Source organism: Priestia sp. VA7, assembly GCF_055710015.1.
Map to the genome: position 1 here is coordinate 790933 of NZ_JBVQPN010000003.1, position 57671 is coordinate 848603.

Here is a 57671-nt window from a genome sequence, read left to right on the forward strand (position 1 = left end):
AGCAGCCATTGTATTTTCAGGTGCGTAAGCAGAGGCTCCTCGGTGGGCAATATTCGTAAGTTTTTCTTCCGTGCGTGCAAAAGCAGAAGAGGCAATCGAACAGCATAACAAGGCTACTGCGCTTAGACCAGCTAAATATTTTTTCATCACGTTTCTCTCCTATGCGTTGGTATAGAAATAGCGTAACGAAAAAATGTGATGCTGATATAGAGAAAGTGTGTAGAAAGCGTTGACATTTCGTAAAGAAAAATAGGGATTTTTTCATGGTGATGTTTACAAAAAATGCGTAAATGAATAGAGATTTTAATCAAACGTTAAGGAAACAGCGCTATAATAAAAGGTGTGAAAAAAAGAATAGGAATTTCTTAGAAAATAGTTGTATAATAGGTGAGTCAGTCAATGAAAGGAATGGAACATGGATATTCAGTACATACATACGTTTACGATGCAAACGAAAGAGGAGTGCCGGACGCTTCAGCAAAAGCTAAAAGCACAAATTGATTTAACATCACGGGTCAAAATGACGCATATACATAACTGTGCTGGTGTTGATGTTGCATATTGGGAAGAAAACGGCATATCTTACGGAGCTTGCAGCATTGTAGTGGTTGATTATCAGACGAAAAACGTTGTAGAAAAAGTGCACAGTGTAGGAGAAGTAACCGTTCCTTATCTTCCTGGATTCCTAGCTTTTCGAGAGCTTCCTTTAATTCTTGAAGCAGCTAAAAAACTTCAAATAGAGCCCGACGTGTTTTTATTTGATGGCAATGGATATTTGCACTGCGAGCACATGGGAGTAGCCACACATGCTTCGTTTTTTCTCAATAAACCTACCGTTGGAATTGGGAAAAGCTATTTGAAAATCAAGGGACATGATTACGTTATGCCTGAAGATACAGAGGGCGCTTATGAAGATATTGTGATTGATGGCGAAGTTTATGGTAGAGTAGTAAGGACAGCCAAAGGGGTAAAGCCTATTTTTCTGTCGTGCGGAAACTATATTGATTTGGACATGTCATATCAGCTTATGATGCATTTTATTTCAAAAGAAAGTAAGCTTCCAATTCCAGTCCGCCTAGCGGATCTGCATACGCATGAGCTGCGGAAAAGGTACCGGCAGTCAACAGGGAAGTAAGCTGTTCATAGTGAGTTCATAGTTTTCTTTTATACTGATGGTTGGAATATAGTAGTAGTGTAAAATTATTAAAGAATGAGTAAGGTGATTAAAGGTGAGTTCATTTGTTGCGAGTATTTTGGATTTTTTAACGAGCCTTGGCTATTTAGGTATTGCGCTCGGCTTAATGATTGAAATCATTCCAAGTGAAATTGTACTAGCTTACGGAGGGTATATGATTTCTCAAGGCATGATTAGTTTTCCTGGAGCAGTCATTGCCGGAATTATTGGCGGAACGATTGCACAGTGGTTTTTATATTGGATTGGAGCCTACGGAGGACGTCCGTTTCTTCAAAAATACGGCAAGTACTTATTCATTCATGATAAGCATATTGATCTTGCGGAAAACTGGTTTAATAAATACGGCGCGGGTGTTGTTTTCTCCGCTCGTTTTGTCCCGGTTGTTCGACATGCAATTTCGATTCCTGCAGGTATTGCTAAAATGCCGTTTTGGAAGTTTACGTCTTTAACCGTGTTAGCGATGATTCCTTGGTCGATTTTATTTATTTACTTAGGCGGAAAGCTAGGCGAGAACTGGGCGAACATTGAAGACGTAGCAAGCAAATATACGCTTCCGTTTGTGGTTGCGGCATTTGTTATTATTGTTCTTTATTTCGTATTCAAACGCACGCGTACAAAACGCGTATAAGATTGTTTTTGAACTAAAAGCATGGCAAAAAGCCATGCTTTTTTTTGCATGAGCAAAAAGAAGCTCTTTTATTTGCTCATGACTTCTTCAAGTGCTATTATTTTTCATACGCACTAAAAAAGGAGACGATTTAACGTGGTACAAGAAATTGTATTAAATGATACGCCTATTCAAATTTACAGCTATGAACAAGAAATTGTAAAAGGCAAAATAAAAGTTTCAGTTGATTTTAAAGTAACAAGTGAGGAATATCATGATATTACTACACTTTTATATAAAGGTACTTTTCATGTAAATGTCCCGGAAGAAGATCTCGATTTTCAAGGAACGATTCATCAATACTCTACGTCTTTTACAAATTTATATGAAAAAGGCCAGGTAGGGGATTTTTCATTAAGTTTAATTGAAGTGAACGAATAAGGAGCAGATGCGTGATGAAAGTAAGTATACTCGACCAATCGCCCGTTTCATCCCATCAGACCCCGGCGGAAGCGTTAAAAGCATCGATGCAGCTGGCCAAAGCGGGTGACAAGCTTGGCTATGAGCGCTACTGGATTGCAGAGCATCATGATTTGTCTGGACTTGCCTGCTCGGCTCCTGAAGTGATGCTTGGCTATATAGGCGCACAGACTAATAGAATTCGAATTGGATCGGGAGCGGTGCTGCTGCCTCACTACAAGCCGTATAAAGTAGCTGAAACGTATAACATGCTCGCAACGCTGTTTCCAGGGCGTGTTGATTTAGGGATTGGGCGCGCGCCGGGTGGATCGGCTGAAGCAACAAATGCGCTGTCGGATAATTTTTTACAGCAAGTATTTAAAATGCCTGAACTTGTTAAAGAGCTTCTTCAGTTTTTAGACGATAAATTTCCGGCTGAACATGAATACGCAAAGCTTTCAGCTTCGCCGCTGCCGCCTGTCTCTCCGGAACCTTGGCTGCTTGGCACAAGTAAAAAAAGTGCCGAGCTCGCCGCTAGAAACGGAATAGCCTATACGTTTGGACAGTTTATGAGTGAACAAGACGGTTCAGCTATTATTGATCAGTACAAACAGGCATTTCAGCCAAGACGGACTGGTGATCAGCCCTATGCGATTGTCACTGTATCGGTCATTTGCGCTGAAACAACGGAGCAAGCCCATCGCATCGCAACGAGCTCACTCGTATGGAAAATTCAGCAGGATAAAATGGAAGCAAAAGGTGTGCCTTCTATTGAAGAAGCTGCCAGCTATCCGCTGACAGAAGAAGAAGAGAAAAAAATGAAGAAGATGAAAGAAGCCATGATTATCGGAAACCCGGAAGAAGTACACGTCCGTCTTCAAGAAGTTCAAGCACGCTACGGAGCGGATGAACTCATGCTTGTGACCATTACGAACGATCCGGCTGACCGATTAAAATCATATGAGCTTGTCGCAGAGAAATGCAAAAAATAAGAGCCGAATGTCGGCTCTTATTTTTTATGCCCGTAATAGTACTCAAATAAGTGCTGAAATGCTTCTATGGCACGTAAAAAAGAAGCGGCGTCTTGGCGGTCCTCTATTAGCCAGCACGTGGCTAGTACAGAATGAGCGTATCCCCACAGTAAAATGCGTTTTTTACTTACGTTCAGTTCTTTTACAAATATATTGATTGGATGGTCAATTGTCTCTGCCACGTTTATCTTAGGCAGATGATTTAAAAGAAAAGGGACGATTTCGTACTCTTTTTCTCCAATTAACCCTTTTGGATCAATTATTTTCCACGCTTCACCAGACTGTAAGATGTTATCATGATGCAAGTCGCCGTGAAGCAGAAAAAGCTGCTGAGAAGTGCGGTTTAATTCAGAGAAAACGGCTAGTGCGTGTTGAAGTGTTTCTGCAGAAAGAAGACCAATACCGTTGGGATATGTTTTTACACACGTTCGAAGCTGTTTCTCTCTTTTAACCGCTGTTTCGATAGTGGAGTCCGAGTGAGGCACGCGCCATAGAGATTTCATAAGCCTAGCAGCGGTTAACGCAGCTTCGTCTTTAGTTGATAAAGAGGAAAGCGGGCATCCGGGAGATAGCTTTTCAAGCAGTAAAATGCCTTTTTCAGCATCGCTGTCCACGACCTTTACCGTGTTCTCACCGGCTAGTGCTGTCAGTACTTCTTGCTCATGAAGCAGCTCTGAAGGCTCTACAAAGAGTTTGACAACTAGTTCGCTTCCATCTGCTTTGCACGCAGGAGCAACAAAGTGGTAAGAAAGAGGAAAGTGACTGTGAATGTTGATACGCCAGCGCTCTTCACAGTAGCGAATCAGCTGAGGAAAGTCAGTTAGCCACTTTTGGCCTTTATGAGAGTGAAGGTGAGTAATCGTATCACAAAACGTTTGAGGCAGCGTATACATGCGTTTGTCTCCTTTGTCGTTTCCAATTTTTTCTGATAAACTCATCATATACAGTCTACATAGAATCTGTAAAGAAGGAGGAGATCCTACATATGAAGAAAAAGAAGGTGAAATCCCCTTGGGCTCTCGCGGGGTTTCCGGTTTATATCATTGGGTTTTCACTTTTACTTGCTGGAAGCGCACCGGAGTGGCTAGAAACAGTGAGTAAAATCATGATTGTTCTTGGAGTCATTTTGCTTATCATTGCAGGAATTGATCTTAAAAAACGAAAAAAATCAGTACAAGCCTAAAAAACTGCCGTTTGGCAGTTTTTTTATTTGGAGAAAGGGTAACAAGATAACTAGATAAAAATGTTGAATTATTATTCTGTTTGATGTATAAATATAATATAGAAAGCAACGGTATTGAGAGGAGAATGAACGTGTCTTATGTAATAAAAAAAGAGGTTCCGCCATTTGAGCAGTTTGCAGCTCTGCATGAAGCGAGCGGATTACATAAAAGTAAAAAAGGAAATTATACAAAAGAACAGCTGTTTGAAGCTGCAGCCAACAGCTGGTTTAGAGTCGGTATTTACGACAATGAACAATTAATTGCATTCGGCCGTATGATTTCAGACGGAATTTACCAAGCGCTTATTTGCGATGTGATGGTAGATCCCACATACCAAAACAAAGGGCTTGGAAAGCAAATTATTCAAGAGCTGTTGACGAAATGCCAAGAAAGCGGAATTGAATCGATTCAGCTGTTTGCAGCAAAAGGAAAGCATCATTTTTATAAAAAATTAGGGTTTCAAGAAAGAGAAGAAGACGCGCCAGGCATGTCGCTTGTTATGTAAAAAGCTCAGTGATCAATTATACTCACTGAGCTTTTTGTATTATGCAGTTTTTAAAACCGTACTTTTTTGGACTAAATTCCAAGCAACTTTTACTAAATAAACAACAAGCAAAACGTTTAGCATAGACGTAGCAAACATAGAAAACGGGTATGACGTGCTGTTTTGCATATTACTGTCGCCGTATAAAACAAAAAAAGTGTTCATAAAAATACTGATGCTAAATCCAAGGGATAAGTAAAGCAAGTTTTTGTCTTTCAAATAAATATAAGCGAGCAAAGCAAGCGCTGCTGCTGGAAATAAGTAGCGTTCATGCATGCTTGAAGAAAACGTAAATACCCCTGAAATTTGAATAAGCGCTGCAAGAGCGGCGTATTTAAAGCTCCGTCCTTTTATATAAATAAGCCAAGAAAAAACAGTTGTCGCGACGATAAAAATAAGTCCCCACGTATGATAGCTGAAAAACAGCAGCGTTGCAGAGCTGTCTTTATAGTTTGCGCCTATTAAACTATAAAAGTTGTAGGCGTTAACAGAAGCATACGGGTACTCTCCAATGGTGGATGAAAATAAATCAATAATCCACGTAGGACTTTTTCCTGCTGAAAAAGGCAATAAAATCACAGCAGCAGTGAAAGCCGCTGTTAAAGCAATGCCGAAGAAATGCTTCAGTTGCTTCAGGCGAATGAGCTCGAAAAATAAAATAGGCAGGATAATAATCGCCTGCGGCTTCATTAAGACCGCTGCTGTAAAAATAACGGCCGAGGCGTAAATTCTTTTTTCCGTAATCATTACAATGGCTAGGACAATAAGCAAAGTGAAAAATGAATCGACTTGCCCCCAAAACGTTGAATTAACTAAAATGGCCGGATTAAATAAATACCCAATTGCTAACAGATATGCAAAAGAAGGTGCCAAGTATTTACGAGCTAAACGATAGAGTAAATAAGATGTGACGACATCTGCTAAAATAGGCGGGATTTTAATCAACAGCGAAAAATACTGCTGAAAATCCGGTAAACTGCCAACTTTCCCAACGATAAACAAGATATAAATATAAAACGGCGGATAATCGCTTCCGCTTTTAGCATAGAAATTTGAAAAATGATTAGCCGCAACCGATGCCCAGTTTTTGAAAAGAGATGCATCCATATGAGAGCCTACCCACGGAATCAGCGCAATCCGGATAAATAGTCCAGTGCCAAGTAATGACCATAAAATAACGCGAGAATGACCTATCGAATGATGCCGTTTCTTTTTCTTTAATAATCCGTAAACGAAAGCTGCTGCTATAAAAAAGCCCACCGTATAAAGAGCGAGCGGCGTTTCATAGTCTTTATTAGCTCCTTGGCTTCCGGCACCGTTATCCATAGATAGATTATGAAAAGGCGTTACGTGTTCTCCGGAATTGCTGGGTGAAGTAGGACCGTTTCCTGAAGGAAGACGATGATCCCTCGAATGATTATCAGGAGCAGATATACCACTAGTAATCTTTTTTAACTGATGACTTTCTTGAATCGAAAATAAATGTTCTTCTCCTTTATAGTGTGATAGTGAAACAATACTGAAAACAAATGCTAAAAGAAAAGCAGCCATTACGATAAAAGCCGTTCTTTTTTGTAGTATGTTCATATAAAATCCTCCGATGACAATGTATCGAATAAGTAGTAGTGTGTCTCCATACTATAAGGGGAGTTGGTGAAAATAAAGTGAAACTTCTTTAATAAAGAGAGGAGGAGAGAGCATAAAAAAACAAGGCCTTAGAAGACCTTGTTTTTTATATTGCTTATAGTACAGCATCAAACTTATTTACTTTCCACTGTGAACCAGATTTATAAAATGTAACGGTGCGTTTTACACTTCCTCCGTCAACTGTTGGAACCGTAAATTGATAAGAGCGAACATCGGCACGTTGATAAGTTAGTTTTGCTTTTGCTTTGTTCCACTCTAGCATGCTGAATCCGTCACCGACAGGACGAGCAAGCTTTCCGTTATATGTGATGTAGCGATAATTTGTTAATCCTTTTTGAATAGCACTGTTTGTAAAAGTTTCAGATAAGTAGCTTACTAGTTTGCTTTTTGTATTAAAATCTTGACAAAGATATGAGTACTGAGTGCCTTTATAATTAAATGTTTTTTGAGTACATAAATTACCTTTAGATCCATGAAGTGCATTCCAGAAATGGTTGCTTGCGTTTGCTGCAATTTTTACCGCATTAGTCGTTGATAGATTTTGTGATGCTGCTTGAGCTGTAACTCCTGTGCTTAGTGAAAAGAAAAGAGCAAGTGATGCTAAGATTATTCCAAATTTTTTCATTTCCATTTCCCTCCTACTCATTCATTGAAATATATGTAACATTCATGCTGTTAATATTACAATTGTTACATTTATATTACAATACTTCTTTAAAGAAATAAAGAGTATTTCTTATATATGTTTGAATTATTCCCGTATTTTCTTAAATAAAACGTAGAATTAAAAGAAAACATATAAACAGTATGTCAATTATGTGTCACATATTTCGTCGCTTTACAAGTTCGTATATAATAGGAATAAACCGACCAGTATGCTGATGTAGGTAAATAGGTCAGGCACAAAAGGAGAACGTAGACTAATGGGTGTTTCAGAAGTAACATCAGGAATTATTATTACCACCGCTGTAATTGCTATTGTGATTATTACAGTTGGTGTTTTGGCTACAATGATTGCGATTGCGAAGAAAGCAAATAAAAAGTAAGTATGTAGAGGAGAGTTAGTATAATAACTAATTCTCTTTTTTTTGAAAAAAACCTATCGCTATTTTTATAATAAAAATGCATAAATAACGCGTGCATTATTCATAGAAAAAAGCAGGAAATTTACGTTTTGAAGCTAATAGATACATAAGGCAAGCTGCGCACTTTCATTATAAAAATAATGGAAGGGGTTCTAACAGCCTTCAAGTGATATCGCCTATTTTATGTCATAATGAATGATATTCATTAACACAGCATCTTAGACGCACTTTATAACCAAATAATGAGGAGAGTGGTTGAGTTGCAACGACAAAAAGTAGCAGTGAATGGAGAAAGGTTAAAAAATACGCTTGAACGATTTGCCGATTATGGACGAACACCTAATAACGGTGTAACCCGCCTAGCGCTGTCAGAAGAAGATCGCCTAGCACGAGATTATTTTTGCTCATGCTGCCGGGATCTTGGAATGGATATTAAAATCGATGACCTTGGATGTATTTACGCCACGCTTGAAGGACTAGAAGACAAGCCGCCTGTTGTGATTGGCTCACACATGGACAGTGTAAAAAAAGGCGGAAGGTTTGATGGAATCCTCGGTGTAGTTGCAGGGTTAGAATTAGTAAGAACGCTGGTGGAACATAATATTAAGCCGAAGGTACCGATTACGATTGTTAACTTCACCAATGAAGAAGGAGCACGTTTTGAGCCTTCTATGATGGCTTCAGGTATTCTATCGGGGAAATTTCAAAAAGACGTTATGATGAAGAAGACGGATGTTGACGGCGTGACGTTTGAGCAAGCGCTCCAAGCATGCGGATATGAAGGTGATACGAGGAACCGTCTGACGGACGCTTCTGCATTTGTGGAATTACATATTGAGCAAGGGCCTATTTTAGAACGAGAAGCCAAATCAATCGGTGTAGTCGAGTGCGTGCTTGGAATGGTATGCTATGAAATTGAAGTTACCGGTGAGTCAGATCATGCCGGCACGACGCCGATGGATATGCGGAAAGACGCGCTTTTTGCAACCAATAATTTAATTGCCGAAGCTCGTCACGAGCTCGGCAGATTAGATTCAAATTTAGTCTACACAATGGGGCGTATGAACGTACTGCCTAATATTCATACCGTTATTCCAAATAAAGTTATTTTTTCACTTGAAGCGAGACATACGGATGAAGACGTCATTGCATCCGTGGAAAAGATCATTCAGTCACTGCCTGATCAAGCGGAGCTACTAGAAGGCTGCGAAGTGCGGGTGACCAAGCTTTGGGGGCGCGATACCGTTTGGTTCGATAAAACGGTTTGCGATGAAGTGGAAGAATCCGTTCGTTCACTTGGGTATTCCTACAAGCGAATGGTCAGCGGAGCTGGACATGATGCCCAGTTTTTAGCTAGCTATATTCCGACGGCTATGATTTTTATTCCGAGCGTAAACGGAAAAAGTCATTGTGAAGAAGAGTTCACTCCTTGGGAAGAATGTGAAAAAGGTGTAAATGTACTTTTAGAAACAGTGATCAAGTTAGCTCAGAAGTAATGGAATAAAAGAGTAAGCCTGTGGAGGTTTGCTCTTTTTTAGTGCTTAGAAAAGGCTATGAACTATCGCATTGAACTTTTGGTTTATTATGGCTACAATAAATGAGAAGCATGCGGATGGATGTTAAAGAAGGATGTGAAAAAAGGTGAGGTATTCTCACTTACAGAAATGAAAATTACTATTATTATTGCAGATGATAATTCGTTTATTCGAGAAGGAATGAAAATCATATTAAATACATACGAAGAATTCGACGTCGTGGCTACTTTAAAAGATGGTCAGGAAGCCGTTCAATATTGCAAAAATCATTCTGTTCATATTGCCTTGTTAGATGTAAGAATGCCCGTTATGGACGGTGTGGAAGCTACAAAGCTTATTTCGGAGTCAACCAAAGCAAAGCCGCTTATTTTAACGACGTTTGATGACGATGAGTATATTATTGATGCTGTAAAAAACGGGGCTAAAGGCTACTTGTTGAAAAATACGGAACCAGAGCGCATTCGAGACGCAATCAAAAGTGTGTTCAACGGACATACGGTTCTTCAAGATGTTGTGCTTGATAAAATCAAATCAAGTTTAAATGCTGCAACTGAGCGCGAGTCAAAAGCGGATATGACACAGTTTACAGAGCGTGAAACGAGCATTATGACGCTGATTGCCAAGGGGCTTTCAAATAAAGAAATCTCTAAAACCCTTTTTATTTCAGAAGGTACTGTAGCAAACTATATTAGTTCGATTTTAAGTAAAACGGGACTCGAGCATCGCACTCAAATTGCTATTTACTATTTAACCGGTAAAGGGAAGTAGGGCTATGGAAGTCGGATTAATGATGACTAAGCTTATCCTCATACTGTTTTTGGCTATTACGTATATTCAGTTTAATTATGTACACTCGATTTCAGCTATTGTGTTAGCACTGCTTCTTTACAGCTGTGTTAATATTGCAGCGTCCATTGTGAAAAAGAGCGCGTTCAAGCGTATGTTTATTGTTAGTTCAATTGTCCTTATTCTATATTGTGCGTATAAACTTCATCCTTTGTTTTTTCTTCTTTTGCCGCTAAACCTTTGTGAGCTTATTGGAGAATCAGTCGTGAAAAAATGGATGGTGCTGCTGATTGTTTTGCTTCCAATGCTGCTTGTTCCCTCTGACATTAGCGCGCTGTATGTGTTAGTCGCTGCGTTTACTTTCTTTATTTATACAGGAGCAGCTCTCTATCAAAAGCGGACAATCAATTATGAACAAAAGCTCGATGAAATGAGAGTAAGTATGCAAAAGCTGCAAAAGCACGTGAAGGAAAATAAAGAATATGTGAGACAGTCTCAATATGCTTCAAAATTAGAAGAGCGAAATCGATTATCGCAGGAAATTCATGATAAGATTGGTCATTCAATGACAGGAGCGCTTATTCAAATGGAGGCAGCAAAGCATGTAATGAAGCAAGATGAAGAAAAAGCGCTGTCTCTTCTTCAAAATGCAATTACAATTTCGAAAGAAGGCATTGAAGAAATCAGGTTAACGTTAAAAAGTATAAAGCCTCCCGCTGAGCAAATAGGAATCAGCAGGCTTAAATTATTTATTGGTGAATTTGAGGCTAAACATAGTATTGCAATGCCTCTTGTATACAAAGGGAATTTGGATCTTATCACCCCTCTTCAGTGGAAAATTATCCATGAAAATATAACCGAAGCTATTACGAATGCATTAAAATATGCAGAAGCAACGATGATTGCCATTGAGCTTCATGTACTAAATAAAATGGTTAAAGTAGAAGTCAAAGACAATGGAAAAGGGGCTCACTTGTTTCAAAAAGGCCTTGGCATAGCAGGAATGGAAGAGCGAGCTGCTTCCATTAACGGAACGGTGATCGTTGACGGGGCAAACGGGTTTTCTGTTACCACACTGCTGCCGATAGGTGAGAAACTTCATACATAAATAATGAGATTTCTCATGGAGAAAAGGTGAACTTATGCACTGACGTAAGTTTGCCTTTTTTTCATAAAATAAGGATATACCAACACACTAGAGGTGAAATGATGAACGTATTATCAATTCAAAAGTTAACAAAGAAATTTGGAGATTTTATTGCGGTAGATAATTTGTCTTTACAAGTAGAAGAAGGAGATATATTCGGCTTTTTAGGAACAAACGGAGCAGGAAAAAGCACAACGATTCATATGGTAGCTAGTCTGCTTCAAAGCAACGGCGGCGATATTGAAGTACTTGGGAAAAATATAAAGAAACACCGAAATTTCGCAAAGATGAACATTGGAATTGTTCCGCAGGACTTAGCGATTTATGAAGATTTGACAGCCTATGAAAATGTGAAGTTTTTTGCAGGTCTCTACGGATTAAGAGGGTCACTTCTTAACGAACGAGTCGAAGAAGCTTTAGCGTTTGTAGGGCTTTTAGATAAACAAAAGGCGTATCCGAAAAGCTTTTCAGGAGGAATGAAAAGAAGGTTAAATATCGCATGTGCAATTGCTCATCGCCCCAAGCTTATCATTATGGATGAACCGACGGTTGGCATTGATCCTCAGTCACGAAATTATATTTTAACATCTGTAAAAAAGCTAAATGAAATGGGAAGCACAATCATTTATACGAGTCACTATATGGAAGAAGTAGAAGAGGTATGTACAAAGATTGCGATTATTGATCACGGCAAAATTATTGCTGAAGGAACAAAAGAGCAGCTGAAAGCGATTATCACTGATACAAAAGATATTTGGATTGAAGTAAAAGAAGCGGACGATATAGATTGCAGCGGTCTAAAAGAAATTCCAGGCGTAACAGCTGTTACGTATGAAGATGGAATCATTAAAATTAATTCAAGCGCTGAAGTGAATAACTTGAACAAAGTCATTCATTATTTAATGACGCATCATATCGAAATTAAAGCAGTTAAAGAACAAGCCCCTAATTTAGAGACGGTCTTTCTCACGCTGACAGGGCGCAGTTTAAGAGATATATAAAAGAAAGGAGGAATAACGAATGAATATTATTGCAATTGCTTTGAAAGAAATGAAAAGTGATCTGCGAGATAAGCGTGCATTTATCTTTATGATTCTCTTTCCGCTGGCTCTCGTCCTTATTTTAGGAACAGCTTTGTCTCAAGCCTTTAATAACGATATGAAGATAGACGACAGTTATGTTCTCTATAAAATCGACACAAGTAATGAAGAATCTGCTGCTTTTAAGCAGTTTGCTGCCCATGCAGAAAAATCGGGCATTCACTTTAAAGCGCTGAAAAAAAATCAGGATGGAAAAAAAGAAGTAAAAGAACAGCGCTATACAGCTTATGTAGAAGTGAAAGACGGAGACATTCATCTCTACGGAAATGAAGAAAACAGCATTGAATTCAACATGGTCCAAGGTATGTTAAGCACTTTTGTGGATAAGTACAATGTGGCTATGGAAGTGGCCAAAGTAAACCCTCAGCAAGTGGATAATCTGCTCCGTGCGTCTAAGCATGACTATATTCAAGAAACATCTCTTCATTCTCAAAAACAGCCAAATTCAATAGACTACTACGCCATTTCAATGACAACTATGATTGTTTTGTACGGATCTATCTCAGCGAGTTATTTAATTAGAGGAGAGCGTATGCGAAATACAGCTAGTCGATTAGTAGCCGCGCCGGTTAAAACCGCTGAAATTTTTGTCGGAAAAATTTCAGGCACTGTTTTGGTTCACGCCATTTGTGTGTTAGTCGTCATTATGTCGACTAAATATTTTTTTGATGCCAACTGGGGAGATCATTTACTCTTAGTACTCGTAATGTTAGTATCTCAGATTCTTTTTGCCATTAGCTTTGGATTAGGAGTTAGCTACCTTACGAAGACGGAAGCGGCGTCAAGAGCAATTATTATGGTTGTTATTCAAGTGTCGTGTATTGTGGGAGGAACCTATTTTCAAAATGGATCTGGAGAGGGATTCGTCAATGTATCACCTTTAACCTGGATGAATAATGGACTTATTAAATTGATTTATACAAATGATATGGGCGCTTCTCTTTCAGTTATCGGGTTGAACGTAGGCTTCTCTATTTTATTCCTGGGCATAGCAATTGTGCTTTTGAGAAAAAGAGAGGGGTTATAACATGAAAAATATCATGTGGCTTGTCACAAATATGCTAAGAAATATGCTGCTTAGAAACAAAAGGACGCTTGTGCTTGTTATTGGTTTGCCTATTGCAGGGGTTTTAATGTCCGTTCTTATTTATGGAAATGCAGGAGGGACTTCGGTGAATATCGGAGTTGTCAATCACGACTCAACGGATATTACAAAAGATACCGTTCAGTTTTTAAAAGGACTGCATAAAACAAATGTTAAAATGCTCACTGACAAAGAAGTGGATCATGAGATTACGTCAAAGAAAGTTGATGCGGTTATTACCTTTGAAAAAGGGTTTTCTGACAGCGTCAAAGCGAACAAACCAGATCATATTACAATCACTTCAATAAAAGGAGCAGAAGTAACGAGCTTTATTAAGTCTTATTTGTATCAATATATTGACAATATTTCTTCGCTGAATCAAGCTGCTGAAGGCGACGATGCGGCTTTTAAACAAATGTATGAGAATTATCAAAAAGCGCCATTCCACGTCTCAACGCATGCCCTTGAAGACAAAGGAACCGATCAAAACATTGTCAAGCAGACAATTGGATATTTAATCATGTTTATGCTTTTTTCTGCGGTGAATTTATCGGCTCTTATCACAAAAGAAAAAGAGCAGCGAACGTATTTTAGACTGTTAGCTTCGCCAGTTAGCGCAAGGCAATACGTGATATCCAATGTTATTACAAATATGATTTTATTAACTCTGCAAGTAATGATTACACTTGTTTGTATTACGACTCTTTTTCACGTAGATATGAACATTCCCGTATGGCAGCTGTTTTTCATTTTAGTTTTGTTTGGTCTAGTAGCCATCGGCTTGTCTCTTGTAATTATCGCTTTTACAGAAAGTTCAAAAGCAGCGAATGGTCTTCAGACGCTTATCATCACGCCAACTTGTTTACTGTCCGGCTGCTTTTTCCCGCCTGAATTTATGCCGGATGTGATGCAGAAAATAGCCGACTTTCTTCCTCAAACGTGGGTATTAAGTACGTTAAAAAGTGTTCAACAAGGAGCTGATTTAAGCAGCCTATGGTTAAATATCAGCATTTTACTAGCTTTTGCACTTGTTTTTTTCCTGCTGTCTATTTATAAATTAAATCGAAATAATACTGTTCAAAAGTTTATTTAAATGGTAAAGTCAGAGAATACCTCTGGCTTTTTTTGTAATTTTTAAAAAGTTACAAAAAAAGATTGAAAAATATAAGATGAAATTTTAGAATGAAAGAGGAAAGGGGTATACAAAAAGAGAATAAATAGGGGAGAAAAACGAAGTTCATGTTGGTTTTTTGCGCAAACAAATGAAATCGCTTACATAAGTCAGCATGAAAATACGGAAGGAGAGATTGTCAGCGAGATAACAAAGGGGGAAAAACAGTGGGAATTTATGAACTACTTGTACCACGCACGGTTTTATATGGAGAAGGATCATTTTCTAAAATTGGAGAACAGGCTGCACTGCTTGGGACAAAGGCATTGCTTATAAGTGATGACGTTATGGTGAAAGCAGGCAATGTAGAAACTTGCCGTCGTTACTTAGCAGAGACTGGCATGGACTGTGCTGTGTATACAGGCGTAAATTCAGAGCCGACAGATATTCATCTAGATGAAGCGCTTGTTATATGTAAAACGGAGCAGTGCGATGTGGTTATTGCCTTAGGGGGAGGCAGCTGTATCGATACTGGAAAAGCGGTTGCCATTATGATGACAAATGAAGGGCATCTACGAACGTATTTTCAAAATCAACAAGATTTTCAAGATAGTCCGCTTCCTTTGGTTGCCGTGCCTACAACTGCTGGAACAGGCTCAGAAGTGACGAAAGCGACGGTTATTACAGACACGGCGTACGATGTAAAAATGATGCTCGCAAGACCTCAATTATTGCCTGATACAGCCATTGTTGATCCGTTATTAACTCTATCATGTCCGAAACATGTAACGGCAGCTACAGGAATTGATGCACTGAGTCATGCAGTGGAAGCGTATTTGTCTAAAAAAGCACATCCTTTTACAGATTCACTTGCGCTTCAAGCAATTGAGTTAATCATGAAAAATATCCGTCTTGTGTATAGAAATGGAGAAAATGTTCAAGCAAGAAACGAAATGGCCTATGCATCTATGCTGGCAGGAATGGCGTTTTCAAATTCATCTGTTGCGCTAGTGCACGGTATGTCAAGACCTATTGGCGCGTTATTCCATGTGCCGCACGGTATTTCTAATGCGATGCTCCTGCCTGCGGTTTTGGACTATACAAAAGAGGCTTCAATCGATCGTTTAGGTGAAATAGGACAAGCTCTTTTTCCGAACGTATCATATACAAAAAAAGAGGGAGCAGATGTGTTAATTGAAGCCATCAAGCAGCTTTGTATCGACTTAGAGATTCCTAATCTTCAATCGTGGGGCATTGATCGCCAGCTGTTTTACGCGGCGGTTGAGAAAATGGCAGCGGATGCGATTCAAAGCGGAAGTCCTGCTAACCATCCTGTTGTACCGACGGCAGAAGAAATTATCCAGCTGTATTACACGTGCTATGAATATGAGTTTAAGTCTGCACTTTATAAAAAATAAGATAAATTCAAAACAAATTGAATGAGGGATGAAAGGGGAAACGTTATGGATTTGCTGATTATTTTGCTATCTCTGGGGCTTTTAATGCTGGTTGCTTACCGCGGATTTTCAGTTATTTTGTTTGCTCCACTTTGTGCGCTGCTAGCCGTTATTTTAACGGAACCAAGCTATGCACTCCCGTTTTTCTCAAACGTTTTTATGGAGAAAATGGTTGGGTTTATTAAAAACTACTTCCCTGTCTTTCTATTAGGAGCAGTCTTCGGGAAGATGGTAGAAATGTCTGGAGTCGCTGAATCGATTGCGAAAACAATTGTTAAAGTAGTAGGAGCTAAACGCGCCATCTTGGCTATTGTTTTAATGGGAGCAATCTTAACCTACAGCGGCGTAAGTTTATTCGTTGTTGCGTTTGCAGTTTATCCGTTTGCGGCTAACTTATTCCGCGAAGCGAATATTCCAAAACGATTAGTACCGGGAACGATTGCATTAGGAGCTATTTCGTTTACCATGGATGCACTTCCGGGTACACCGCAAATTCAAAACGTTATCCCAACGACTTTTTTTAAAACAGACATCTATGCTGCTCCGACACTGGGGATTATCGGATCGGTTATTGTCTTTAGCTTAGGTCTTTGGTATTTAGAAAGCCGAAGCAAAAAAGCAAGAAAAGCTGGAGAAGGCTACTACGGGTTTAATAATGAACTAGCGGCTGCTGCAGAGCTAGAAAAAGAGTCTGTACCTTCTACAGAACCTAAATATGAACCTAGCGTAGCAAGACAGATTCTTGCATTTGTTCCGCTTGTGCTTGTAGGGGTGGCAAACAAATTTTTTACTGTTTCTATTCCAAAATGGTACCCAGACGGTTTTGATTTTGCCAAAATTGGCCTTGAAGCGTTCGGGAAAGTAGATTTAACCGCAGTTGTTGGTATTTGGTCAGTGGAGTTGGCACTTGTTATTGGAATTATCACAACGATTGCGTATGACTGGAAGAGAGTGACCACCGGTTTCCAAGCTGGTCTTAACGCAAGTATTGGCGGAGCGCTTCTCGCTGCGATGAACACGGGAGCTGAGTATGGCTTTGGAGGCGTCATTTCATCTCTTCCTGGCTTTGCAGCCGTTCGTGATGGTATTTCACATACCTTTACAAATCCGCTTGTCAATGGAGCCGTTACGACAAACATTTTAGCCGGTATTACAGGCTCTGCTTCTGGAGGTATGGGAATTGCGCTTAGTGCGATGGGAGATAAGTATGTAGAAGCTATTAATCAGTACAACATCCCTCCTGAAGTTATGCACAGAGTTGTAGCGATGGCATCAGGCGGTATGGATACGCTTCCTCATAACGGAGCTGTTATTACTCTGCTTGCTATTACCGGGTTAACCCACAAGCAGTCTTACCGAGATATTTTTGCCATCACTGTTATAAAAACGCTTGCATGTTTCTTAATCATTGGAATCTACAGCTTAACTGGACTCGTATAACAAATAAAGAGGCTGAATTTAATTGAAGAAAAATCCGAACGATGAATCGTTCGGATTTTTTTATGGTTGTGGTGAACATAGATTTCATGTATATAGGTGTATTAGCGGTTGATTGGAGCGGAGCCTTGCACGGAAATCAGCAGCGGTTTCACAAGGAATCTTTATCTCCTTTGTTCGTCTATAGGTTGCAGTGATTTAGCTGTATATCAAGCTTTTTGCTTTAAAACAGATTCTTTGACTTTCTAAACTGTAAGTATTATGATTACACTACTTTCTGCAGTTACATTAATTCTTAGCATGTTTATGAAGAAAGGAGAATGACTGTGAAGCTATTTGAAGGAAATTTAAAAGTAGGCGACTGGGTCAAAGGAAAGTCTCGCAACGGTGAACTTATATACGGATATATTAAAATGATTGATCCATCTAAAAAAGCAGCACTAATCAACGTTGTAAAAAGTGATGATGAAAAAATGGTCGGCACAACCATTGGCATGATGGATGAAAAAATAGAGAAGCTGCCCCTTCAAAAAACGGCGCACGAAGAGCAGATTCTTTCATTGATTGATCTTGCGCTGTTAACGAAAGACAAGGCTTGGTTTAGTGAATTAACAGCTGAATTAAAAAAATTACAAGATAAAAAGCAAGGCTGACATTCCCGATAAGGAATGAAGGCCCTGCTTTTTTTATTATTCATAGGGGAAAAGCAGGAATGGAAAGCAGCTTGCGAGAAGAAGTAAGTGATGACATTAAGAAAGAAAAGGTGATAAAAGATGAGTAAACGTGTCTTAATTTTAACAGGAGATGCCGTGGAAGCTTTAGAAGTTTTTTATCCGTATTATCGCTGTTTAGAAGAAGGTATTCAGTGTACCATTGCTTCTCCCGTGAAAAAGAAGCTTCAAACGGTTGTTCATGATTTCCTTCCAGAGATGGAAACATTCACAGAGAAAATGGGATATAAAATTGATTCTCACGCTTCTGTCGATGAAGTGGATCCCGCCGATTATGATGGACTTATTATTCCTGGAGGACGGGCGCCTGAATACATTCGAATGAACACAAAAGTTCAGGAAATTGCTGCGCATTTTTTAAAAGAAAATAAACCTTTAGGCGTTATTTGTCATGGTCAGCTCGTGTTAACGACGGTTAGAGAGTATCTGCAGGACAGAGAAGTGACAGCGTATCCTGCTTGCCGACCGGAAGTAGAAGCGGCGGGTGCTGTATTTGTAGAACAGACGCTTCATGTAGACAGAAACCTAGTAACCGGGCAAGCTTGGCCGGATTTACCTAAATTTATGAAAGAGTTTTTTAACGTGCTAAAAAAAGCTGAAAAAGTGAACGCATAATAAAAAAAGAGGGCTGAGAGAAAACCATTCTTTCAGCTCTTTTAATTGATGATAGGTGAGGTGTAAACAACGTGCAGCTAGTGTCTGAACTGTCGAAGAAAATTATAAAAGAAGTACAGCTTGTGATGAAAGAGCATGTAATTGTAACGGATATACGCGGAATTATTATTGCGTCTACAGAAGAAAAGCGGGTTGGTTTTTTTCATGAAGGCGCGTGGAACGCGATGCAAAAAAAGGAAAAACTATATATCTCCAAAAAAGAAGCAGCAGATTTAAAAGGAGTTAAGCCAGGAATTAATTTGCCTATCAGTTATCAAGGAGACATTATTGGCGTTATTGGTATTACAGGTATGCCAGAAGCTGTTGAGCCTTTTGCAGACATTATTCGAAGATTAACAGAGCTAATTATTCGCGAGGCATATTACATAGAAACAAAGGAATGGGAAAATAAAGGAGTAGAAGCTTTTTTTCGTGAATGGATTTATAGCCAGCAAGTAGATGCAGAATTTATTGAACGAGGCCATATTTTAGGAGTACAAGTAGACAGCTCTTATTGCTGCACGCTGTTTCAAATTGATTCATCTCTTTCGAAAAAGAAGCAGCAGCACGTACAAGAAATGATTCGCTACTGGTTTGAAAGTCATAAAGCTGAAGGAGATTATATTGCAAATTGGGGATACGATCGCTTGCTTTTACTTAAAGAGGCTGTAGGTGAAAAGGCAAGGCGAGGATTTAAAGAAGAATTAATAAAATATCAGCAGTATATTCAAGCAAACAACCAAGTTATGATCACTATTGGTGTAGGAAAGCCAGCGGAGCAATTTAATTTGCATGCTTCATATGAAGAAGCGAAAAAAGCGCTTAAAGTGGCTTCAAAACGTCAAACCGTTGTTTTTTATGAGGAGCTGCTGATGGACATGATTTTAGAAGACGTTTCTGAACCTGTAAAAAAGGAATTCTTGAGTCGAGTGCTTTCTTCCATTCAAAAAGAAAAAGAGCTTCTCGAAACGCTGAAATGCTATTTAGCCAACGATCAATCGTTGAAAAAAACGGCGTTTGATTTACATATTCATATTAATACGCTTCATTACCGCTTGAAGCAAATGAAAGAACTAACAGACATTGATCCAAAAAGCGTAAAGGGTATCACGCTTTTTTACCTTGCGCTGTCTCTATTAGAGTAAGTGCGCCCTTCGTTAGATAAACATACAAAAAATGAGTTTTTAAAGCGCTTTTTTTTAGTTTTTTATCCATAGTCCCTCGTGGCTTCTGCAACTATAATAAGATTAAGAGATATATAAGGAGGAACGCTATGCTTAATGAACGAACAAAAGCAAAGCTCATTGAAGTTGTAGGATCAGCCAACTTTCAAGATAGCAGTGAAGCAAGACTCGTGTACTCTTATGACGCAACACCTAACTTTCAGTCGCTTCCTGATGCGGTTATTATGCCTGAAAACAAAGATCAAGTGAAAAGAATTTTAACGATATGCAACGAAGATCATGTTCCTATTGTGCCAAGAGGTTCAGGTACAAATTTAAGCGCAGGAACGTGTCCAACGCAAGGCGGAATTGTTCTTACATTTAACCGAATGAATAAAATTTTGGAAATTGATGAAGAAAATTTAACCGCTACCGTGCAGCCAGGTGTTATCACGTTAGACTTAATTAACGCCGTAGAAGCAAAAGGTTTATTTTACCCTCCTGATCCAAGCTCTATGAAAATATCAACCATCGGAGGGAACATCAATGAATGTTCAGGAGGGTTACGAGGCTTAAAATACGGCGTAACAAAAGATTACGTTCTTGGTCTTGAAGTAGTTCTCGCAAACGGTGACTGTATTAAGACGGGAGGCAAGCTGGCTAAAGATGTAGCTGGCTACGATTTAACGAACTTGTTTGTTGGGTCTGAGGGAACGCTTGGCGTCGTGACAGAAGCGATTTTAAAGCTCATTCCAATACCTGAAACAAAACAAACTCTGCTCGCGCTGTTTGAAGACATGGACGCAGCCGCTAAGACGGTTTCAGCTATTATCGCCAATAAGATTATTCCAGCTACGCTTGAATTTTTGGATCAGCCGACGTGTGAAGTAGTAGAAGATTTTGCGCAAGTTGGGCTACCAACAGATGTAAACGCTGTCTTATTGATTGAACAAGACGGTCCGCCGGAAGTAGTGACTCGCGATATTGAAATGATTTCCCGCATCTGCAGCGAAGGAAATGCTGTATCTGTAAAAGTAGCAGCTTCACAAGCAGAAGCAGAAGCGTTAAGTACAGCAAGAAGATCAGCTCTTTCTGCTTTAGCGCGAATGAAGCCAACGACCATTTTAGAAGACGCAACCGTCCCGCGGTCTAAAATTAGTGAAATGGTCAAAGCGATTAATGAAATTGCTGTAAAATATAACGTTAAGATCTGTACGTTTGGTCATGCGGGAGACGGAAATCTGCATCCGACTTGTTTAACAGATGCGCGTGACGAAGAAGAGCTTCACCGCGTCGAACAAGCTTTTGAAGCGATTTTTCATAAAGCCATTGAGCTTGGAGGAACGATTACAGGTGAACATGGAGTTGGAGAAATGAAAGCACCGTATTTAGCGCTGAAGATGGGAGGAGAAGGAGTAGCTGCGATGAAAGCAATTAAGTATGCTTTGGACCCGCAAGGAATTATGAATCCAGGGAAAATTTTTGCTAAAGACACGAGAAAAAGAGTGGTGGTTCGTTCATGACGGCAACAAAAGACATTCAGCAAGCGTTCAAAGAACGGTTAGATTATGACGAGTTAATGAATTGTATGAGATGCGGTTTTTGTTTGCCAAGCTGTCCTACGTATGGACAAACGAATCAATATGAAGCAGCGTCACCGCGCGGAAGAATTGCTTTGATGAAAGGAGTTGTAGACGGACTTATTGAACCTGATGAATCTGTTGAAAAGCAATTGAATCTTTGTCTTGGCTGCCGAGCGTGTGAGCCTGTTTGTCCTTCGGGTGTGAAGTACGGACACTTATTAGAAGAAGCGCGTGATATTATTCAGCAGAAAAAAAGGCATAAATGGCCAGTAAAAGCGCTCAGGCATATGGTGTTTGAACAGCTTTTCCCGCATAAAGAACGATTAAAAAATGTACATTCTCTGCTTGCTTTCTACCAAAGAAGCGGCTTGCAAAAAGCTGTTCAAAAAACAAATATACTAAATGTCCTGCCCGGTAATTTAGCACAAATGGAAAAAACGCTTCCGCCTGTGCTAACAAAAAAAGAAATGAAGAAACGTCCTTTTTTATTTGAAGCAGAAGGAACAAGAGAGCGTACGGTTGCTTTTTTTACAGGGTGTTTAATGGATACGATGTTTATGGAAACAAACAACGCGACGATTACACTTTTACAAAAAGCGGGGTGTAAGGTCGTTATACCAGAAGTGCAGACGTGCTGTGGCGCACTGCATGCGCATGGAGGAGAAAAAGATCAGGCAAAGAAGTTAGCGAAGCAAAATATTATGGCGTTTGAATCCATTCAAGCGGATGATATTGTTCTTAATGCAGGAGGCTGCGGTGCGCTGTTGGTAGAATACGATCATTTATTAAAAGAGGAACCCGAATGGAAAGAAAGAGCAGCTGCTTTTTCTGCCAAAGTCAAAGATTTTTCAGAGATTTTATTGCAGCAGCAGTTTGTGGAAAAACAAAAGTTATCGCTTCCAAGTCAAATTATTACGTATCAAGACTCGTGTCATTTAAGAAACGTGATGAAAACGTCCAGCGCACCGAGAAAACTGATCCAAGCGATTAACGGAACGGTGTTTAATGAAATGGAAAATGCGGATCATTGCTGTGGCTCAGCTGGTATTTATAACTTAACGGAACAAGAGATGTCTATGCAAATTTTAGATTATAAAATGGAAAAAGTGAAAGAAGCCCATGCACATACGATTGTAACAGCAAACCCGGGCTGTCTCATTCAAATGAAGCTAGGGGTAGTTAGAGAAGGAGTAGAAGAAAGTGTAAGGGCCGTTCATCTTGCAGATTTACTTCTTGAAGCAGTAGAAAGCAAATAAAAAGGCCGGACGTGTCCGGCCTTTTTATTATTTGAACAGCTGAGAAACAATTTCGTACGAACGAAGGCGAGCTTTGTGATCGTAAATTTGAGCGTTGATCATCAGTTCATCTGCTTCTGTTTCTTCAATAAACTGTTCAAGCTTGACTTTAATCGTCTCAGGACTTCCGACAATAGAAGAGCCCAGCTGCTGTTGGAGAGAAGCTTTTTCAAAGTCAGTCCATAGTTCATCCATATTATCCACAGGAGCTTTTAGTTTACCCGGTGTGTTTCGAATTAAATTTAGAAACTGCTGCTGCATAGAAGTAGCCAAACGTTCAGCTTCTCTATCTGTATCAGCAGCGATTACGTTTACACCTAACATTGCATATGGTTTGTCTAACACGTCGGACGGCTTAAAATAACGGCGATACATGTTCAGAGCTGTCATTGTATTATTAGGTGAAAAGTGACTTGCAAATGAAAATGGCAAACCTAGCTGTGCAGAAAGCTGTGCGCTAAAACCGCTTGAGCCAAGCAGCCAAATCGGAATATTTAAACCTTGACCGGGAACAGCTTTAACGCGCATCTGACTTTCTGAAGCCGGTTTAAAGTATTCTTGCAGTTCAGTTAGCTGTTCTGGGAAGTCACTGCCGTCGCTTCTGCGGTCGCGTCGCAGCGCCTGTGCTGTCAGCTGATCCGTCCCTGGCGCTCTTCCTAAGCCTAAATCAATACGTCCTGGAAATAGTGATTCAAGCGTGCCAAAATGCTCAGCAATAACAAGCGGAGAATGGTTAGGAAGCATAATACCTCCAGAGCCTACGCGAATGCGTGACGTGCCTGCAGCTACATGACCAATTACAACAGATGTAGCGGAGCTTGCGATACCTGTCATATTATGATGTTCAGCTAGCCAGTAGCGGTTATACCCCCATTTTTCAGCGTGCTGAGCTAAATCTAATGTATTTCTAAGTGAGTCAGATACAGTTCCTCCTTCAACTACAGGAGAAAGATCCAGTACGGAAATCGGAATATCTTTTAATGCTTTACTCATCAATTTCATCTTCTTTCTTTAAAGACTTCATAGGCCTTGTTATTTCAATGGAATACAAGTATTTTAACAATAATCTTTCGAGTTCCAAAATATTTTGCTTCGATTATTTTCCTTTATGTTATTGTTCTTTATTTACACAAGCTTTTGAGAAACAAAAAGCTTGTACGGTATAAGGCAGAAGCCGCCTCTTTCTATAAAAAGCTGTCATATTTTATAGTAGAAGGGAGGATGAATATGGTTACTTTAAATGAACTAAAAAGCAAGCAGTACGATATGATATACAGTTTAGGCTATAACTGTTTTCCAGGGATATACATGAAAAAATATGCTTTGCGAAAACAAGCCGGCGTGATTGATTGGTGTATTAGCATTTCTCTTTCTCATGTCAATCAGCTGTTGAAAAACCGCTGTAAAGACTTATTTTTATATGAACATTTAACCTATGTCAGTTCTTTCGGAGACGGTTCCACCCTTAGACTGCGTGATAAGGTGTATCAAATTGATTCTGCTCATGATTTTCCGTCGTCTATCAATACAGAAGATAACTGGCTTTCGTACAGTGAAGTCAAAGAAAAGTATGAGCGGAGAACGGAGCGGTTTTTAACGTCGATGGAGACCAGTTCTTGTATATTGTTTATTCGTATGGGTGGAACGTATGAAGAAGCGAAAGAATTAGAGCATATTTTAAAGCGAATGGTCAAAAACGATTTCTATATACTGCTGCTGACAAACAGTGAAAAAGAACTTTTGTCCGAAGCTAACTGGGACTTGCCTTACACGTGTGTCTTATATGCACCTATTTTTTCAATGCACGTGCTGCGCGATGATAAAGTATGGGAAGAGCTCTTCAGCGGGCTTGTTATAAAATAAAAGAAACTCTTTTTGTTTAATACGGGAATGAGAAAGCTTGTTTTTTTCATAGACTTTGTTATATCTGTGTATCAAAGGAGATGAAAAGATGGAGTCCAATGTGCGGAAGGCGATAAAGGAAATTGTATGGCTGCTGCTAGAACAAGACCAGCGCTGGAACGAGTATTTAGAACAGCTGGATGATTTGAAAATACAAGTGGATTTGAATAGTTCCGCATATCAAGTTCTCAGAAAGATGACGGGTAATTACGAAGTGCTGCTTGAACATATGGATCTCATTCAGCAGTTTGAAAATCATTCTAAAAGTGAAACAGCGCTGAATGACTTAGTTACCATCGTCATGAAGCACTATTCGTTAAAAAATTCATAAACCTGCTTTGTGCAGGTTTATGGAGTTTCATCTATCAATGGAATTGGGTAAAGATAATCGTTTATAATAAGTACATATGGTAATGAAAGGGTGATCGATATGGAAGAGAAACAAGAAATTGTACCCGTTCGTACAGAGGAAACAGCCAAATATTATTCGGAAGAAAAATTTTGGGACAAGCTTAAAAAGTTTGGTAAAAAAGCGGGAGCAAACGTTGTTTATGCCGTACTGCTTTTATACTACACGCTGCAAAAACCTGATATTCCCCCAAAAGCAAAAGCAGTCATTATAGGAGCGTTAGGTTATTTTATTCTTCCTTTAGATTTAATTCCAGACTTTGCAGCAGGAGTGGGATTTACAGATGATTTAGGAGCTCTAGGGCTTGCATTGATTCAAGTTGCCATGTACATTGATGAAGGTGTTAAACTGAAAGCAAAAGAAAAAATTAAAACGTGGTTTTCAGAAGAACACAATTTTTCCATTATTGATGCTAAAATAAAGTAACGTTATGATCGAAATGTCATTATTAAATAAAGTGAGCAAAAGAAGGTGATAGATGAATCATCTTCTTTTTAACCGATAATACATAGGTCTTTGTGACTATTTTAATCCGTTTTATGTAAAAAAAACAGGATTAAAATATTTTTTTCATTAAAATTTTAATCAATGTAATTGAATAATTGTCCTACAAATGTTAAGTTAAAACATGTTCATAAATTCGTCACAGAAAGCAATATACAAATAAGTAAGATAGTTTGTAAAAACTTTGTGAAATTATGGAACTTTTTAACTGAGAGTTTCAAACTCTTAGAGATTCTTCCTCATCAATCAGAAGTCGCTTTCTTTCGTCACAAGATTAAGCATCTTTCATTTGAAGGTGTTTTTTTTCAGCCTAAGTAAGCCAACAACATGATTGTATGACAAGTTTTTACTAAGGTTGTAGAGTTACTGTATTGTATGACAAGTTTTATGTGATTTGATGTTGATTAAATGAACAGTTTCGAAGTAAATAAATGATTGCAGAAAAACAAAGTCCATGCGTTTTCATGAACCATTATACGTTACTTCATATTTGTAGAGATGTTTAGCAAAAGGGGAGATGAATGGCCTGACGTAAACAATATCCATAGACAAGCCTTAGAAAATAATTATCTTTCTAAGAAAGCAAATTTATATGATTGATTCTAATCTAAACAATGGAGTGTTCAAAAATGGAAATTAGTCAAATCTTTATTATTTTAACCCCAATCTTTTTTGTTATTTTGCTAGGTTATTTAGCAGGGTATTTTAAAAAATTTGATGCAACAACATCTAAAGGGTTAAATACGCTTGTAACAAAATTTGCGTTACCTGCACATCTATTCGTTGGTATTACAACAACATCAAAACAAACGCTTATTGAAAAATGGCCGTTTTTATTAGCATTAGTTCTTGGTATTATTGGATTTTATGTTCTTTTCTTACTTGTTGCAAAATATGTATTCAAATACTCACTAACAGGCGCGTCTATGTTCTCTTTAAACTCTACGCAGCCAACGTTTGCATTTATGGGTATTCCCGTATTAGGTAGCTTGTTTGGCGCGGATGTAGTAGCAATTCCAATCGCTATTACGGGTATCGTAGTAAATGCGATGCTTGATCCTTTAGCAACTATTATTGGTACGGTTGGACAACGCGAAAGAAGTGAAGGAGATTCTGAAGAAAGCTTATTTAAAGTAACGATTAAATCAATCTTACATGGTCTTTCTGAACCATTAGCTTGTGTTCCGTTAATCGCAGTAGTATTAGTATTATGTGGGTTCCAATCTCCAGATTTACTATCAAGCAGCTTAGACCAAATCGGTTCAATTACATCTGGTGCGGCGCTATTCGCAGTTGGGGTAACAATTGGTATCCGTAAAATTCAATTTAGCCCAGCAGCATTTGGTATTGCGATTTTAAAAGTGGCTATTCAGCCGCTTGTAATGTTAGGAATTGCAACAGCAATGGGTCTATCATCAGCTGACATCGTAAAATTAGTTTTATTAGTAGCGTTCCCAGGTTCAGCTGTAGCAGCAATGATTTCAGTGCGCTTTGACAGCCTAGCTGGTGAAACAGCTTCAGCATTCGTACTTAGTGCCATTATGTCACTTGTTACATTACCGCTATTAATTTCTTGGTTAATGTAGTCACATATATCAATATAAAATAAAAAAGGCTTTGCTATTTTAGCAAAGCCTTTTTTTGTGTATCTATACTTAAAAAAGCTTTAAAAATTCTTGAGCGATTTTGGGAAGATAACTATCGGTACGCCACGTAACTAAAGGCTCAATTACAAATGGATTGTCTTCTATGTTTAAAATTTTAATATGTTCTAGCGAAAAAGAAGATAGCATCGAATAAGGAACAATAGCAGCACCAAGGCCACGACATACTAAATTAAGAAGCATCGCTGAGTCATGGCATTCGCATAAAATATTAGGTGTTATATCCATCTTTTCAAATTCTTTTATAATGCGATTGTATATGCTTATTTCTCGATTTGAACGAAGAAGAATAAGAGGGAGAGAAGCAATTTCGGCTACTGAAATCTTTTCTTCTGCATAACCGCTTTCTTTTGGCACCGCTACAACAAAGATATCTGGTGCAAGTGTTTTTGTTTTGACATGTTGATAAGGTAAGTCTGTAGTGGTGACCGCTACATCAATTTTTCCTTCCGTCAATAATTCGTTTAAATGAGCAGGTTCGTTTTCATAGATATTAAATGTACTGTTTGGATACTGTTTTTGAATAAGAGTTAGCTTATCGAGAACGGTTGATGCACAGTAGATTGTACATCCTACTTCAAGCTTTTCATTTGTTACGTTTATGCATTCTTGTACTTCCAATACTGATTTTTCGACCCTTTGCACAATGTCTTTCGCTCGTTTTAAAAAAAGCTCTCCTTCTACCGTTAACAATAAGCGCTTGTTATTGTTTCGTTCAAAAAGCAAAAGGCCTAGCTCATTTTCGAGCTGCTTTAGCTGTCTGCTTAGAGGAGGCTGAGCCATGTGCAGACGCTTCGCCGCTTTGGTCACATTTAATTCTTCAGCTATGACAATAAAATAATGCAACTGTCTTAATTCCACTGTATTCAACTCCATACTTTAAAGGTATTATTATATACTTTATCAATATTTTAATTGTATGGAAAATAAGTGTAAAGTTAAATGTGTAACCAGAACAGAGAGGAGGAAGGGAAATGAAAATAGCTGTAGGAATAACGGGAGCCACGGGAGCTATTTTAGGTATTCGAATTTTAGAGCTGTTAAAGAAGGCTTCTGTTGAAACGCATTTAGTCATGTCGCCTTGGGCTCATGCCACAATTAAGCTGGAAACATCCTATAGCGTTCAGCAAGTAGAAGCGCTAGCAGATTATTGTTATTCATATCAAGACCAAGCAGCAAAAATTTCGAGCGGCTCTTTTCGTATAGATGGAATGATTGTTAGTCCTTGCAGTATGAAAACATTAGCATCTATTCGAATGGGACTAGCAGATAACTTAATAGCGAGAACGGCAGATGTGATTTTAAAAGAGAGAAAGCCACTTGTGCTACTTCCTCGCGAAACGCCTTTAAATACGATTCATTTAGAAAACATGCTGGATCTTTCAAAAATGGGAGCTATCCTCGTGCCGCCTATGCCGGCTTTTTATAACAAACCTAAGACGATCGACGATATTGTCACACATATTGCTGTTCGAACGTTAGATCAGTTGGGAATTGAGCTTCCTGAAGCAAAAAGATGGCAAGGAATTAAACATTTATCACAAGGAGGAAAATAAAAATGGCTTATAAAGACTTTAGAGATTTCCTTGATACGCTACATAAAGAAGGGCAGCTGCTGACGATTACTGATGAAGTGCAGCCTGATCCTGATTTGGGTTCAGCAGGTCAAGCCATCAGTAATTTAGGAGATCAAACGCCGGGATTATTGTTTACTAATATTTATGGATATCACAATGCAAAGGTAGCTCTAAACGTAATGGGTTCCTGGTCAAATCACGCGTTAATGATGGGGTTGCCTAAATCGACTCCTGTAAAAGAACAGTTCTTTGAGTTTGCTCGGAGATATGAAAAATTTCCTGTCAAAGTGAAAAGAGAAGAGACAGCGCCGTTTCATGAGTGTGAAATAACAGACGATATTAACTTATTCGATCTTTTGCCGTTGTTTCGCTTAAATCAAGGAGACGGAGGCTATTATCTAGATAAAGCGTGTGTTATTTCTCGTGATCAGCATGATAAGGAGAACTTCGGTAAACAAAATGTAGGGATATACCGTATGCAGGTCAAAGGGAAAGATCGTCTAGGCATTCAGCCCGTGCCACAGCATGATATTGCCATTCATTTAAAACAAGCCGAAGAAAAAGGTGAAAACCTCCCTGTATCAATTGCTTTAGGATGTGAACCTGCGATTGTTACAGCAGCCGCTACGCCGCTTCATTACGATCAATCTGAGTATGAAATGGCAGGAGCTATTCAAGGTGAGCCATACAGAATTGTGAAGTCTCAGCTTTCTGATTTAGATGTACCTTGGGGAGCAGAAGTGATTTTAGAGGGAGAAATTTTAGCTGGTGAACGTGAATATGAAGGTCCTTTTGGCGAATTTACAGGTCATTACTCAGGCGGCAGAAGCATGCCTGTTATCAAAATCAATCATGTATACCATCGCAAAGATCCTATTTTTGAAAGTTTATATATCGGTATGCCTTGGACAGAAACAGATTATTTAATTGGAATTAATACAAGCGTTCCTTTATATCAGCAGCTAAAAGAAGCATATCCTGAAGAGATTGAAGCTGTGAATGCGATGTATACTCATGGTCTCGTTGCTATCATTTCAACGAAAAGCCGATACGGAGGATTTGCTAAGGCGGTTGGTATGAGGGCATTGACTACGCCGCATGGATTAGGATATTGCAAGCTAGTTATTTTAGTAGACGAAGATGTGGATCCGTTTAATTTACCGCAAGTCATGTGGGCGCTATCAACAAAAATGCACCCAAAACACGATGTTATAACAGTGCCTAATCTTTCAGTTCTGCCACTTGATCCAGGATCTGAGCCGGCTGGTATTACAGATAAAATGATTTTGGATGCTACAACACCAGTTGCACCGGAAACAAGAGGCCACTATTCTCAGCCTTTAGATACACCACTTGAAACTGAAAAATGGGAAAAAATCTTAACGAATATGATGCAAAAATAAACAAGGAGGAATCGACATGCATACTTGTCCAAGATGTGAAGCCAAACAAGCGAACTTAGTATCTAAATCACCAGTTGAAGGAGCCTGGGAGATTTACTTATGCAACGTGTGTTTGTTTACCTGGCGTTCTTCTGAACCTGAGACCATCACCAATCCTGAAAAATACCCTCGACCATTTAAAGTCAATCCAAAAGACGTACCGCTGGCAACGCACGTGCCTCCTGTGCCACCTCGATCTTAATAAGCAAAGGTGGTAAGTAAAATGAATAAAGCAGAGCTGCCAAAAGCCGTGCGCGTATTTTTAAATGGAAAAGACTTAGAAAGGAAACAGCATGATGCAATGCTGCTATCTACAGTGACATCCGAGGGTTTTCCTCATGTAGCCATGATTAGCGCAGGAGAGCTGGTAGCTATTAGCTCTTCACGCGTCAAGCTGTTAGTATGGAAAGATACAACCTCTTCAACAAACATGATACAGAATCATAAGGCAACCGTTACATTAGTTGTTGAAGGAAAAGCTTATTACATTAAATTTTGGCTAAAAAAAGAAGCTTATGTGTTATCAGGCTATGAGCTATTTACGGGAGAAGTAGCCGCTGTTAAAGAAGATTACGCAAAATATGCAGTTTTAACATCAGGAATTCAATTTCAGCTTCATGATTCCAAAGAGGTACTGAGCCGCTGGAAGCAATCAATTGAGGCTGTTCTTTCTACTGAAAAAACCGATTCTTAAAAATAAGAATCGGTTTTTTAGCTGTAATGAAATTTTTTTAAATAGCATGCTAGCTGAACTTTTAATAGGTGTTCACTGTTTGTAAATGATATGTTCATTTTTCCTTCAATTTTTTTCAACCGCTGATAGAGTGTATTAACATGAATATGAAGCTGCTTAGCTGTAAGTGAAGCAGATCGGTTATTATCGAAATACGCTTCTAGCGTTTGCTCTAAAGGTTCATCGTTTGAATGATTGTTCTTAAGAGGGAGAAATACTTCATCAATAAAGGTTTTGACCTCTTCTTTTGATTGATTAATAAATAGTCGGTTAATTCCTATTTCCTCATACAACATGCATCCATCTTGCTGCTGAGACAGCAGGTAAGAGACAGCTTTTTCAGCTTCACTATAACTTTTTCCTATTTGAGTAAAATGAGAATACCGACTTCCAATCCCTGTTTTTACATGACATTCATTGTAGTAACGCCATTTTGAGAGTAAATCTTCTAATTGTTTGATAATAGCATGATGTTTTTCATAAGGGTCAAGCGTAAATACAATGGTTACTTTGGTATCGAATCCGTATACGACCGGTGATTTTGAGCTGAAAACCGATATGATGTCAGATACAAGGCGATGAAGGTGTAAGTTTAAGAGCTGCAGGTCCGCTTGTGAACGAATGGTAATGAGAGCGACCAGAATATGCTTTTTTGTATCAATGTTTAGCTCAGCTGCTTTTTGATACAGCAAAGTGGTGTCATAACACGATAAGTATTCACTAAATAATTCATGTGTTCGCTTGTAAAATAAATCGACTAACGTTTGTTTTTTCAGCATTTATATGCGTGAACATATGATAGATGAAGCGCGCGTACACTATGCGATTACAAATAGCGGAGGCATCTCTCCTAATGTTGTTCAAGCAGAAGCGGAAGTGATGTACTTAATTCGTGCTCCGAAACCATCTCAAGTAAAAGAACTTTATGAACGGGTTGTGAAAATTGCAAAGGGAGCGGCTTTAATGACTGAAACACAAATGGAACAGGAAATTCAAGGAGCCTGCGCTAATCTAATTCCAAATCAAACAATGGAGCAGCTGATGCATAAGCAAATGATGCAAATAAATTTGGCTGAAGTGAAACATGAAGAAATAGCTTTTGCCAAAGCTATTTACGAGTCTACATCCGCCGAAGATAAAGAAGCAGCAAAAAAACAAGTGGGTTCACTGCTAGACAGAGCTTTAGCGGATCATCCGGTTTTCAACCAAATTGCTCCTATGTCTAAAAATGTTTCCTTCATGACAGGATCAACTGATGTCGCAGACGTTAGCTGGAATGTTCCCACTGCACAGTGCGTGACTGCAACGTGGGCTTATGCTACGCCGTTTCATACATGGCAAGCTGTTGCTCAAGGGAAAACGGAGTATGCCCACGATGCGATGTTATTGGCTGGAAAAGCCATCGCGGCTACGGCGATTGAAATGATAGAAAATCAAGAGCTGATTAGTCAAGCCAAACAAGAGCTGGAGGATAGACTAGAAGGGGAAAGCTATGAATGTCTTGTGCCTTCACATATACAGCCACCTAATTACTCAGAAAGTGAGCAGGAAAACTATAGCGTGGTATAAAAAACGAGGCGGAAAAAACGTATTTTCGTGTAAGGAAGATCTGAACGATGAATCGTTCGGATTTTTTATTGTTAGGTTGAACGTTGTTAGGTCTCATTTATCCCGTTTGTCGTCTTTAGATTGGATTGATGTAGTTATGGCTCAATCTCTTTTTTGTTTTCATTAAAAATAAATGGTTAAAAATATATCTCTTTGCTGACCCTAACCCTATCTAATTGTTTAGGAAAAGAGGTAAAAAAACATGAGAGCATATAAAATAGAAAAAGGTGGGTCAATTTCAACTTCACTAAAAGGAAAATCAGTTTTATCCACTTCTTATTTAAATAAAGGTTCTGCTTTTACTGAAGAAGAGAGAGAAGAGCTTCATCTGCAGGGACTTCTTCCTCCAACGGTTTTAACGTTAGAAGAACAGGCAAAAAGAGCATATGAGCAGTTCAAAAAAGCGCCGAATGATCTTCAAAAAAATAATTCGTTAAATGATCTGCATAATCGGAACGTTGTCTTATTTTATCGTTTATTAAGCGATCATTTAAGTGAAATGCTTCCCATTATTTATACGCCTACTGTAGGTCAATCCATTCAAGAATACAGCCATGAATACCATCGACCTGACGGACTATATTTATCCGTAAATGAAGCGGATCGGTTAAGTGAGGCGATTGAAAACTTAGGACTCGACGGCGAAGATATTGATTTGCTCGTTGTAACGGATTCAGAAAGTATTCTCGGCATTGGGGACTGGGGTGTAGGAGGGATAAATATTGCCGTTGGAAAGTTAGCGGTCTACACAGCGGCAGCGGGAATTGATCCAAGCCGCGTACTGCCTGTTGTTCTTGACATGGGGACCAATAACAAAAAGCTTCTTGAAGATCCTTTGTACTTAGGAAATCGTCATGAACGAGTAAAAGGAGAAGACTATAATCGCTTTATTGCTCAATTTGTAAAAGAAATAACGACCAAGTTTCCTAAAGCGCTTCTTCATTGGGAGGATCTTGGGAATATTAACGCGCGTCACATTATGAAAGAATACGGCGATAAAATTTTAACGTTTAATGATGATATTCAAGGAACGGGAGTGATTACTCTTGCAGCCGTTTTAACAGCGGTGCGTATTACAGGAACGCCCCTAAAAGATCAGAGGGTTGTTGTATTTGGACCGGGATCTGCCGGAATCGGGAATGCTGATCGTATTCATAGTGCGATGATGCTTGAAGGGCTATCTGAAGAAGAAGCGTATGATCGTTTTTGGGCATATGATTACAGAGGTCTGTTAACCGAAGATATGGAAGATTTAGCTCCTTTTCAACAGCCGTATGTTCGCCAAAATGAAGAGATTAAAGAATGGGAAAAAGACGATGAAAATAAAATTTCACTGTTGGAGCTTGTCAAGCAAGTGAAGCCGACTATTTTAATTGGAACATCAGGCGCCACGGATGCTTTTACCGAAGAAATTATTAAAGAAATGGCAAAGCATGTAGAGCGTCCGGTGATTATGCCGCTTTCAAACCCAACTAAACTTGCTGAAGCTATTCCAGAAAATATTATAAAATGGACGGAAGGAAAAGCCCTTATTGCAACGGGAAGTCCATTTGAACCCGTTGAATATAACGGGCACACTTATGAAATCGGACAGGCTAATAATGCTTTTGTGTTTCCGGGTCTTGGTTTAGGTGCAATTGTGGTTCGCGCTCAAAAGTTTACTGAATCTATGTTTGCAGAAGCAGCCAATGCAGTAGCGCGTATAGCAGAAACAGACACAAAAGGAGATACGCTTCTTCCCAACATTAAAGATCTTCAAAAAGTATCAAAGGCGGTTGCTGTAGCAGTTGCTGATGCTGCTGTAAAAGATAACGTAGCAACTGTTACCGAGCAAAATGTAACTGAACTTGTAGAAGCAGCGGCATGGCAGCCTGTTTATAAACCGGTTAAGGCAAGAAATGAATGAGGTGAATGATAAATGAGCATAGGTCAAATTTTTCTCATTCTCGCGCCTATCTTTTTTGTCATTTTGCTTGGTTATTTAGCAGGGCACTTTAAAAAATTTGATAAGCAAACGTCTAAGGGGCTCAACACATTAGTAACGAAGTTTGCGCTTCCTGCACACTTATTTGTAGGTGTAACGACAACTCCAAGAAAAACACTCATAGACGAATGGCCGTTTTTAGTAGCGCTGATTTTAGGAATCGTCGGGTTTTACATCATTATATTGCTCGTCGTGAAGTATGCAGGGAAGCATACGTTAACTTCTTCTTCTATGTTTGCCCTAAACTCAGCTCAGCCAACGTTTGCTTTTATGGGCATTCCAGTACTCGGAGGATTGTTCGGTGCAGGCGCCGTAGCGATTCCAATTGCCATAACAGGAATCGTAGTAAACGCGATTTTAGACCCGCTGGCAACGATTTTAGGAACCGTTGGACAACGGGGGCGAAAAGAAGGGGAAGAGAAAACAAGTTTATTCAAAGTAACGGTTCATTCCATTTTGCATGGTTTATCTGAGCCTTTGGCATGTGTACCGTTAATTGGAGTGATTTTAACGCTTTGCGGCTTTCAGTCACCTAAACTTTTACAGGATATGCTTGATCAAATCGGAAGTATCACATCGGGAGCAGCTTTGTTTGCAGTAGGAGTAACGATTGGAATTGGAAAAATTAACTTCAGTAAAGGTGCGCTTGGGATCGCCGTCTTAAAAGTAGCGGTTCAACCCATCGTTATGCTCGGAATTGCAGTATGGATAGGATTATCTTCAGATGAAGTGACAAAAGCTATTTTGCTGGTAGCTTTTCCTGGGTCTGCTGTAGCTGCGATGATTGCTTTGCGGTTTGAAAGCTTGGAAAACGAAACCGCCTCTGCTTTTGTCATTAGTGCTATTTTATCGTTGATTACGCTGCCGCTTCTTATTTCTTGGCTTATGTAAATAAAAAAACGAAAGAGGAGAATTCCTCTTTCGTTTTAAGACGGATTAATAAGCTAATGCAAATAATCCTTTGATATGAGATAAGTAACGAACGTTACTTGCTTCTTTCATAAGTGATGCTGGTAAACCTTTTAATTGCGTTTTGTTTCCGCCGATTGTACCAATTGCATCTTTGCGTCCAAGACTTCCTAGTGTACCAGAGAAGACAGGAACGAATGATTCCATTGCTCCGCCGCGAATAGCTACTGCTAAGTTCACGCCTACAACTTCACCCATTTGCCAAGCTAATTGAGCAGTAGGTGGGTAAGGGCGACCTTCTGGACCCATTACAACCGCTGAGTCACCAGCAAGGAATACATCTTTATGAGATGTAGATTGTAAGAATTCATTTACAAGTGCACGACCGCGGTTTACTTCGATACCTGAGTTAGCAACTACAGAATTACCTTGAACTCCGCCAGTCCATACCATTGTTTTTGTTTCAATTTTGCTGCCGTCTTTAAGTTCAACAGTTGTAGCATCCATTTTTGTTACAGGTGTACCAGTAACAAATGTAACGCCACGTTTTGTTAAGCTTGATTGAGCGCGCTCTACTAATTCAGCAGGGAAGCCTGGAAGAACTGTAGGAGCTGCTTCTACACAGTATAGAGAAATTTCTTTTGGATCAACACCGTGTTTTAGACATAGGCTTGGCATTAAGTCAGCGTATTCACCAACAAGTTCGATACCTGTTAATCCGCCGCCGCCAACTACGATTGTACCGTCAGCTTTATTTTTTGTTTTGCTGTATTCAGCGATACAAGCTTCTACGTGTGCACGTAAACGGTTTGCATCATTTACTGATTTAAGAACGAAGCTGTGCTCTTCTAAACCAGGGATACCGAAGTAAGCAGTTTCACTACCTAAAGCTGTAACAAGGTAGTCGTAGCTTAATTTTGTACCATCTTCAAGAGATACTTCACGTTGATCTGGTGAGATTTCTTTTACCGTTGCAATTTTTAAATCAACGTTGTAGTTTTTAAGTAATTTATCAAGTGGTAAAGCTACCGCTTGTTCAGAAACGCCGCCTACAGCTAGACGGTGTAATTCTGTAATGATTTGGTGAGTAGCAAAACGGTTCACTACTGTAATTTTTGCTTCATCCGCACTTAGGTGTTGGCGAGCTGTCATTGCAGTTAATAAACCACCGTAACCGCCGCCTAAAATTAAAATATGTTTTGACATAGTCGATCCTCCGTCCACACTTTTTAATGAAAATTATTTTTGTTTTTCGTTTGTAATGTCTAAATACGCTTGTGCAAAGCGGAATAGTTTTTGAGCTTGTGGATCTTTAAGCATGCGTAATAAACCGAATAAACCGATTGAATTAGAAGCATTTGCTTCTGCACGATCGTTTGCTTCGATTGCAGTAGCTGCAAGACCTTTTACTGTTCCTTCTACCGGCTCGATAAATTCTTTTACTCCACCAAGTAGATCTTCTTTTAATACGTCGTCAGTTAATAATGATTGCGCAACGTCGTAAGTTTTTGTAAGCACCGTTACCATTTCAGATAATTTTGGTAAATTATCTACAAGAACAGTAAGAGCTTCTTGTACTTCAGGCTTTAACAATTGATCTAACACATCCGCTTGACCTTTGTTAACTGCCGCTTCTGTTTGTACAGCAGCATTTTCCTCTGCAGCTGATTTTTGAATAGTTGATTGAGACATGAAAAGTCCTCCTTTGCTGGATACTGTTGCATATGTAGTTCCTAGTTATCTGCTAGACTTTCAAACTACATTGTGAAGTTGTGAAATCTTGCACATAATTCTATTTTAATTTTAATACGAGATAAAATCAACTCATTTCGTTGAAAAAATAAGTGAAGAACCTCGTAACCCTTTGTTTAATAAAAGTTTATAAGAAATAAAGTGAATAATTGCCTAGGTAAATAAAATTAAAATAGGGAACTAACATGATTCCTCTTCCTACGATAAAACAAATAACGTCATATTTCAACACATACGGACTTAATATTCTATAAGTATTAAAAAGATAGGGCGCATTTACTATTTAAAGAGTTTTCAAAAAATTACATTGACTTACTATAGTGTTCTACATATAATCAGAATATAACATCTTATGTAAGGAGATATAACATGGTTATAGTGGATGAACTTTATCATAATGTGGTCATTACATTGCCTCAATTAAAATTAATTGAATTTATAATGAAGTTAAAAGAAGCTAAAGCACAAGAAATAGAAGATATAAAAGCGAAAATTAGTAAATACGAAGAGAAGAAACGTGCTGAAGAAGCTTGGTATCAATCACTATCGCCGTTTCGTAAATTTTTTACCGGGCGTCCTTTAAGTCAGCATCAAGCGGTCGAGTATATGGTATACGTAAAGGAACGCTTTAAAAAAATTGATCACCTTAAAGCACAAATGCGAGAACTTCATGAAGTTCTTGAAATAATAAAAGCGGAAAATGAAGAAACAAGTGAAATTACACTTTCGCCTGCTATTGTACAAGAAATAAAACGATTAAAAAGCAGTGGAGGCGTTGGGATATGAGTGTTAATGAACTAAGTTTAGGGATAAATACAACGTGGGTCGTGTTAACAGCGGCGATGATTTTGTTAATGGAAGGCGGCTTTGCCTTGCTAGAGGCAGGTTTTGTCCGCTACAAAAATAGTGTGAATATTATTATGAAAGTATTCGCTGATATTACAATAGGAACGCTTTGTTTCTATTTAATTGGTTTTGGATTAATGTACGGAGATGATTTAGGCGGAGTTGTCGGTAAAAGCGGTTTTGCGCTATCAGGTAATTTATCGCACCTTGACTTTCCAATTGGGCTTGAAACGTTTTGGTTGTTTCAATGTGCATTTGTTATTGCGGTCATTTCTATCGTTTCTGGAGCAGTGGCAGAACGAATTAATTTCCGTGCATACCTTTTATATGCGATTTTGATGACTACATTTATCTATCCTATAGCCGGCCACTGGATCTGGGGAGGCGGATGGATTAGTAAGTTAGGGATGCTTGATTTTGCCGGTTCGGCAGTTATCCATGCTCTTGGTGGTTTTTCAGCTTTAGCAGCTGCAATAATGATTGGACCGAGAAAAGGGAAGTTCACGAAAAATGGAATTAGTTCTGTTTCTCTTCCCAGCAATTTGCCGCTTGCATCAGTGGGTGCTTTTTTATTATGGTTTGGATGGTTCGGGTTTAACGCAGGAAGTACGCTAAGTGCCACTGACGTTAGAATTGGTCACATTGCTATTGTCACAATGTTATCAGCAGCAGCAGGCGGAGCAGCTACTTTATTTTATACTTTATTTCGCTACAACCGTTCAGATGCACCTTCTGTAATAAATGGATCGCTTGCTGGACTGGTTGGCATTACGGCCGGGTGCGCTTTTGTTAACACACCATCTGCTATTTTTATTGGAGCTGTATCTGGCTTATTAATGATGGCAGCTACAAACTGGCTCGAAGCACGTCAAATCGACGATCCTGTAGGAGCTTTTCCTGTACACGCTGCTTCGGGAATATGGGGCACGTTGGCTGTAGGTTTGTTTTCTACAGACGGCGGTGTGTTTACAGGAGGAGGCTGGACGTTACTTGGAGTTCAACTTCTTGGGTTAATCGCTCTATGCGCTTGGGGATTTATTACGACGTGGATAGGGTTAAAGGTTATTTCCTTGGTGGTTCCGCTTCGATCTACGGAAGAAGAAGAAGAAGTGGGCTTAGATATCAGCTACCACGGTATCATGGCAGCTCATCAAGCTCCTGAATTTATTGAATATGAAAATTACTATGCGGAAGTAAAAGAAAAAGCCTCAGATTCGTAATAAAAGGCCGCGCTTTATAACAAAAGGGCGGCCTTTTTATGTAAAAAAAATAGATTTAAAATACTTGGTTTAAATAATTGAAAAGTCAGAATATTTGTGTTATATTATAAAAAAGCCAAGGAGTTGATTTCTTATGAAAAAGAATTTACTTAATTCACCGCAAAAATCCAACGGAAAGGTGCTTGATGCATTATTCGCTGAGATGATTTTAGACAAGGCGATTGCAGAATTTCGTAAAGCACAGCTAAAAGAAGAAATCGACCGCACGCTATTGATGAAAAATAAAGAAGAGTTTTTAAAACTCTCATCAGAACTTAAACAAATTTCTTAATTACTTACTATACTTCACACACCATCTATTTTTAGGTGGTGTGTTTTATTTTTGAGACCTACTAAAAGGGATTAATTAGTAATAATTATGAATATATTCCTATTTAAAACTTTATTTACATTAATTGTATTGACCTCTTTTGTGGATTTTTTTAACATAAATAAGAATTAAAGAGGAGGGGTTTGGCTGAGACATCTATTATTAGTAGATAGCTTGATTGCGGGTATTGTTTGCATTGTGTTAGGAATTTTATTTAGAGCTCATAAAACAAGCAAATTTTTGTATGGCATAGGGATTGTGTTTGGTCTTATTTTTGTCATCGGGACGGTCACTCATTCTCCATCTAATACAGAAACTTCATCAGTTACAGCTGAGAAAGTAGAAGCAAATCAAAAAGACAGTAAAGACATATCAGAACTTAAAGCTCTCGTTACTAAGGGAATGACAGATAAGGAATTTCAAAAAGAAAAAGAGAAAGCCGCTTTTCAACAGTCAGACTTAATTGCGTTAGGTAACGGAGAAGTCGGATATGTGATAAAAGCTGAAGACGGTTACGTTGTAGCTGATACGAATGGCAAAACCATTTCAAGCGTTGAAACGTTTAAAACGGCTGATGAAGTAGAACAGTATGAATTAAATGAAGTTAAAAAAGTACATAAAGATGTAAGGACAGTTGATGCTCATTATACGGCTTCAGATTTAGAAAGCTTAGAAGATTTCGATCAAAAAATTAATGAAGTGCTGAAGCGCGTTAATCTTACAAAAAAGGAGTTTAATGAACTAAAATTAAAGGATGCTAAAACATTAACTTCTCATGAAATAGAAGTAATGAAGGCTATACGTGACTCTGTTTCACCCCTTACAAAAGATACGCTGCTGCAAAAAACGATCCCTGCTAAAGATATTGAAAAGTATGTAGATGGATCTTATACGGCAGTGGGAGGATATGTAGCTAAAGCTGAAGATGTTCATGATATTGCTTCGTACAAAGATTTTGTTGAAAGCTTACGTTTAGATTACACCGATGGTTCAGGTAAAAGGCCGTTTCCTGAAGAAGGATCGACGTACGGTGTAATCAAATTCAAATCGCAAGCGGTAAGCCATGTTGATATTCCCTACGGAACTGTGTTCGGAGGAAAAACAATAGACGGACCTCCATGTACGCTTAATGGGTTTACAGGATCTCGAAACGGGGAAACCGTTCCAGAGTTCAAATTTGATAACTATTATCCACCAGCAAACGGAGCGGAACTATACCAAGTGGTAAATGGGGAAGAAGTACTTTTAGCTACCTATGTGGCAGAAGAAAAACGATTTGTGCCAGCGGTTGCTAATCCACTGTAAAGGACTGGTTTTTTGTGATTCGAAAAGGTTTGTATGCAGCATATAATGAACGGGATTACGAATGTTATGAAACGGAAAACGGGTGTGTAAAGCTGATTAGCTATGATAAAGGCGATGTAGCAAATGGATTCATTTCATACAATGACACGACTTTTACAAAAGAAGTTCCTCGTGATGCTGTTGAAGAAGTGTTTTTTGTAGCTCCGTATGCTACTTATCAAAACGAAACGTTTGGTGTGTCAGATGCTTCTGATCGTCGAGTGCTTTTGACCACATCTGAAAAAGAAAAAGCTGATAAATATCATTTTCAACGAACGGATAAATATCTATACGAAAAACATGTGTTAAAAGAAGAAGTGAAGTTAATGGAGAAAAAAACTCCTTACTCATAAGACGCCATAATAAAAAGAGGATGCACTCGCATCCTCTTTTTTATTTAATCAATTTTCTTGAAGTGTTTCTGTTCGTATTATCATTTGTACGAAGGAAGGTAATGCCAAGACCGATTAATCCTCCTACAATAGCAGGAACTACCCAGCCGAGACCCACTCCATACATAGGTAGGATCGATGTAAACAGATCGTTTACTGCCGCAATTTTGAATCCAGCAGCATTTAAGCCATCAAATAAACTAACGATAAACGTGAACAGAAGGCTTACTTGGTAAACTTCAGAACGTCCTTTAAATAAAGGATGTAAGAATGTTAAAGCAATTAACACAATAGCTAACGGATAAATAGCTGTTAAGACCGGAACCGAAATAGCGATTAATTCCGTTAAACCAAAGTTTGCTACAACAGCGCTGAATGCTGATAAAATGACAGCAATCAACTTATAAGAAACCCTTGGAAACAGCTTATGGAAGAAAGATGAACAAGATGTTACAAGGCCTACACTTGTCGTTAAACAAGCAACGGTAATCATCAGACCTAAAAGAATTCCTCCATAAGAGCCAAAGTAGTAATTTGATACTTCAGCCAAAACCGTACCTCCGTTATCAAGACGTCCAAGCTCTGATACGCTTGAAGCACCCATATAGGACAATGCACTATAAATAAGAGCTAAAATAACGGCAGCGATAGCCGTAGCTTTTGCACAAATTGTGATGATTTGTCGGTTAGTTTTTGCTCCTTTTTCTTTAATTGCATTAATAATAATAATTCCAAAAACAAATGATGCTAGTGTATCCATTGTTAAGTAGCCTTCTTGGAAGCCTTTAAAAAATGAGTGTGTTGTATAAGCTTCGCTTGGTGCTTCAAATTTTCCAATTGGGTTCACAACAGCTACAACTACCAATATTCCAATAAACGTTAATTTAATAGGTGTTAAAACTTTTCCTACTAAATCGACAATTTTCGCAGGATTTAGCGAAAAAAAGCAGGTAATAGTAAAGAAAATTACCGTGAAAATAATAAGGGGAAGATGCCCTGGATTTTCTGATAAAAAAGGCTTAACGCCAATTTCGAACGAAACGCTTCCCGTTCTTGGCATCGCAAAAAGCGGTCCGATTGCCAAGTATAAAATCGTAGTAAAGATAATACCGAAAGCTGGGTGTACGCGACTAGCTAAAGACTGCAAATCCTCTTTTCCGGAAAAACCAAATGCGAGAACGCCTAGAAGAGGCAGACCTACACCCGTTACTAAAAATCCAGCGTTTGCTGACCAAATATTGCTTCCAGCAGACTGACCTAACATTGCAGGGAAGATTAAATTACCTGCACCGAAGAATAGGGCAAAAAGCATAAAGCCAATAACCACTATAAATGAAAAAGGAACTTTGTTTGACACGTTAAAACCTCCAAAATTATAAATGCTTTTTATTATCGTGTTGAATAATTAAAATTTTCAGAATTTTATATTCGAATAATAAAAATAAACATGTATCGTATTATACTAACCTAAAATGCATATTTCAATATAAAATTTTATTTTTTTAATTTATTCGCTGAAATAGCAAAAATAGAAAAATACTTAGCAAAAAAATCTCAATATACAACAATTATTTGATATGATAAAACAGAACCGTGGCTTTTAAAAATTCGCATGTGCGGCCTTACACCCTTTTAGTAAAGAATTGTTTACATAAGGTGCTGTAAGGATGTATATTTATACACGGTTCGCGGAACCGCATATGCTCGATGGATGAAAGTCAACTGTGCGAAAGGAGCAAGAAAGTGAAAAGGTTAGGTCTAGCAACTCAGATTCTAATTGGACTGATTTTAGGCGTAGCTGTAGGTGCAATTTTTTATGGAAGCGATACAGCCATTTCTATTTTACAGCCGGTTGGAGACATATTTATTCATTTAATTAAGATGATTGTCGTACCGATTGTGATTTCAGCATTAATCGTAGCGGTCGCAGGAGTAGGCGATATCAAAAAATTAGGTAAGCTTGGCGGAAAAACAATTCTTTATTTTGAAATTGTTACAACCATTGCTATTGTAGTGGGGATTATTGCCGCGAACTTATTCCACCCTGGTGCAGGGGTTGATATGGGACATATTGAAAAAAGCGATATTTCTCAATATGAGGCAACGGCAAAAACGTCTGAAAGTACAGGGATTGCTCAAGAGCTTCTTCATATTGTTCCGACAAACGTCTTTCAATCCGTAGCAGAAGGCGATCTTTTACCAATCATTTTATTTTCCGTACTGTTTGGTGTAGGCGTAGCTTCGATTGGAGAGAGAGGAAAACCTGTTTTAGCCTTTTTTGAAGGCGTCTTGGATGCAATGTTTTGGGTAACTAATTTGGTGATGAAATTTGCTCCAGTAGGTGTATTTGCACTTATTGGTGTTAATATTATAAAGTTTGGTGTCGGATCACTTATTCCATTAGGAAAATTAGTGTTCGCCGTTTACTTCACCATGATTTTCTTTGTGCTTGTGGTTCTTGGAATTATTGCTAAAATGGCTGGAACAAGCATGTTTACGCTGATAAAAGTGTTAAAAGACGAGCTGCTTCTTGCTTTTACAACGGCAAGTTCAGAAGCCGTTTTACCATCTCTTATCAAAAAGATGGAAGACTTCGGTTGTTCTAAATCGGTTACATCGTTTGTTATTCCAACAGGCTACACGTTTAACTTAGATGGTTCAACCATTTATCAGGCCCTGGCATCGCTATTTATTGCTCAAATGTACGGCATCGACCTTTCCATTATGGATCAAATTCAGCTCCTTCTTGTGCTAATGTTAACTTCAAAAGGAATGGCTGGTGTACCAGGGGCATCGTTTGTAGTTGTACTTGCTACACTTGAATCTATGGGCTTCCCTCTTGAAGGCATGGCATTTATTGCAGGAATTGACCGCATTCTTGATATGATGCGTACCACAGTTAACGTAGTAGGAAATGCTTTAGCTGCAATTGTGATGTCGAAGTCTGAAGGCGAATTTGATAAGCAAAAATCATTAAATTATACAAATGAATTAAAGAAATCAAACATAGCTTAAAACAAACAAGCCGGGCAGCTGCCCGGCTTGTTTTGTTTGGAGCTGCCTGTTATCTTTTTTGAAACATATGGTAAAATAAAAGAAATGAGAGACAAAGGAAGTGTCATAATGACGGAAACTGTTCAGTTAATTAAAAAGCTTGTTTCGATTCCCAGTCCTTCTGGAAATACAGAAAAGGTAATTTCATTTGTCGAAGACTATGTAAAAGAGCTAAATATTCAAACGTATCGCAATCGAAAAGGAGGCTTAGTCGCTACTATTCCCGGTAAAGATACAGATCACCACCGGATGCTGACGGCTCATGTCGATACATTAGGTGCTATGGTAAAAGAAATCAAACCGAGTGGACGTCTGAAAATCGACTTGATTGGAGGGTTTCGTTACAATTCTATTGAAGGAGAATATTGTGAAATTGAAACTTCATCAGGAGAAGTATTTACAGGAACCATCCTTATGCATCAAACATCTGTTCATGTGTATAAAGATGCAGGGAAAGCTGAGCGAAATCAAGAAAATATAGAAATTCGATTGGATGAAAAAGTACATAGCGCAGAAGATGTTCGCAGCCTTGGAATTGAAGTCGGCGACTTTGTTTCGTTTGATCCTCGTGTAGAAATAACAAAAAGCGGTTTTATTAAATCTCGTCATCTCGATGATAAAGCAAGCGTAGCTTTATTGCTTCAGCTCATGAAAACAATTCAAGAAGAACAGATCGAACTGCCATACACTACGCATTTTCTCATTTCAAATAACGAAGAAATTGGATACGGAGGAAATTCGAACATTACACCTCAAACAGTAGAATACTTAGCGGTTGATATGGGTGCTATGGGAGATGGACAATCTACCGATGAATACACCGTGTCTATTTGTGTAAAAGATTCAAGCGGCCCATATCATTACGGTTTGAGAAAGCATTTGGTGGAGCTAGCTAAGCAGCATGATATTCAGTACAAATTAGATATTTATCCGTTTTACGGGTCAGATGCTTCTGCTGCTATTCGTGCTGGACATGATATCGTACACGGCTTAATTGGTCCAGGAATTGATTCTTCTCATGCGTTTGAGAGAACGCATCAAGATTCATTAAACCATACGTATAAGCTTCTTTATCACTATGTGCAGTCGAACATGGTTCTGTTTTAAGAAAGGAATATTTAATTAGTGTATTTTTATGCAAAATAAAGAGAAGTACGGGATTGTGATGTCTGTACTTTCCTTTCCTAAAAAAGAAGCCGGCTGTCCGGCTTCTTTTTTTTAAATAAATACTATATATTTTTTACTGGTGAAGCAACAGTTGGTTAAAAAGCACCTTTTTAAAGAGGTATAATATTGCTTAAACCTTTTGTACATTTTGTTCATTTACAGAAGTTAAAATGTTTTTAAATTTTTAAAAGTTTCTTGTGACAAGTTTTGTAGAATGGGTTTTCAAAAGGAAATGGTTTCGGCATAATGTGGATATAACGATCACTACAATAATCGGAGGCGAATCTTTTCATGTGGGTACTGACGGTATATGCTGGAAAAGAAATGAAAATGTTTGAATTTGAAACTGAAAAGCAGGCGAGAGAAGCTTTTGCCAAAACAAATGGCTGTAAAGTTCTTTCAGAAGTGGTGTATTATAACGATCCTCATTTAACATTAGTAGCTATATAATGAAAAAACAAGAGCTGACTTTATGCTCTTGTTTTTTTATAGATGCTTGTATCTTTCGAAAAGAATAGAGTTGAAATAAAAAAAAATGTACGCTATGATATGGTAGTTACTTCTATTATTCTGATAGTTTAAAAGGTTCATATATATCAAACAGCAACAACAAAGATGCCAAGAAGGCTTAATAGGGAAACTGGTGAAAGACCAGTACTGCCCCCGCAACTGTAAGTGTGGACGAACGAGTATAACCACTGTGGAAAAATCACGGGAAGGTTCTCAAGTAGAATGATACACAAGTCAGGAGACCTGTCTTTATTGTGAAGTTTCTATTTCTCCGGGGAGCGGGAAGGGAAACGTTGGCTTAAAGTGGCATTCGTGTACACTCTTATTCTGACGTTTTACCCGCTCGCATATTAGCGAAGCGGGTTTTTCTCATGTCGTAAAACTACATATCGTGCAAAAAAGGTGCGCAATGTTTACATTGTGTTAAATGGGAAGTCTGGTGTGAAGCCAGCGCGGTACCCGCCACTGTGAAGATGAGCTGATTGCATATGCCACTGTATTCGGGAAGGCGCAGTCAAGTGATGAATCGAAGTCAGGAAACCAGCCTTTCTTTAATGCGAAGCTTACCCTACGGGATATAGGTGGAAGTGCAAAAACTTAGTTTGAATTTTTCTGCGCCTCTATCATTGATAGAGGCGCTTTTTTTAGTAAAGGAGCGAATGAGTGTGACGACGTGGAACTTAAACGGAACAAAACATCACGTATTGATTTGTAATGGAAGCAGCTGTATGAGAAAAGGTGGAGAAGAAGCCACCCAAGCTATTCGAAATAAAGTGACGGAACTGGAGTTGGATGAAACGGTTCATACAACGCGTACACGCTGTAACGGACGATGTAAAGATGCTCCTGTAGCTATTGTGTATCCTTCAGGAGATTGGTACAAGCAGGTCACTGAAACCGTGGCTCACCGGATTGTCGAAGAACATTTAGCAGGAGGCTGCAGTATAAAGGAATCGATTATTTATGAATATGATCAAAATGGTTTCGTTTCTCCGGAAAACAGTGACTCCATAGAAGGAATTGATAAAGTAAAAAGTAACGCATAAAGGAGGAGCTAGCATGAAAGGTAAACTGTTAGTTATCGGATTTGGGCCGGGAAGCTTTGAACATATTACACAGCGAGCAAGAGAAGCCATTCAAGAAAGTGATATGATCATCGGTTACAAAACCTATGTGGAATTAATTCAAGGACTGTTAACGAATCAGCAAATTATTAGTACGGGAATGACCGAAGAAGTAAGCCGTGCACAAGAAGCTGTAAAGCAAGCTGAAGCAGGAAAAACCGTGGCTGTCATTTCAAGCGGAGATGCAGGAGTATATGGAATGGCAGGCCTTGTGTATGAAGTGTTGATTGAAAAAGGTTGGAAAAAAGAAACGGGCGTAGAGCTGGAAGTAATTCCTGGCATTTCGGCTATTAATTCATGCGCATCCCTCCTTGGAGCGCCCGTGATGCATGATGCTTGTACAATTAGTTTAAGTGACCACCTTACGCCATGGGAACTAATCGAAAAAAGAATCGAAGCAGCTGCACAAGCAGATTTTGTAGTGGCTTTTTACAATCCAAAAAGCGGAAGACGAACAAGACAAATTGTTGAAGCACAGAGGATTCTATTAAAGTACCGTTCTCCTGATACGCCTGTTGGTCTTGTGAAAAGCGCTTATCGTGACCGTGAAGAAGTCGTAATGACCAACTTAAAAGACATGTTAAATCATGAAATTGGCATGCTGACTACCGTTGTTGTCGGGAATTCATCTACGTTTTTTTACGACGATTTAATGATTACACCGCGCGGATATCAGCGGAAATATACCCTTAACCAAACGGAGCAGCCGCTAAGACCGCATCAGCGACTTCGAAAAGAAGCGGAACCGTGGGCTCTCGATCAAGAAGAGACTGTAAAGCAAACAGCTTCAGCTATTGAAGCAGTTCAGACCACACCAGAAGAAACAGCAACTTCACGAGTTCTTGCAGAAGAAGCGCTTCAAGCAATTTTAGGTGAACCTACTTCTGCGGTCGTACATCAGCCAATACAGTCCATTTTCGAAGTGGCGGTTAGTCCAGGACTTGCAAATAAGAAATTCACGCCTGTTCAAATGACAACACTAGCAGAAGTTGTTGGTGAAAAAGGTACGATGGAGTATACACCTGACCATCAAATCAAACTGCAAATCCCAACGACTCAGCCAGATGTGATTATTAAAAAGCTCCAAGCAGCTTCCTTTTTACTATCTCCGGTCGGAGATGTGTTCACAATCAAAGCGTGTGATTTTTGTGACGGAGAAAAAAGCGATGCTATTCCACATACGGAAGAATTACAAAAGCGCCTCGGGGGAATGGACATGCCAAAAGAGCTGAAGCTTGGTATTAATGGATGCGGCATGGCCTGCTATGGCGCAGTTCAAGAAGATATCGGCATTGTCTATAGAAAAGGTGCGTTTGATTTATTTTTAGGAGCTAAAACGGTTGGACGCAATGCGCATTCAGGTCAAATTGTGGCGGAAGGCATAGCACCTGATGACATTATTGAAATAGTCGAGAACATTGTCCATGAATATAAAGAAAAAGGTCATCCTAATGAGCGATTTCATAAATTCTTTAAGCGTGTGAAGAACGTTTATGGATTCGACTATCAAGATATAACACCAAAAATAAAAGTAGAACCAGCTCCGTGTGGAGATTAAAAAATAGGAGGGCATTATATGAAATCAGTTTTATTTGTCGGTCATGGAAGCAGAGATCCTGAAGGGAACGATCAAATTCGCGAATTTATTTCGACTATGAAGCATGATTGGGACGCATCTATTTTAGTAGAAACGTGTTTTCTAGAATTTGAACGCCCAAATGTAAGTCAAGGCATTGATACATGTGTGGCAAAAGGAGCAAAAGATGTAGTTGTAATTCCAATTATGCTCTTGCCTGCCGGCCACTCTAAAATACATATTCCGGCGGCTATAGATGAAGCTAAGGAAAAATATCCACACGTAAACTTCGTATACGGACGTCCCATTGGCGTTCATGAAGAAGCCCTGGAAATTTTAAAAACGAGATTACAAGAATCAGGAGAGAATTTAGAAACTCCAGCTGAAGACACGGCTGTTATTGTCTTAGGGCGAGGAGGAAGTGATCCTGATGCAAACAGTGATCTATATAAAATTACGCGCCTTCTTTGGGAAAAAACAAACTATAAAATCGTTGAAACTTCTTTTATGGGCGTGACTGCTCCACTGATTGATGAAGGGGTAGAGCGATGTTTAAAACTGGGCGCTAAAAAAGTGGTTATTCTCCCGTATTTCTTATTTACAGGAGTACTAATTAAGCGATTAGAAGAAATGGTGAAGCAGTATAAAATGCAGCATGAAAACATCGAGTTTAAGCTAGCCGGCTATTTCGGTTTTCATCCAAAACTGCAGACAATTTTAAAAGAACGTGCTGAAGAAGGATTAGAAGGTGAAGTGAAAATGAACTGCGATACGTGTCAATATCGCCTCGGCATTATGGAGCATATTGATCACCACCATCATCACGATCATGACCATGATCACGGACACCATCACCACGATCACCATCATGACCACGACCACCATGAAGATAAGGTCGGCGAGCTAAAATGATTTTATTGTTAGCCGGAACTAGCGATGCACGTGCATTAGCCGTGCAAGTGAAAAAAGCAGGTCATGAGGTTACGGCAACGGTTGTAACCGAAAACGCAGCTATCGAATTACAGCGTGCAGAAGTGAAAGTGAAAATTGGACGTCTCAAAAAAGAAGATATGATGGATTTTGTAAACGAACATCGTGTAAAAGCTATTGTGGATGCAAGTCATCCTTTTGCAGAAGAAGCATCTAAAAATGCTATCGGCGCGGCTGCTGAAACAGCGATTCCTTACATACGCTATGAGCGGGCTTCGCAGGCTTTTGCCTATGATAATATGACGATGGTTTCTACGTATGAAGAAGCAGCAGAAGTAGCAGCTGAGAAAAAAGGAGTTATTATGCTGACAACAGGCAGCAAAACGCTGCAGGTTTTTACAGAAAAGCTGCTTCCTCTTTCAGATGTACGGCTTGTTGCTCGTATGCTTCCAAGGCTGGATAATATGGAAAAGTGCCAGCAATTGGGATTTCCGCAAAAAAATATTATTGCTATTCAAGGGCCGTTTACAAAAGAGTTTGATCGAGCGCTGTATAAGCAATACGGAGTGACGGTCATGGTCACAAAAGAAAGCGGAAAAGTTGGATCTGTGGATGAAAAAGTGGAAGCAGCCAAAGAGTTAGGCTTAGATATTATTATGATTGGGCGACCGAAAATTGAGTATGGAACCGTGTATTCCACTTTTGAAGAAGTGGTTCATGCTTTAGTAAACCAAACTAGGAGTTGATTGAGATGGATTTTCGTACAGAATTTAAACCGTTAACTGTTCAGCCTCAGCAAATAGAAGGAAAAAGTTTTGAGATGATTACAGAAGAGCTTGGGCCTCATCCGTTTACAGACGAACAGTACCCAATTGTTCAGCGCGTAATTCATGCGTCTGCAGACTTTGAGCTTGGACGCAGCATGCTGTTTCATCCGGATGCGATTCAAGCAGGAATTAAAGCTATTCGCAGCGGCAAGCAAGTGGTTGCAGATGTACAAATGGTGCAAGTAGGAACAAACAAGCAGCGAATTGAAAAACACGGCGGTGAAATCAAAGTTTATATTTCAGATCCGGACGTAATGGAAGAAGCAAAGCGCTTAAATACAACGCGTGCGATTATTTCTATGCGAAAAGCCATCAAAGAAGCAGACGGTGGAATTTTTGCAATTGGGAACGCACCCACAGCTTTACTTGAATTAATTCGTTTGATTAAAGAAGGAGAAGCGAAGCCTGGGCTTGTTATTGGTCTGCCGGTAGGATTTGTTTCAGCAGCTGAATCTAAAGAAGAACTTGCAAAACTTGACGTGCCGTTTATTACAAACATCGGGCGAAAAGGCGGCAGTACGGTAACGGTTGCGGCATTAAATGCAATTTCAATTCTTGCAGATCAGGTGTAACGCATGAAGGAAGTACCAAAAGAGCCTAAGAAACTCAGAGAAGGCTATACGACGGGCGCTTGTGCAACGGCAGCCACGAGAGCAGCTCTGCTTACGCTAATTTCAGGAGAAGTGCAAGATGAGTCAACGATTTACCTACCTGTCGGCCGCTTTGCTACGTTTCATCTTGAAGAATGCGAGTATCGCACAAGCAGCGCTGTAGCTAGCATCATTAAAGATGCTGGAGATGATCCCGATGCCACGCACGGAGCGCTGATTATTTCTGAAGTTTCGTGGTGTAATGGTGCAGGCATTATCATTGATGGAGGAGTGGGAGTAGGGCGTGTGACAAAGCCCGGCCTCCCGGTTCCTGTCGGTGAAGCAGCCATTAACCCTGTTCCAAGAAAGATGCTGAAAGAAACGGCTGAACAGCTTTTAGCCCAATACAATATACAAAAAGGCGTTAAGATTGTCATCTCGGTTCCTCAGGGAGAAGAAATGGCGAAAAAGACATTAAATGCGCGTCTAGGTATTTTAGGAGGCATTTCGATACTGGGGACGCGGGGGATTGTCGTTCCGTTCTCAACAGCTGCTTATAAAGCAAGCATCGTGCAGGCAATCAGCGTTGCTAAAGCAAGTAATTGTGAGCACGTCGTCATTACGACAGGGGGCCGAAGCGAAAAGTATGGAATGAAACAGTTCCCAGATCTTCCGGAAGAAGCATTTATCGAAATGGGAGATTTTGTTGGATTTACGTTAAAACAATGTAAAAAGCAAGGAATGAAAAAAGTATCGCTCGTAGGCATGATGGGAAAGTTTTCAAAAGTCGCGCAAGGCGTTATGATGGTTCATTCAAAAAGTGCACCCATTGATTTTAATTTTTTAGCAAAAGCAGCTTCTGAGTCAGGCGCTTCTGCTGAACTGGTAGAGGAAATAAAAGGTGCAAACACAGCTTCTCAAGTGGGAGATTTAATGACACAAAGCGGTCATCATCAGTTTTTTGAAAAACTGTGCGAGTACTGCTGTTTATCAGCGTTAAAGGAAGTAGGGGACGGAATCGATGTCGATACGTCTCTTTACACATTAAAAGGAGATTTTTTAGGACAGGCGGTGCAACATGGCAATTAAAATTATTGGAATTGGTGACGATGGAAAGTTAAGTTTGCTTCCTATGTATGAAAAGTGGATTTACGAAAGCGATGTGCTAGTTGGAGGTAAGCGTCACCTTGATTTTTTTCAAGAATTCAAAGGAGAAAAAGTGGCGATTGAAGGAGGGCTTTCTTCTCTTGTTGAACGTTTAAAAAACGAAGAAGGAAATGCGGTTGTGTTAGCCTCAGGTGATCCGTTATTTTACGGAATAGGAAGCTATCTTTCTACGAAGCTAGACGTTGAAATATACCCTTATTTAAGTTCTATTCAGCTTGCATTCTCACGCCTAAAGGAGCGATGGCAAGACGCTTATTTTACAAGCGTGCACGGCAGGAGCATAAAAGGGCTGGCTCAGCGCATTGACGGCTATAGAACAGTGGCGATTCTAACCGATGAGCAAAATTCTCCTAGTGCTCTGGCAAACTACTTATTGTCATTTGGCATGACGGAATACAAGATGTTTGTAGCAGAGAATTTAGGTGGAAAAACGGAGCGCTGTCAGCTGCTTTCGCTGGAAGAAGCGGCGAATCAACTCTTTTCTCCGCTTAATGTCGTGATATTAAAACAGATAGAAAAAAGCCCAGTTTGGCCTCTTGGAATAGAAGATGATGAATTTATTCAACGCAAGCCGGATAAAGGACTTATCACTAAAAAAGAAGTTCGTACACTTAGTATTAGCGCCCTGCAGCTAAAGAAAGACAGCGTCGTGTGGGATATCGGAACATGTACAGGTTCAGTGGCAATTGAAGCGGCTAAAATTGCGCGTGAAGGACAAATTTTTGCTGTGGAAAAAAATGAAGCAGACTTAGAAAACTGCAGAGAAAATCTATTGAAATTTCGAGTAGACGCCCACACTGTGCACGGAAAAGCACCGGAAGGGTTAAGTGAGTTTGCTGATCCTGATGCGGTGTTTATTGGAGGGACAGCAGGAGGCATGGAAACCATTTTAGACGTGTGCTGCAGCCGATTAAATGCAGGAGGGCGCATCGTATTAAATGCCGTGACAATTGAAAATTTAGCAGAAGCGATGAAAGCTTTTAAAGAGCGAGGATTTGAGACTGCTGTTACCCTTGCACAAATTTCAAGGAGCAAGCCAATTTTACATTTAACACGCTTTGATGCTTTAAACCCTATTTATATTATTACAGCCCAAAAAGGAGAATGAACATGATTGGAACATTGTACGGACTTGGAGTTGGACCGGGAGATCCAGAACTAATCACGGTAAAAGCATTTCGTAAATTAAAAGAATCACCCGTTATTGCGTATCCGAAAAAGCAAAAAGGAAGCAAAAGCTATGCCCAAAAAATTATTGATGTCTATTTCAGTGCAAATGAAAAAGACATGCTCGGCCTTGTGTTTCCAATGACAAAAGATCCTGCTATTTTGGAAAGAAAATGGACCGAAACGGTAGAACGAGTATGGGAAAAGCTCCAGGAAGGAAAAGATGTAGCATTTGTCACAGAGGGCGACCCTATGCTTTACAGTACGTTTATTCACATGATGCGTCTAATGCAAGAACGTCACCCTGAAGCTCCGATTCAAGTAATTCCTGGCATTTCATCTATTAATGGAGCGGCATCTCGCTTAGGTATTCCTTTAGCAGACGGTGATGAACACGTAGCGATTGTTCCTGCTCGTGAAGATTATGAAACAATGAAAAAAGTATTAATGGAAAACGACTGCGTCATTTTTATTAAAGTGGCCAAAGTCATCGATTTTATGGTTGGTCTTTTAAAAGAGCTTGATCTGCTTGAAAAAGCGTCAGTGGTGACAAAAGTAACGTCAGATGAAGAAATTATCTGGAAAGCTTCAGAACTAGAAGGAGCTGATTTACAATACTTAACGCTAATGGTGGTGCGAAAATGAAGTTATACATAATCGGAGCTGGACCCGGAGATCCAGATTTAATTACCGTAAAAGGCTTAAAATTACTTCAGCAAGCAGATGTTGTCTTGTACGCTGACTCACTGGTAAGTCAAGAGCTAGTTGCTAAGTCTAAACCAGGAGCTGAAGTGTTAAAAACAGCGGGTATGCATTTAGAAGAAATGGTCGGTACGATGCTTGAACGCATGCGTGAAGGAAAAATGGTTGTAAGAGTACATACCGGAGATCCTGCTATGTACGGAGCCATTATGGAACAAATGGTGCTTTTAAAAAGAGAAGGCGTTGATATTGAAATCGTTCCGGGCGTCAGCTCCGTATTCGCTGCTGCTGCAGCGGCTGAAGCAGAATTAACCATTCCAGATTTGACTCAAACGGTTATTTTAACTCGTGCTGAAGGAAGAACGCCTGTACCTGAGTTTGAAAAATTAACTGATTTAGCAAAACATAAATGTACCATTGCGTTATTTTTAAGCGCGACGCTCACAAAAAAAGTAATGAAAGAATTTATAAGCGCGGGTTGGAGTGAAGACACGCCGATTGTAGTAGTCTATAAAGCAACGTGGCCAGATGAAAAAATTGTTCGCACAACGGTAAAAGACCTCGATGATGCTATGCGAACAAACGGCATTCGCAAGCAGGCGATGATTTTGGCAGGCTGGGCACTTGATCCACACATTCATGACAAAGATTATCGTTCAAAACTTTATGACAAAACATTTACCCATGGCTTTCGAAGAGGAGTGAAGTCGGAATGATTCAACTCCAAGAAGGAAAAAAAGCTCTCATTACACAGCGCGGAGATTATGCCGTTGTAGCTATCACAAAACACGGCGTAGAAATTGCAAGAAATCTAGGCCGCACTTTTCAGCAGTCTGATGTGTATTACATGAGCAAGTTTGAAAAAGGAGACGAACAAGAGCAGAACATTCAGCTATTTTCAGGAAGCGTTCGGATGCTTTTGCCTTCTCTTTTTGAATCGTATAAAGGGCTTATTATTATTATCTCACTCGGAGCAGTTGTACGTATGATTGCTCCTATTTTAAAAGATAAAAAAACGGATCCTGCGGTTGTTGTCATTGATGATAAAGGCGAAAATGTCATCAGCGTGCTTTCAGGTCATATCGGAGGAGCAAATGAGCTTACGCGTGAAGTTGCCGCAGCTCTTGAAGCTCATCCTGTTATTACAACAGCATCCGATGTGCAAAAAACAATTCCAGTTGATTTATTTGGTAAGCGCTTTGGATGGGTGTGGGAATCAGCAGAAAAACTAACGCCTGTCAGCGCTTCTGTGGTGAATGAAGAAGAAATAGCAGTGGTTCAAGAATCAGGTGAAAAGAACTGGTGGCATTATGAGCACCCTGTTCCAGCTAACATTAAAACATATTCATCGATTCAGACAGCTCTTGAAGCATCGCCACATGCAGCCTTGGTTGTAACGCATCGCAATTTAAAAAAAGAGGAAGAAGCAATCTTAGAAAATGGTGTTCTTTACCGGCCAAAAGTATTAGCGATTGGGATGGGATGCAATCGAGGGACAAGTACAGCTGAAATTGAAACCGTTATTGAAAAAACGCTTGCTGAACTTCAGTTTTCAATGAAAAGTGTAAAAGCATTATGTACAATAGAGTTAAAGAAAGATGAAGAAGGGCTGTTAGAAGTGGCGTCTAAGTACGGCTGGGAGTTTGTCTATTATTCGCCCCAAGAGCTAAACAGCATAAGTATCCAACAGCCTTCAGATACTGTCTTTAAATATACAGGTGCATATGGTGTCAGTGAACCTGCTGCTATGTTATACAGCGGTGCTGATAAGCTTGAACTTGTGAAGAAAAAGTCAGGGAATGTAACCATTTCAGTGGCGCTTATTCCCTATGACTAAAGGAGAGAACAACATGTCAAACAGAAGACTCGTCATTGCCGGTACTGGAAGTGGCGTAGGGAAAACAACACTTACAATCGGGCTGATGGCAGCATTAAGACAAGCTGGTTACAGAGTTCAAGGGTTTAAATGCGGACCCGATTATATTGATCCAACGTATCATACGGCTGTTACAGAACGAACGTCTCGAAATATAGACAGCTGGATGCTTGAACACGATATGGTTAGAGAAATTGTCGCTCGTGCTAGTGAAGATGCTGATATTTCCATCATGGAAGGAGTTATGGGATTTTTCGATGGGAAAAACCCGTTAACGAACGAAGGAACAACAGCAGAAATCAGCTTAATCACCAATAGCCCTGTCCTTTTAGTTGTCAATTGTGCTAGTATGGCTAGAAGTGCAGCGGCGATTGTAAAAGGTTTTCAGCAATTTTTACCCGAAGCTAACATCGTCGGTATGATTGCTAACCGTGTTGGAAGTGAAGGGCATTATAAACTTGTTAAGGCAGCGATTGAGCAGGAATGTCATATCCCTGTAGTAGGCTACTTGAAAAGAAACGATGATCTTACGATTCCTGAACGTCACCTCGGGCTCATTCCGTCGATTGAACGAGGAGAGTTAACACCGTTTTTTGAACAGTTAGGAAAGCTTGTTCATGATACAATTGATATCGAAAAAGTATATGAACTGGCTTTAGCTCCTAAAATAGAAATTAATGAGCCTATCTTTACAAAGCCGTCCGTACCTCAAGTGAAAATTGCTGTAGCGAGAGATGCCGCTTTTAACTTTTATTATGAAGAAAATTTCGAATTGTTAAAAGCTTACGGAGCAGAGCTTGTAGAATTTTCGCCTTTAAAAGGAGAAATGGTTCCACAAGATGCTGACGGTCTTTATATCGGAGGCGGATTTCCAGAAGAATTTGCTGAAACGCTGGCTCAGCAAATCGACGTTAAAAATTCTGTTCGAGCAGCTATTCAAAAAGGGATTCCTACGCTTGCTGAGTGCGGAGGCTTTATGTTTTTAACAGATGGTATTGTCACAACAGATGATACATGCCATGAAATGGTGGGGCTTATTCCCGGACAAGTAAGAATGCAGACAAAATTAGCTGCTTTAGGGTACCGAGAAGTGACGGGAAAGCAGGGGAATTTTTTATTTAAAGGCGATATACAAGCTAAAGGCCATGAATTTCATTATTCAACCTTTCATTCAGAGAAAGAGTTTTCGCCTGCCTATGATACAAAAGGGATGCGAGGAATGAAAGAAGAAGGCTATATGAACAATAATTTAATTGCCGGCTATACGCACTTTCATTTTGGCTCTTCTACGAAGATGGTAGAAAACTGGGTGGAACAGTGTAAAGCGGTAAAAAAAGAAAGAAGAGATGCCGTGTGACAGTTGGAAAAGTATATTTAGTAGGAGCTGGACCAGGAGATCCGAAGCTAATAACCGTATATGGAATGGAGTGTATTCAAGAAGCGGATGTTAT

61 protein-coding genes and 2 riboswitches (2 of these 63 only partly in view) are annotated in these 57671 nt (G+C 39.3%); of the genes, 51 read left to right on the top strand and 10 right to left on the bottom strand.

Features of this window, described 5'->3' with window-relative positions:
- Positions 1 to 147: the start of a glycerophosphodiester phosphodiesterase gene (locus tag AC0C45_RS16845; protein WP_280168511.1), read on the bottom strand. Its footprint begins 726 nt before the window's first position; the window shows 147 of its 873 coding nt (coding positions 1–147); the start codon lies at positions 145 to 147; its stop codon lies beyond the left edge, outside the window.
- A gap of 268 nt (positions 148 to 415) precedes the next feature.
- On the opposite strand from AC0C45_RS16845, the gene AC0C45_RS16850 reads away from it, so the two are divergent.
- From AC0C45_RS16850 to AC0C45_RS16865, 4 genes are all read left to right on the top strand, one after another.
- Positions 416 to 1135, top strand: a complete 720-nt coding sequence (locus AC0C45_RS16850; RefSeq protein ID WP_034651463.1) for an endonuclease V — start codon at positions 416 to 418, stop codon at positions 1133 to 1135.
- A gap of 94 nt (positions 1136 to 1229) precedes the next feature.
- The gene (gene uptA / locus AC0C45_RS16855; RefSeq protein ID WP_013057365.1) at positions 1230 to 1823 is read left to right on the top strand and encodes an undecaprenyl phosphate transporter UptA; all 594 of its coding nucleotides are present in this window, start codon (positions 1230 to 1232) and stop codon (positions 1821 to 1823) included.
- Positions 1824 to 1958: 135 nt separating this feature from the next.
- Positions 1959 to 2243: a DUF3219 family protein gene (locus AC0C45_RS16860; RefSeq protein ID WP_016764409.1), complete on the top strand. Its 285-nt coding sequence runs from the start codon at positions 1959 to 1961 to the stop codon at positions 2241 to 2243.
- Positions 2244 to 2257: 14 nt separating this feature from the next.
- Positions 2258 to 3253: an LLM class flavin-dependent oxidoreductase gene (locus tag AC0C45_RS16865; RefSeq protein WP_415761959.1), complete on the top strand. Its 996-nt coding sequence runs from the start codon at positions 2258 to 2260 to the stop codon at positions 3251 to 3253.
- Between the two features lie 17 nt (positions 3254 to 3270).
- Here the strand turns inward: AC0C45_RS16865 and AC0C45_RS16870 are convergent, their stop codons facing one another.
- Complete coding sequence (locus tag AC0C45_RS16870) at positions 3271 to 4233, bottom strand: aminoglycoside phosphotransferase family protein (RefSeq protein ID WP_415761957.1); 963 nt, start codon at positions 4231 to 4233, stop codon at positions 3271 to 3273.
- 44 nt (positions 4234 to 4277) lie between these two features.
- Between AC0C45_RS16870 and AC0C45_RS16875 the strand changes: the two genes are divergently transcribed.
- Together AC0C45_RS16875 and AC0C45_RS16880 are read left to right on the top strand one after the other, a co-directional pair.
- The gene (locus AC0C45_RS16875) at positions 4278 to 4475 is read left to right on the top strand and encodes a hypothetical protein (RefSeq protein WP_028408267.1); all 198 of its coding nucleotides are present in this window, start codon (positions 4278 to 4280) and stop codon (positions 4473 to 4475) included.
- A 125-nt stretch (positions 4476 to 4600) separates the two neighbouring features.
- Positions 4601 to 5020 carry a GNAT family N-acetyltransferase gene (locus AC0C45_RS16880; protein ID WP_229754593.1) on the top strand — a complete coding sequence of 140 codons (420 nt, stop codon included), beginning with the start codon at positions 4601 to 4603 and terminating at the stop codon, positions 5018 to 5020.
- A gap of 39 nt (positions 5021 to 5059) precedes the next feature.
- Here AC0C45_RS16880 and AC0C45_RS16885 read toward each other — a convergent pair whose 3' ends face one another.
- Positions 5060 to 6646 carry an MptA/MptB family glycosyltransferase gene (locus tag AC0C45_RS16885; protein ID WP_237892379.1) on the bottom strand — a complete coding sequence of 529 codons (1587 nt, stop codon included), beginning with the start codon at positions 6644 to 6646 and terminating at the stop codon, positions 5060 to 5062.
- Between the two features lie 154 nt (positions 6647 to 6800).
- Complete coding sequence (locus AC0C45_RS16890) at positions 6801 to 7337, bottom strand: IseA DL-endopeptidase inhibitor family protein (protein WP_014459798.1); 537 nt, start codon at positions 7335 to 7337, stop codon at positions 6801 to 6803.
- 292 nt (positions 7338 to 7629) lie between these two features.
- Between AC0C45_RS16890 and AC0C45_RS16895 the strand changes: the two genes are divergently transcribed.
- The 14 genes from AC0C45_RS16895 (at position 7630) to AC0C45_RS16960 (ending at position 22835) form a co-directional block, all read left to right on the top strand.
- Complete coding sequence (locus AC0C45_RS16895) at positions 7630 to 7752, top strand: hypothetical protein (protein WP_013057357.1); 123 nt, start codon at positions 7630 to 7632, stop codon at positions 7750 to 7752.
- A 299-nt stretch (positions 7753 to 8051) separates the two neighbouring features.
- Positions 8052 to 9287, top strand: a complete 1236-nt coding sequence (locus AC0C45_RS16900; RefSeq protein WP_171777141.1) for a Zn-dependent hydrolase — start codon at positions 8052 to 8054, stop codon at positions 9285 to 9287.
- A gap of 168 nt (positions 9288 to 9455) precedes the next feature.
- Positions 9456 to 10094: a response regulator gene (locus AC0C45_RS16905; protein WP_237894150.1), complete on the top strand. Its 639-nt coding sequence runs from the start codon at positions 9456 to 9458 to the stop codon at positions 10092 to 10094.
- A 4-nt stretch (positions 10095 to 10098) separates the two neighbouring features.
- Entirely contained in the window at positions 10099 to 11220 is a 1122-nt protein-coding gene (locus AC0C45_RS16910) for a sensor histidine kinase (RefSeq protein WP_257062359.1), read from the top strand.
- A 101-nt stretch (positions 11221 to 11321) separates the two neighbouring features.
- Complete coding sequence (locus AC0C45_RS16915) at positions 11322 to 12260, top strand: ABC transporter ATP-binding protein (protein WP_472928420.1); 939 nt, start codon at positions 11322 to 11324, stop codon at positions 12258 to 12260.
- 19 nt (positions 12261 to 12279) lie between these two features.
- The gene (locus tag AC0C45_RS16920) at positions 12280 to 13386 is read left to right on the top strand and encodes an ABC transporter permease (RefSeq protein WP_237892376.1); all 1107 of its coding nucleotides are present in this window, start codon (positions 12280 to 12282) and stop codon (positions 13384 to 13386) included.
- A 1-nt stretch (position 13387) separates the two neighbouring features.
- Positions 13388 to 14536, top strand: a complete 1149-nt coding sequence (locus tag AC0C45_RS16925) for an ABC transporter permease (protein ID WP_016764398.1) — start codon at positions 13388 to 13390, stop codon at positions 14534 to 14536.
- Positions 14537 to 14781: 245 nt separating this feature from the next.
- Entirely contained in the window at positions 14782 to 15972 is a 1191-nt protein-coding gene (locus tag AC0C45_RS16930; RefSeq protein ID WP_016764397.1) for an iron-containing alcohol dehydrogenase, read from the top strand.
- A gap of 45 nt (positions 15973 to 16017) precedes the next feature.
- Positions 16018 to 17451: a GntP family permease gene (locus AC0C45_RS16935; protein WP_016764396.1), complete on the top strand. Its 1434-nt coding sequence runs from the start codon at positions 16018 to 16020 to the stop codon at positions 17449 to 17451.
- 317 nt (positions 17452 to 17768) lie between these two features.
- The gene (locus AC0C45_RS16940; RefSeq protein WP_254176985.1) at positions 17769 to 18101 is read left to right on the top strand and encodes an IDEAL domain-containing protein; all 333 of its coding nucleotides are present in this window, start codon (positions 17769 to 17771) and stop codon (positions 18099 to 18101) included.
- Positions 18102 to 18221: 120 nt separating this feature from the next.
- The gene (locus AC0C45_RS16945; RefSeq protein ID WP_047931496.1) at positions 18222 to 18794 is read left to right on the top strand and encodes a DJ-1/PfpI family protein; all 573 of its coding nucleotides are present in this window, start codon (positions 18222 to 18224) and stop codon (positions 18792 to 18794) included.
- A gap of 71 nt (positions 18795 to 18865) precedes the next feature.
- A complete protein-coding gene (locus AC0C45_RS16950; RefSeq protein WP_280168503.1) occupies positions 18866 to 19978 on the top strand; it encodes a CdaR family transcriptional regulator in 1113 nt (370 codons plus the stop codon).
- A gap of 128 nt (positions 19979 to 20106) precedes the next feature.
- Positions 20107 to 21519, top strand: coding sequence for a glycolate oxidase subunit GlcD (glcD, locus tag AC0C45_RS16955; protein ID WP_047931498.1), 1413 nt, complete (start codon positions 20107 to 20109; stop codon positions 21517 to 21519).
- The gene (locus AC0C45_RS16960) at positions 21516 to 22835 is read left to right on the top strand and encodes a (Fe-S)-binding protein (RefSeq protein ID WP_415761951.1); all 1320 of its coding nucleotides are present in this window, start codon (positions 21516 to 21518) and stop codon (positions 22833 to 22835) included. Before glcD ends, AC0C45_RS16960 begins: the two co-directional genes overlap by 4 nt.
- A 27-nt stretch (positions 22836 to 22862) precedes the next feature.
- On the opposite strand, the gene AC0C45_RS16965 is transcribed toward AC0C45_RS16960, so the two are convergent.
- Positions 22863 to 23867, bottom strand: a complete 1005-nt coding sequence (locus AC0C45_RS16965) for an LLM class flavin-dependent oxidoreductase (protein WP_034651506.1) — start codon at positions 23865 to 23867, stop codon at positions 22863 to 22865.
- A 234-nt stretch (positions 23868 to 24101) separates the two neighbouring features.
- Between AC0C45_RS16965 and AC0C45_RS16970 the strand changes: the two genes are divergently transcribed.
- The 4 genes from AC0C45_RS16970 (at position 24102) to AC0C45_RS16985 (ending at position 27275) form a co-directional block, all read left to right on the top strand.
- The gene (locus AC0C45_RS16970; protein ID WP_472928323.1) at positions 24102 to 24737 is read left to right on the top strand and encodes a DUF1796 family putative cysteine peptidase; all 636 of its coding nucleotides are present in this window, start codon (positions 24102 to 24104) and stop codon (positions 24735 to 24737) included.
- Positions 24738 to 24825: 88 nt separating this feature from the next.
- On the top strand, positions 24826 to 25107 hold the full coding sequence (locus AC0C45_RS16975) for a hypothetical protein (protein WP_237892374.1): 282 nt from the start codon (positions 24826 to 24828) through the stop codon (positions 25105 to 25107).
- 99 nt (positions 25108 to 25206) lie between these two features.
- Positions 25207 to 25611 (top strand): YkvA family protein, encoded by a 405-nt coding sequence (locus AC0C45_RS16980; protein ID WP_013057340.1) that lies wholly within the window; start codon positions 25207 to 25209, stop codon positions 25609 to 25611.
- A 707-nt stretch (positions 25612 to 26318) separates the two neighbouring features.
- Positions 26319 to 27275, top strand: coding sequence for an AEC family transporter (locus AC0C45_RS16985; RefSeq protein ID WP_028408284.1), 957 nt, complete (start codon positions 26319 to 26321; stop codon positions 27273 to 27275).
- Between the two features lie 69 nt (positions 27276 to 27344).
- Here the strand turns inward: AC0C45_RS16985 and AC0C45_RS16990 are convergent, their stop codons facing one another.
- Positions 27345 to 28214: a LysR family transcriptional regulator gene (locus tag AC0C45_RS16990; protein WP_237892372.1), complete on the bottom strand. Its 870-nt coding sequence runs from the start codon at positions 28212 to 28214 to the stop codon at positions 27345 to 27347.
- Positions 28215 to 28327: 113 nt separating this feature from the next.
- Between AC0C45_RS16990 and AC0C45_RS16995 the strand changes: the two genes are divergently transcribed.
- From AC0C45_RS16995 to AC0C45_RS17010, 4 genes are read left to right on the top strand one after another with little or no spacing between them, the layout of a single operon-like run.
- Positions 28328 to 28909, top strand: a complete 582-nt coding sequence (locus tag AC0C45_RS16995; protein WP_237892371.1) for a non-oxidative hydroxyarylic acid decarboxylases subunit B — start codon at positions 28328 to 28330, stop codon at positions 28907 to 28909.
- A gap of 2 nt (positions 28910 to 28911) precedes the next feature.
- The gene (locus AC0C45_RS17000; RefSeq protein WP_016764385.1) at positions 28912 to 30333 is read left to right on the top strand and encodes a non-oxidative hydroxyarylic acid decarboxylases subunit C; all 1422 of its coding nucleotides are present in this window, start codon (positions 28912 to 28914) and stop codon (positions 30331 to 30333) included.
- A gap of 16 nt (positions 30334 to 30349) precedes the next feature.
- Positions 30350 to 30574: a non-oxidative hydroxyarylic acid decarboxylases subunit D gene (locus AC0C45_RS17005; protein ID WP_013083432.1), complete on the top strand. Its 225-nt coding sequence runs from the start codon at positions 30350 to 30352 to the stop codon at positions 30572 to 30574.
- Positions 30575 to 30595: 21 nt separating this feature from the next.
- Positions 30596 to 31066 carry a hypothetical protein gene (locus AC0C45_RS17010; RefSeq protein ID WP_047931503.1) on the top strand — a complete coding sequence of 157 codons (471 nt, stop codon included), beginning with the start codon at positions 30596 to 30598 and terminating at the stop codon, positions 31064 to 31066.
- A gap of 17 nt (positions 31067 to 31083) precedes the next feature.
- On the opposite strand, the gene AC0C45_RS17015 is transcribed toward AC0C45_RS17010, so the two are convergent.
- A complete protein-coding gene (locus tag AC0C45_RS17015) occupies positions 31084 to 31884 on the bottom strand; it encodes a PucR family transcriptional regulator (protein ID WP_237892369.1) in 801 nt (266 codons plus the stop codon).
- A 16-nt stretch (positions 31885 to 31900) separates the two neighbouring features.
- Here AC0C45_RS17015 and AC0C45_RS17020 point away from each other — a divergent pair, with 16 nt between their 5' ends.
- The 3 genes from AC0C45_RS17020 to AC0C45_RS17030 all read left to right on the top strand — a co-directional run bounded on the left by AC0C45_RS17020 (position 31901) and on the right by AC0C45_RS17030 (position 35588).
- The gene (locus AC0C45_RS17020; protein WP_230586548.1) at positions 31901 to 32674 is read left to right on the top strand and encodes a zinc-binding metallopeptidase family protein; all 774 of its coding nucleotides are present in this window, start codon (positions 31901 to 31903) and stop codon (positions 32672 to 32674) included.
- A 241-nt stretch (positions 32675 to 32915) separates the two neighbouring features.
- Complete coding sequence (locus AC0C45_RS17025; RefSeq protein WP_472928328.1) at positions 32916 to 34619, top strand: NAD-dependent malic enzyme; 1704 nt, start codon at positions 32916 to 32918, stop codon at positions 34617 to 34619.
- 12 nt (positions 34620 to 34631) lie between these two features.
- Positions 34632 to 35588 (top strand): AEC family transporter, encoded by a 957-nt coding sequence (locus tag AC0C45_RS17030; protein ID WP_237892366.1) that lies wholly within the window; start codon positions 34632 to 34634, stop codon positions 35586 to 35588.
- A gap of 45 nt (positions 35589 to 35633) precedes the next feature.
- Here the strand turns inward: AC0C45_RS17030 and AC0C45_RS17035 are convergent, their stop codons facing one another.
- Complete coding sequence (locus AC0C45_RS17035) at positions 35634 to 36812, bottom strand: NAD(P)/FAD-dependent oxidoreductase (protein ID WP_013057328.1); 1179 nt, start codon at positions 36810 to 36812, stop codon at positions 35634 to 35636.
- Positions 36813 to 36845: 33 nt separating this feature from the next.
- Complete coding sequence (locus AC0C45_RS17040) at positions 36846 to 37298, bottom strand: DUF1641 domain-containing protein (RefSeq protein WP_013057327.1); 453 nt, start codon at positions 37296 to 37298, stop codon at positions 36846 to 36848.
- Between the two features lie 429 nt (positions 37299 to 37727).
- Here AC0C45_RS17040 and AC0C45_RS17045 point away from each other — a divergent pair, with 429 nt between their 5' ends.
- From AC0C45_RS17045 to AC0C45_RS17065, 5 genes are all read left to right on the top strand, one after another.
- The gene (locus tag AC0C45_RS17045) at positions 37728 to 38144 is read left to right on the top strand and encodes a hypothetical protein (protein ID WP_237892365.1); all 417 of its coding nucleotides are present in this window, start codon (positions 37728 to 37730) and stop codon (positions 38142 to 38144) included.
- Entirely contained in the window at positions 38141 to 39424 is a 1284-nt protein-coding gene (locus AC0C45_RS17050) for an ammonium transporter (protein WP_237892364.1), read from the top strand. Before AC0C45_RS17045 ends, AC0C45_RS17050 begins: the two co-directional genes overlap by 4 nt.
- Positions 39425 to 39557: 133 nt before the next feature.
- Positions 39558 to 39755: an IDEAL domain-containing protein gene (locus AC0C45_RS17055; protein ID WP_013057324.1), complete on the top strand. Its 198-nt coding sequence runs from the start codon at positions 39558 to 39560 to the stop codon at positions 39753 to 39755.
- A gap of 213 nt (positions 39756 to 39968) precedes the next feature.
- Entirely contained in the window at positions 39969 to 41099 is a 1131-nt protein-coding gene (locus AC0C45_RS17060) for a hypothetical protein (RefSeq protein ID WP_472928333.1), read from the top strand.
- A gap of 14 nt (positions 41100 to 41113) precedes the next feature.
- Positions 41114 to 41491: a hypothetical protein gene (locus AC0C45_RS17065; protein WP_016764375.1), complete on the top strand. Its 378-nt coding sequence runs from the start codon at positions 41114 to 41116 to the stop codon at positions 41489 to 41491.
- 40 nt (positions 41492 to 41531) lie between these two features.
- On the opposite strand, the gene brnQ is transcribed toward AC0C45_RS17065, so the two are convergent.
- Positions 41532 to 42887: a branched-chain amino acid transport system II carrier protein gene (brnQ, locus tag AC0C45_RS17070; protein WP_034651532.1), complete on the bottom strand. Its 1356-nt coding sequence runs from the start codon at positions 42885 to 42887 to the stop codon at positions 41532 to 41534.
- A 386-nt stretch (positions 42888 to 43273) separates the two neighbouring features.
- On the opposite strand from brnQ, the gene AC0C45_RS17075 reads away from it, so the two are divergent.
- The 15 genes from AC0C45_RS17075 to cobA form a co-directional block, all read left to right on the top strand.
- Positions 43274 to 44545, top strand: coding sequence for a cation:dicarboxylate symporter family transporter (locus AC0C45_RS17075; RefSeq protein WP_014459829.1), 1272 nt, complete (start codon positions 43274 to 43276; stop codon positions 44543 to 44545).
- 108 nt (positions 44546 to 44653) lie between these two features.
- On the top strand, positions 44654 to 45691 hold the full coding sequence (locus tag AC0C45_RS17080) for a M42 family metallopeptidase (protein WP_016764372.1): 1038 nt from the start codon (positions 44654 to 44656) through the stop codon (positions 45689 to 45691).
- A gap of 351 nt (positions 45692 to 46042) precedes the next feature.
- The gene (locus AC0C45_RS17085; RefSeq protein WP_013057318.1) at positions 46043 to 46201 is read left to right on the top strand and encodes a hypothetical protein; all 159 of its coding nucleotides are present in this window, start codon (positions 46043 to 46045) and stop codon (positions 46199 to 46201) included.
- Between the two features lie 146 nt (positions 46202 to 46347).
- A riboswitch (cobalamin riboswitch) is annotated at positions 46348 to 46526 on the top strand.
- A 118-nt stretch (positions 46527 to 46644) separates the two neighbouring features.
- Positions 46645 to 46824, top strand: a riboswitch (cobalamin riboswitch).
- 102 nt (positions 46825 to 46926) lie between these two features.
- A complete protein-coding gene (locus AC0C45_RS17090; RefSeq protein ID WP_171777152.1) occupies positions 46927 to 47307 on the top strand; it encodes a (2Fe-2S) ferredoxin domain-containing protein in 381 nt (126 codons plus the stop codon).
- A 13-nt stretch (positions 47308 to 47320) separates the two neighbouring features.
- A complete protein-coding gene (gene cobJ / locus AC0C45_RS17095; protein WP_047933569.1) occupies positions 47321 to 48943 on the top strand; it encodes a precorrin-3B C(17)-methyltransferase in 1623 nt (540 codons plus the stop codon).
- An 18-nt stretch (positions 48944 to 48961) separates the two neighbouring features.
- Positions 48962 to 49873 (top strand): sirohydrochlorin chelatase, encoded by a 912-nt coding sequence (locus AC0C45_RS17100; protein WP_047933570.1) that lies wholly within the window; start codon positions 48962 to 48964, stop codon positions 49871 to 49873.
- Positions 49870 to 50637 (top strand): precorrin-6A reductase, encoded by a 768-nt coding sequence (cobK, locus tag AC0C45_RS17105; RefSeq protein ID WP_034651546.1) that lies wholly within the window; start codon positions 49870 to 49872, stop codon positions 50635 to 50637. The genes AC0C45_RS17100 and cobK overlap by 4 nt, the downstream gene beginning before the upstream one ends.
- A 5-nt stretch (positions 50638 to 50642) precedes the next feature.
- Positions 50643 to 51290 carry a precorrin-8X methylmutase gene (locus AC0C45_RS17110; RefSeq protein ID WP_013083415.1) on the top strand — a complete coding sequence of 216 codons (648 nt, stop codon included), beginning with the start codon at positions 50643 to 50645 and terminating at the stop codon, positions 51288 to 51290.
- Between the two features lie 3 nt (positions 51291 to 51293).
- Entirely contained in the window at positions 51294 to 52397 is a 1104-nt protein-coding gene (locus AC0C45_RS17115) for a cobalt-precorrin-5B (C(1))-methyltransferase (protein ID WP_034651550.1), read from the top strand.
- On the top strand, positions 52387 to 53583 hold the full coding sequence (gene cbiE / locus AC0C45_RS17120) for a precorrin-6y C5,15-methyltransferase (decarboxylating) subunit CbiE (protein WP_237892361.1): 1197 nt from the start codon (positions 52387 to 52389) through the stop codon (positions 53581 to 53583). The genes AC0C45_RS17115 and cbiE overlap by 11 nt, the downstream gene beginning before the upstream one ends.
- A 2-nt stretch (positions 53584 to 53585) precedes the next feature.
- Positions 53586 to 54287 (top strand): precorrin-2 C(20)-methyltransferase, encoded by a 702-nt coding sequence (cobI, locus tag AC0C45_RS17125; RefSeq protein WP_013057310.1) that lies wholly within the window; start codon positions 53586 to 53588, stop codon positions 54285 to 54287.
- The gene (gene cobM / locus AC0C45_RS17130; protein WP_034651558.1) at positions 54284 to 55060 is read left to right on the top strand and encodes a precorrin-4 C(11)-methyltransferase; all 777 of its coding nucleotides are present in this window, start codon (positions 54284 to 54286) and stop codon (positions 55058 to 55060) included. Before cobI ends, cobM begins: the two co-directional genes overlap by 4 nt.
- Entirely contained in the window at positions 55057 to 56181 is a 1125-nt protein-coding gene (locus AC0C45_RS17135) for a cobalt-precorrin 5A hydrolase (protein ID WP_098547561.1), read from the top strand. Before cobM ends, AC0C45_RS17135 begins: the two co-directional genes overlap by 4 nt.
- Before the next feature lie 13 nt (positions 56182 to 56194).
- Positions 56195 to 57577, top strand: a complete 1383-nt coding sequence (locus AC0C45_RS17140) for a cobyrinate a,c-diamide synthase (protein WP_237892360.1) — start codon at positions 56195 to 56197, stop codon at positions 57575 to 57577.
- Positions 57574 to 57671, top strand: the 5' portion of a protein-coding gene (gene cobA / locus AC0C45_RS17145) for a uroporphyrinogen-III C-methyltransferase (RefSeq protein WP_047933577.1). Its footprint extends 673 nt past the window's final position; the window shows 98 of its 771 coding nt (coding positions 1–98); it begins with the start codon at positions 57574 to 57576; the stop codon falls past the right edge of the window. Before AC0C45_RS17140 ends, cobA begins: the two co-directional genes overlap by 4 nt.

Bases quoted from the DNA above. Each gene is read 5' to 3' on its own strand.
- AC0C45_RS17035 (WP_013057328.1), bottom strand. From the start codon at position 36,812: ATGTCAAAACATATTTTAATTTTAGGCGGCGGTTACGGTGGTTTATTA.
- AC0C45_RS17005 (WP_013083432.1), top strand. From the start codon at position 30,350: ATGCATACTTGTCCAAGATGTGAAGCCAAACAAGCGAACTTAGTATCT.
- AC0C45_RS17050 (WP_237892364.1), top strand. From the start codon at position 38,141: ATGAGTGTTAATGAACTAAGTTTAGGGATAAATACAACGTGGGTCGTG.
- AC0C45_RS17000 (WP_016764385.1), top strand. From the start codon at position 28,912: ATGGCTTATAAAGACTTTAGAGATTTCCTTGATACGCTACATAAAGAA.
- AC0C45_RS16870 (WP_415761957.1), bottom strand. From the start codon at position 4,233: ATGATGAGTTTATCAGAAAAAATTGGAAACGACAAAGGAGACAAACGC.
- AC0C45_RS16885 (WP_237892379.1), bottom strand. From the start codon at position 6,646: ATGAACATACTACAAAAAAGAACGGCTTTTATCGTAATGGCTGCTTTT.
- AC0C45_RS17135 (WP_098547561.1), top strand. From the start codon at position 55,057: ATGATTCAACTCCAAGAAGGAAAAAAAGCTCTCATTACACAGCGCGGA.
- AC0C45_RS16975 (WP_237892374.1), top strand. From the start codon at position 24,826: ATGGAGTCCAATGTGCGGAAGGCGATAAAGGAAATTGTATGGCTGCTG.
- AC0C45_RS16920 (WP_237892376.1), top strand. From the start codon at position 12,280: ATGAATATTATTGCAATTGCTTTGAAAGAAATGAAAAGTGATCTGCGA.
- AC0C45_RS16945 (WP_047931496.1), top strand. From the start codon at position 18,222: ATGAGTAAACGTGTCTTAATTTTAACAGGAGATGCCGTGGAAGCTTTA.
- AC0C45_RS17020 (WP_230586548.1), top strand. From the start codon at position 31,901: ATGATAGATGAAGCGCGCGTACACTATGCGATTACAAATAGCGGAGGC.
- AC0C45_RS17140 (WP_237892360.1), top strand. From the start codon at position 56,195: ATGTCAAACAGAAGACTCGTCATTGCCGGTACTGGAAGTGGCGTAGGG.
- AC0C45_RS17085 (WP_013057318.1), top strand. From the start codon at position 46,043: ATGTGGGTACTGACGGTATATGCTGGAAAAGAAATGAAAATGTTTGAA.
- AC0C45_RS16935 (WP_016764396.1), top strand. From the start codon at position 16,018: ATGGATTTGCTGATTATTTTGCTATCTCTGGGGCTTTTAATGCTGGTT.
- cobK (WP_034651546.1), top strand. From the start codon at position 49,870: ATGATTTTATTGTTAGCCGGAACTAGCGATGCACGTGCATTAGCCGTG.
- AC0C45_RS16995 (WP_237892371.1), top strand. From the start codon at position 28,328: ATGAAAATAGCTGTAGGAATAACGGGAGCCACGGGAGCTATTTTAGGT.
- AC0C45_RS16970 (WP_472928323.1), top strand. From the start codon at position 24,102: ATGGTTACTTTAAATGAACTAAAAAGCAAGCAGTACGATATGATATAC.
- cobM (WP_034651558.1), top strand. From the start codon at position 54,284: ATGAAGTTATACATAATCGGAGCTGGACCCGGAGATCCAGATTTAATT.
- AC0C45_RS17030 (WP_237892366.1), top strand. From the start codon at position 34,632: ATGAGCATAGGTCAAATTTTTCTCATTCTCGCGCCTATCTTTTTTGTC.
- AC0C45_RS16895 (WP_013057357.1), top strand. From the start codon at position 7,630: ATGGGTGTTTCAGAAGTAACATCAGGAATTATTATTACCACCGCTGTA.
- AC0C45_RS16905 (WP_237894150.1), top strand. From the start codon at position 9,456: ATGAAAATTACTATTATTATTGCAGATGATAATTCGTTTATTCGAGAA.
- AC0C45_RS17115 (WP_034651550.1), top strand. From the start codon at position 51,294: ATGAAGGAAGTACCAAAAGAGCCTAAGAAACTCAGAGAAGGCTATACG.
- AC0C45_RS17025 (WP_472928328.1), top strand. From the start codon at position 32,916: ATGAGAGCATATAAAATAGAAAAAGGTGGGTCAATTTCAACTTCACTA.
- AC0C45_RS16875 (WP_028408267.1), top strand. From the start codon at position 4,278: ATGAAGAAAAAGAAGGTGAAATCCCCTTGGGCTCTCGCGGGGTTTCCG.
- AC0C45_RS17010 (WP_047931503.1), top strand. From the start codon at position 30,596: ATGAATAAAGCAGAGCTGCCAAAAGCCGTGCGCGTATTTTTAAATGGA.
- AC0C45_RS16960 (WP_415761951.1), top strand. From the start codon at position 21,516: ATGACGGCAACAAAAGACATTCAGCAAGCGTTCAAAGAACGGTTAGAT.
- AC0C45_RS16880 (WP_229754593.1), top strand. From the start codon at position 4,601: ATGAACGTGTCTTATGTAATAAAAAAAGAGGTTCCGCCATTTGAGCAG.
- AC0C45_RS17080 (WP_016764372.1), top strand. From the start codon at position 44,654: ATGACGGAAACTGTTCAGTTAATTAAAAAGCTTGTTTCGATTCCCAGT.
- AC0C45_RS16940 (WP_254176985.1), top strand. From the start codon at position 17,769: ATGACTGTGAAGCTATTTGAAGGAAATTTAAAAGTAGGCGACTGGGTC.
- glcD (WP_047931498.1), top strand. From the start codon at position 20,107: ATGCTTAATGAACGAACAAAAGCAAAGCTCATTGAAGTTGTAGGATCA.
- AC0C45_RS17110 (WP_013083415.1), top strand. From the start codon at position 50,643: ATGGATTTTCGTACAGAATTTAAACCGTTAACTGTTCAGCCTCAGCAA.
- AC0C45_RS16865 (WP_415761959.1), top strand. From the start codon at position 2,258: ATGAAAGTAAGTATACTCGACCAATCGCCCGTTTCATCCCATCAGACC.
- AC0C45_RS17045 (WP_237892365.1), top strand. From the start codon at position 37,728: ATGGTTATAGTGGATGAACTTTATCATAATGTGGTCATTACATTGCCT.
- AC0C45_RS16925 (WP_016764398.1), top strand. From the start codon at position 13,388: ATGAAAAATATCATGTGGCTTGTCACAAATATGCTAAGAAATATGCTG.
- AC0C45_RS17055 (WP_013057324.1), top strand. From the start codon at position 39,558: ATGAAAAAGAATTTACTTAATTCACCGCAAAAATCCAACGGAAAGGTG.
- AC0C45_RS16890 (WP_014459798.1), bottom strand. From the start codon at position 7,337: ATGGAAATGAAAAAATTTGGAATAATCTTAGCATCACTTGCTCTTTTC.
- AC0C45_RS16965 (WP_034651506.1), bottom strand. From the start codon at position 23,867: ATGAGTAAAGCATTAAAAGATATTCCGATTTCCGTACTGGATCTTTCT.
- cobI (WP_013057310.1), top strand. From the start codon at position 53,586: ATGATTGGAACATTGTACGGACTTGGAGTTGGACCGGGAGATCCAGAA.
- AC0C45_RS16850 (WP_034651463.1), top strand. From the start codon at position 416: ATGGATATTCAGTACATACATACGTTTACGATGCAAACGAAAGAGGAG.
- AC0C45_RS16915 (WP_472928420.1), top strand. From the start codon at position 11,322: ATGAACGTATTATCAATTCAAAAGTTAACAAAGAAATTTGGAGATTTT.
- AC0C45_RS16980 (WP_013057340.1), top strand. From the start codon at position 25,207: ATGGAAGAGAAACAAGAAATTGTACCCGTTCGTACAGAGGAAACAGCC.
- cobJ (WP_047933569.1), top strand. From the start codon at position 47,321: ATGAAAGGTAAACTGTTAGTTATCGGATTTGGGCCGGGAAGCTTTGAA.
- AC0C45_RS17100 (WP_047933570.1), top strand. From the start codon at position 48,962: ATGAAATCAGTTTTATTTGTCGGTCATGGAAGCAGAGATCCTGAAGGG.
- AC0C45_RS17015 (WP_237892369.1), bottom strand. From the start codon at position 31,884: ATGCTGAAAAAACAAACGTTAGTCGATTTATTTTACAAGCGAACACAT.
- AC0C45_RS17040 (WP_013057327.1), bottom strand. From the start codon at position 37,298: ATGTCTCAATCAACTATTCAAAAATCAGCTGCAGAGGAAAATGCTGCT.
- AC0C45_RS16910 (WP_257062359.1), top strand. From the start codon at position 10,099: ATGGAAGTCGGATTAATGATGACTAAGCTTATCCTCATACTGTTTTTG.
- cbiE (WP_237892361.1), top strand. From the start codon at position 52,387: ATGGCAATTAAAATTATTGGAATTGGTGACGATGGAAAGTTAAGTTTG.
- AC0C45_RS16985 (WP_028408284.1), top strand. From the start codon at position 26,319: ATGGAAATTAGTCAAATCTTTATTATTTTAACCCCAATCTTTTTTGTT.